Origin of the sequence: Roseomonas sp. BN140053 (assembly GCF_047690175.1) — a bacterium.
Lineage (GTDB): Bacteria > Pseudomonadota > Alphaproteobacteria > Acetobacterales > Acetobacteraceae > Roseomonas.
Map to the genome: position 1 here is coordinate 1 of NZ_JBLLEB010000025.1, position 56,348 is coordinate 56,348.

Consider the following 56,348-nt stretch of genomic DNA (forward strand, 5'->3'; position numbering starts at 1 on the left):
GTCACCGGCAAGCGCGTGACCTTCGCCTTCTTTCCCTGGAACTGGGACCGTGGCGATGGCTGCATCATCCGCCTCGTCGCCATCACCGATCCGGGACAGAACTACCGCATCGAGACGGGGGAGAGCTTCTGATGCTGGTGAAGCGCTTCGCCGAAGCCAAGCCCTACGAGGCCCCCAACCACTTCGACATGAAGGGGCTGCGCCTGCAGGGTTTCGAGCCCGGCGGTCCGGAGAAGTTCTGGACCGGCCTGTCGCATTTCCTGCCCGGCGGCGGCGCCGGCCCGGACAGTTCGCCGCTGGAAAAGGTCTACGTCGTGCTGGCCGGCGAGGTCACGGTGCGCGCGGACGGCGAGGAGGTCGTGCTCAAGCCCTACGATAGCTGCTGCATCGGCGGCAACGTGGTGCGCGAGGTGGTGAACAACAGCAACGTCGTCGCCACCATGCTGGTGGTGATGCCCTATCCGGAGAAGGCGTCGTGAGCGGCGCCGGCGACAGCTGGCTGCGCGACCCGCTCTCGCTGTTCGGCGTGCGCGGCAAGGTGGCGATCGTCACCGGCGCCTCGGGCGCCTTCGGGGCGTTGGCGGCCAAGGTGCTGGCCGGCGCCGGCGCCAGGGTCGTGGCCGCGGCCGGCAGCCAGGGGCCGCTGGACGAGGTGCTGGCCGAATGCCGCGCGCTGGGCGCGGAAGCCGAGGGCGTGAACCGCCGCCCGAGTTCCGAGGCCGAGTGCGACGCCATCGTGCAGGCCGCCGTGGGGCGCTTCGGCCGGGTGGACATCCTGGTGGTAGCCTCGGGCAAGAACGACGTGGCCAAGATCACCGAGATGGCACCCGAGCGCTTCCTGGACGTGATGGACGCCAACGTCACGCAGTCCTGGCTGATGGCGCGCGCCGCCGGCAAGCAGATGCTGCAGCAGGGCGAGGGCGGCAAGGTCGTGCTGATGTCTTCCGCCCGCGGGCTGCTCGGCCATCCCGCCGGCTATTCCGCCTATTGCGCCTCCAAGGCCGCGGTGGACGGCATCACCCGCGCGCTGGGCTGCGAATGGGGCGACACGGGGATCACCGTGAACGCCATTGCGCCCACCGTGTTCCGCTCGCCGCTGACCGCCTGGATGTTCGAGGACACCGAGCGCGCGGTGAACGTGCGAGCCGGCTTCCTGGCGCGCGTGCCCAAGGGACGGCTGGGCGAGCCCGCAGACCTCGCCGGGCCGCTGCTGTTCCTGGCGTCGCGGGCTTCGGATTTCTACACCGGCCACGTGCTCTACGCCGATGGCGGGTACACCGCGGGATGAGCGCCGCGCCGCTTCCCGTCACGGTGATCGGGGCCGGGCTGATGGGCCACGGCCTGGCGCAGGTCTTCGCCGCCGGCGGCCATGCCGTGTCGGTGTACGACCCGGCGCCCAACAGCCTGGCGACGCTGCGCGACCGCATCCGCGGCAACCTGCGCGACCTCGGCGAGGATGAGTCGGCGGCCGAGCGCGTGACGCCGGTGCCGAATCTCGCGGAGGCGGTGCGCGGCGCGGGCTTCGTGGTGGAAGCGGCGCTGGAAGACCTCGCGGTCAAGCAGGAGCTGTTCGCCCGCATCGAGGCGGCCTGCCCGGCGGAGACCATCCTGGCCAGCAACACCTCGGTGATCCCGATCACCCGGATCATGGAGGGGCTGCGCGACCGGTCGCGCGCGCTGGGCACGCACTGGTGGAACCCGCCCTTCCTGGTACCGCTGGTGGAGGTGATCGGCACGGAGTGGACCGCGCCCGCGGTGGTGGAGCAGGTGATCGCGCTGCACCGCGGCCTCGGCAAGGTGCCGGTGCATGTGAAGCGGGACGTGCCGGGATTCGTGGGCAACCGCCTGCAGCACGCGCTGTGGCGCGAGGCCATCGCGCTGGTGGAGGAGGGGATCTGCGACGCCGAGACCGTGGACCTCGTGGTGAAGAACAGCTTTGGCCGCCGCCTGGGCGTGCTGGGGCCGATCGAGAATGCCGACCTGGTCGGCCTCGACCTGACCCTGGCCATCCACCGCACGGTGCTGCCGGCCATCGACAGCCGGCCGGAGCCCTCGCCGTTGCTGGAACAGCTGATCGCAGCGGGCAAGCTCGGCATGAAATCCGGCGAGGGCTTGCGGCGCTGGACGCCGGAGCAGCAGGCGGCGCTGCGCCGCGACATGGTCGAGACGCTGAAGCGGGCGCGCGCGAACGACGCCCGCGGCGACACGGAAACGCAGAAGGACGCGAGCCATGGAGACCGGGAGCCCCGCGCGGAGGGCTGACGCGACGCCTCGCGCACGGGCCGGCACGCGGCTGCATCGGCAGCTCGTCGAATCGCCGGCGCGGGACGGTGGGCGCCGGGCTGGTTCCCCGGGCCGTGGTGGTGCGCGGGGCCGGCCGTGCGCCACAGTAAGCATCCCTCTCATCCGCCCCGCAGGAGCGCCGACATGAGCAAGCCGCCCAGCAAGTCCGCCAACAAGGTCATCATCACCTGCGCGATCACCGGGGGCATCCACACCCCCACCATGTCCGACGCGCTGCCGGTGACGCCCAACGAGATCGCCGAGCAGGCCGTGGCGGCGGCGGAAGCGGGCGCTTCCATCCTGCACCTCCATGCGCGCGACCCCCAGGACGGGCGGCCGACGCCCGACCCCAAGGTGTTCATGGAGTTCCTGCCGCGCATCAAGCAGGCCACGGGGGCGGTGCTGAACATCACCACCGGCGGCGGTCTGAACATGACGGTGGAGGACCGGCTGGCCGCACCGTTGCAGGCGAAGCCCGAGATGTGCTCGCTCAATATGGGCTCCATGAACTTCGGCATCTTCCCGCTGGCCGACCGCTACAAGGAATGGAAGCACGACTGGGAAGAGCCCTACCTGCGCGGCACGGACGACTTCATCTTCCGCAACACCTTCCGCGACATCGCCCGCATCCTGCAACTGCTGGGCAAGGACCACGGCACCCGCTTCGAGCACGAGTGCTACGACGTCGGTCACCTCTACAACCTCGCGCATTTCGTCGATCGCAAGCTGATCGAGCCGCCCTTCTTCGTGCAGACGATCTTTGGGATCCTCGGCGGCATCGGGTCCGACTGGGACAACGTGCTGTTCATGAAGAACACCGCCGACAAGCTGTTCGGCGGCGACTACGTCTGGTCCGTGCTGGCGGCGGGGCGGCAGCAGATGCCGATCTGCACCCAGGCGGCGATGATGGGCGGCAATGTGCGCGTCGGGCTGGAGGACAGCCTGTATATCGGGCGCGGCAAGCTCGCGACCTCCAATGCCGAACAGGTGGCCAAGATCCGCCGTATTCTCGAGGAGCTGGGGCTGGAGGTCGCTACCCCCGCCGAGGCGCGCGAGCGGCTGGCGCTGAAGGGCGCCGACCTTGTCGGCTTCTGAAAACGGCGAGCGCGTCGAGATCCGGGAGCACCGGATCCCGACGCCGGGCAGCAAGCCCTATATCTGCGCCCCCGGCCCGGACGGACGGCTGTGGTTCTGCGAGAGCGGCACCGCCCGCATCGGCTGCCTGGACACGCGCAGCGGCGCATTCGCGGAGTTTGCCCTGCCCACGCCGGACAGCACGCCCATCGGCATCATCGCCGGCGCCGACGGCGCGCTGTGGTTCACGGAGAACACGGCCAACAAGGTCGGCCGCATCACCGTGGATGGGCGGACCACGGAATTCGCGCTGCCCACGCCGGATTCCGGGCCCAACGGCATCGGGCTGGGGCCGGACGGCAATGTCTGGTTCTCGCAGACCGAGGCCGGGCAAGTCGCGCGCATCACCCCCGAGGGCGTGGTGACGGAATTTGCGGCCGGATTCACACCGGGCTGCCGGCCGCTGTCGCCGGTGTCGCGGGATGGGGCGCTGTGGTTCAGCGAGGCGGCGGCGAGCCAGGTGGCGCGCGTGTCGCTCGACGGGGTGGTGGTGGAGTTCCCGATCCCCAGCCCCGACAGCCAGCCGCGCGCCATGGTGGTGCATCCGGATGGCAGCATCTGGTTCGTGGAAACCAGCACCAACGCGCTGGGTCGGATCGATGCCGCGGGCGGGATCACCGAACACCCCGTGCCGACGCCGGACGCATCGCTGCGCGGCGTCACGGTGACGCCCGATGGCGAGCTGTGGTTCACCGAGAACGCGGCCAACCGCATCGGCCGCATGGCGCCGGATGGGCGGATGCTGGGCGAGTATTCCATCCCTACCGCCAACAGCGGCGCGCGCTGCATCGCGGCCATGCCGGACGGAAGGCTGTTCTTCACGCAATACGATGCCGGGCTGATCGGCGAGGTCGTCCGGCATGGGCCGGCAGGGGAGAAGCGGGCATGACGGTCGAAACCATCCGGTATTCCTGCGGCGCGGTGGAAGGCGTGGGCGCGCTGGTGCGTGGCCCGGCGGCCGATGCGCGCAGCCCACTGCTGCTGGTGTCGCCGAACTGGCTGGGCGTCACGGCGGAGGCGATCGAGCGCGCCGGGCGCCTGGCCGGCGAGCACGGCGTGGCCTTCGTGGCCGACATGTACGGTGAAGGCCGCACCGCCGCCGGCCCGCAGGAGGCCATGCCGCTGGCCAGTGCGCTGCGCGCCGATCCGGAGGAGCGCCGCCGCCGCATCGCCGCCGCACACGAAACGCTGATCGCCGAGGCGGCGCGCCGGGGCGTCGGCGACCCCGCACGCTGCGCCGCGGTGGGCTTCTGCTTCGGTGGTGGCAACGTGCTGGAACTGGCGCGCGGCGGTGCTGCGCTGAAAGCCGCGGTGTCCGTGCACGGCGACCTCAAGTCGCCGCTGCCGGCGGTGCCCGGGGCGGTCAAGGCGGCGCTGCTGGTGCTGCACGGGTCGCGCGACCCTGCTGCCCCCAAGGCCGAGCGCGACGCCTTCGAGGCCGAAATGGATGCCGCCGGGGCCAAGTGGCAGATGCTCACCTTCGGCGGCCTCGTGCACTCCTTCTGCGAGGAGGACGCGGCCACGCCGGGCCTCGCGGAATACGACCCGGCCGCGGCGCGGCAAAGCTATCGCCTGATCGGCCAGTTCCTGGAGGATGCCTTCGAAGCACGCCTGTAACCGCCCGGAGGCCGCCCGAAGGCACCGCAGAGTGCCCGGGCTGGCCGCGACAAGGGGCGGGGAAACCGCGGGGGCGCCCGGAAACGCGTGGGAGGAAAAAACGATGAAACGAGTCCTGGGGCGGCTGCTGCCGGCCCTGCTGCTGGCGTGCTACGCCTGGACGGCGCGGGCGCAAACCTACCCGGACCGGCCGATCCGCATCATCGTCCCGATCGCGCCGGGCAGCGTCACCGACATCATCCTGCGCGCGGCGGCGCCGGAACTGTCGCAGCGGCTGGGGCAAACCGTGCTGGTGGAAAACCGCGCCGGTGCCAACGGCATCGTCGGCGCCCAGGCCTGCGCCCATGCCGCGCCGGACGGCTACACGCTCTGCGCCGTCTATCACGCCACCACGTCCTTCAACCCGTTGCAGTTCGACCGGCTGCCCTACAATGCCGACACCGACTTCACGCCGATCACCAGCCTGTTCCTGCTGACGGAGGTGCTGGTGGCCTCGGCGCAAACGCCGGTGCGCTCGGTGGCGGAGCTGCGCGACTACGCGAAGACCCACGTGCTGAACTTCGGCACGCTGGGCGGCGGTTCCCTGCAGGAGCTGCTGGTGCGCTGGCTGAACACGCAATGGGGCAGCAACATCGCCGGCGTGCCGTACCGCGGCGGCGGGCCGATCGCGCTGGCGGTGGCCAGCAACGAGATCCAACTGGGCAACATGGGGCTGGGCAATTTCCTCGGACAGATTTCCGCCGGCACGGTGCGGCCGCTGGCGGTGACCACCACGCGGCGCTCGCCGCTGCTGCCGGAAACCCCGACCTTTGCCGAGGCCGGGCTGGGCGGCTTCCCGTCGCGCGGCTGGTGGGGGCTGGTAGGGCCCGCCGGCCTGTCGCGTGAGGTGGTGGGCAAGCTCAACGCCGCCGTGGTGGCGCTGTTCAGCGAGCCGGCTTTCGTGGGCTTTCTGGAACGCCAGGCGGTGCAGCCGCAGGTCGGCACGCCGGAAGCCTTCGCGGCCTTCATGCGCGAGGACCGGGCCGGGGCGGAGCAGCTGGTGCGGCTGGCCAACCTGCCGCGCGACGAGTACCGACCCGCGCCCTAGGGCGCCGGATCAGCCAGGATCAAGTTGACCGCGATGTGGTGCATTTGTACCGTATCACGGTCCAAGAAGAAGGGTGGCCGCTTCGAGCGGACCACCGGCGCCAGGGCGGGAAAGGAAGCAGTCATGACACTGCTGGGATTGCGACGCGGGGTGCTGGCCGCGTTGGTCGGAGGCGCCGCGGCCTGGGTGTCCGGCGGTCCCACTGCCGCGCAGCAGCCCGCCCCGGCCTGGCCCAACCGGCCTATCCGCGTGATCATCCCGCAGCCTCCGGCCGGTGTCCTGGACCTGCTGGTACGCGCCTTGGCGGAGCCGCTGCGTCAGCAACTGGGCCAGCCCCTGCTGGTGGACAACCGGCCGGGCGGCAACAACGTCGTTGGGCTGGAAGCCTGCTCCCAGGCAGCGCCGGACGGCCACACGCTGTGCGCCGTGTCCTTCGAGGTGATGACGACCTTCGCGCATGTGCAGCCCTCGCTGTTCGCGCGTTACTCCTCCATCGTTCCGGTGACGCAGATCGCGCGCAATGCCGGCGTGGTGCTGGCGCATCCGTCCGTGCCGGTGGGGGACCTGCGCGGCTTCGTACAGTGGGCGCGCAGCCGCCGCGACCTGAATTATTCCTCCTCCGGCGCGGGCTCCACCGGCAATCTGCTGTGGGAATACATCAAGGCGCGCGAGAGCCTGCCGATGGAGCACGTGCCCTATCGCGGCATCATCGAAGCCTTCAACGAGATGGCGGCAGGGCGGGTGCAGGTGTCCTATATCGCGCTCGGTTTCGCGCTGGAGGCCATCGCCACCGGCCGGGTGAAGCCACTGGCGGTGCTGGGCGCCGACCGCTCGCCGCGCCTGCCCGACGTGCCTTCGATGGGCGAGCTGGGCTACGACTTCCCCTTCAGCAGCCCCTGGTGGGGCTTCGCCGCCCCTGCCCGCACGCCCCCCGCCGTGCTGGAAAGCATCGCCACCGCCACCCGCGCCGCCCTGGCCGATCCCGAACTGCGCACCCGCTTCCTGGAACCCCAGGCCTACGAGAGCGTCGGCAGCACCCCTGCCGAGTTCGCCGCCATCGTGGAACGCGAACGCGCCGGCGCCGCCGACCTCGTCCGGGTCGCGGGCGTGACGCCGGAATGACGCGGGGCGAGGCCAGCGTTGCGCCGTGCGGCGGCCCGGGCTGGTGGGGCGGGTTGGCTGCGGTGTTCGGGCCTTGGCCAGGGGCTCTGCCCCTGGATCCTCAGGGCAAAGGCTCCGCCTTTGCCCGAGCCGGGGAGTTGCGGACTCCCCGGACCCCGCGTTTGGCGCTCCGCGAGGAGGGGCTGCGGGATAGGTTTTGCGTGTGGCGCGACAGTGGCCTCGGCCCCTCCTCGCGGAGCGCTCATGAGGTCGAGGAGCCTAAGCTCCTCGCGGGGTGTCCAGAGGGGCGGCGCCCCTCTGGCCCCCGCCGAACATCCCGGCAAACCCATCACCACCCGCCCGAAACCCCGCACGGAACAACGCTGGTAGCACATCGCGTGACCCGGTGCCGCGGCGCATCCTGTTCGACGGAGTTGCCATGCGCACGGAAGTCCTGATCCTCGACCACGAGCCGGAGATCTACGCCGAGGCGCTGGGGCCGCTGTTTCCGGAGGTGACCTTTCACACGGCGACCGAGCCGGAGGCGGCGCTGCCGCTGGGACGAGAGGCCGAGGTTCTGGTGGCGCTGGCGCATGCGGTGTCGGCGGAACAGCTGGCGGCCATGCCGCGGCTGCGCTGGGTGGCGGCGCTGAGCACGGGGGTGGACCATCTCCTCGCGCAGCCAGGGCTGCGGCCGGAGGTGGTGGTGACCAACGGCCGCGGCATCCACGGGCCGCAGATGTCCGAGATGGCCTTCCTGTACATGATCTCGCTGCTGCGGGATTTCCCGGCGATGCTGGCCAACCAGCGGGCGCATCGCTGGCAGCGCTGGCCGCAGCGGCTGCTGCTGAACAAGACCGTGGTGCTGCTGGGCATCGGCGCCATCAGCGAGGAACTGGCGCGGCGCTGCCAGGCTTTCGGGATGCGGGTGCTGGGCGTCAGCGACGCGCGAACGGAAGCGCCGGGCTTCGACGCGGTGCTGCCACGCGCCCGGCTGGAGGAAGCGGCGGCGCAGGCCGACGTGCTGGTGGCGCTGGTGCCGCTGACGGAAAGCACCCGCCACATGGTCAGCCGCGCGGTGATCGCGGCGATGAAGCCGGGCGCCATCCTCCTCAACCTCGCGCGCGGGCCGGTGGTGGACGAGGCGGCGCTGATCGAGGCGTTGCAGGAGGGTCGCCTCGGCGGCGCCGGGCTGGATGTGTTCGAGGTGGAGCCGCTGCCGGATGCCAGCCCGCTCTGGGACATGCCCAATGTCATCGTCACGCCGCGGGTCGGCGGCATGAGCGACGTTTACGCCCACCAGGCGCTGCCGCTGATGGAGGAGAACCTGCGGCTGTTCCTGGCCGGAGATATGGCGCGGCTGCGCAACCTCGTGCAGCGCCAGGGAGAACGGGGATGAGCGGCACGGAACGCATCACCACGCGGGTGTCGGATGCGGAGCTGGAACGGCGCTGGGCCGCCGCGCGGGCGGCCATGGCCGAGCGTGGGCTGGACGCGCTGGTGATGCAGAACACCAACGACTGGCTCGGTGGCCACGTGAAGTGGTTCACCGACATCCCCGCCAACAACGGCTATCCCCGCACGGTGGTGTTCCACGCCGAAGAGCCGATGACGGTGGTGGAGATGGGTGCCTTCGGCGTGCGCCGCGACCTGGAAGGGCGCGACCCCATCCATCGCGGTGTGGGCGAGCACCTGTTCACGCCCTCCTTCTTCTCCATCCCCTACACGCTCAGCTACGACGCGGAACTGGCGCTGGGGGCGCTGCGCGCGCATGGGGCACGGCGCGTCGGGCTGGTGGGCGCCGGCGCCCTGCCGGCTGCCCTGACGGATGCGCTGCGGCGGGAATATCCCGGCGAGGCGCTGGCCGATGCCACGGAGGCCGTGGACCGGATCAAGGCGATCAAGAGCGAGGAGGAGGTGGCGCTGATCCGCCGCACCGCCGCGCTGCAGGACGCGGTGTTCGCCAAGGTGCTGGAAGGCATCCGCCCCGGCATGCGCGACGTAGAGCTGACCGCCCTGGCGCAGCGCGAGGCGCAGGTGCTGGGCAGCGAGCAGGGGATCTTCCTGGGCTCCTCCGCGCCGCTGGGAGTGCGGGCGGGGTTCCAGAGCCGCCACATGCAGGGGCGGACGATCCAGGCCGGCGAGCACTTCTCCCTGCTGATCGAGGTCAACGGCCCCGGCGGCTTCTACACGGAGATCGCGCGCACGGTCGTGCTGGGCCGCGCCTCGGCGGAAGTGCTGGACGGCTTCGCGGCGGTGAAGGCGGCGCAGGACCACACGCTGGGGCTGCTGCGGCCGGGGGTGCCCTGCCGCGACGTGGCCGCGGCGCATGACGCTTACATGCAGGCGCGCGGGCTGCCGCCGGAGATCCGGCTCTACTGCCACGGCCAGGGCTATGACATGGTGGAGCGGCCGCTGATCCGCGCCGACGAGAGCTGGGAGATCGCGGCGGGCATGTGCCTGGCCGTGCACCCCGGCTACGAGACGCCCAGCCTCTTCGCCGTGATCTGCGACAACTACATGATCGGCGCGGACGGCCCCGGCGCGTGCCTGCACGCGACGGAGAAGAAGGTATTCGAGATCTGATGCCGGCAGGCCGGCGTCCCGGTCCCATGAAGGAGGGAAGCCGGGGGGAGGTATCCCCCCGGACCCCCTTCTATTTTCGGGAGTCTTCGGGCGTGCCGGTGTCCGATGGCGCACTGCAAGTTCCCGAAAAAAGGAGGGGGACTGGGGGAGTTCACTCCCCCGGCCTTCTCCACCCCACCCGCACCATCGCTTCGCCGGTGCAGGGGCCAACCGTGACAGGAGGAAGCCGCTGATGCGCAAGATCGCGCTCGAAGAGCATTTCATGACGCCGGGCATGAACGGCTACTGGCTGCCCACGGTGGAGGACCTGCCCCCCGCCCTGTTCGAGGAGGTGCGCGGCCGGCTCTTCGACTTCGGCGAGCGTCGCCTGGCCGCCATGGACGAAGTGGGCATCGAGCGCGCGGTGCTGTCCCTGGCCGGGCCGGGCGTTCAGGTGGAGCCCGACGCCGCGGTGGCGGTACGCGCGGCACGGGAATGCAACGACCAACTGGCGGCGGAGGTGGCGAAGAACCCCGCCCGCTTCTCCGGCTTCGCACATTTGCCCCTGCAGGACGCGCCGGCCGCGGCGGCGGAGCTGGAGCGCTGCGTGACCGAGTTGGGCATGGTGGGGGCGCTGGTGAACGGCCAGACGCTGGGCACCTATCTGGACGACCCGCGCTACGAGGTGTTCTGGGAACGCGCGGCGGCGCTGGGAGCGCCGGTGTATATCCACCCGAACGATCCGCCGGCGCCCTATGGCGGCTGGGCGGATGCCAAGATCCTGTCCCGCGCCGCCTGGGGCTGGACGGTAGAGACCGCCACCCACGCGCTGCGGCTGGTGTTTTCCGGCGTCTTCGACCGCTACCCCGCCGCGCGGGTGGTGCTGGGCCATATGGGTGAGACGCTGCCCTACCTGCTGTGGCGCCTGGACAGCCGCACCAAGCTCTACAAGGCCGAGCGGCCGTTGCAGCACCCGCCGTCGCATTACATCCGGAGCAACATCCTGGTCACGATTTCCGGCCAGTGCGCGGCGGAGCCGCTGCTCTGCGCCCTGGCCTCGCTGGGCGAGGACCGGGTGATGTTCGCCACCGACTACCCCTTCGAATCCGCCGAGGTGCATGGCCGCTTCATGGACGCCGCTCCGGTGAGCGAGGCGGTGCGCGCCCGCATCTGCCACGGCAACGCGGAAGCGCTATTCCGGCTGTAAAACCGCACCGCCGCGTCGGCCGCGTTCCGGCCGGCTCGGGCCGACGCCCAGCCGGCCCGGAGCGGCACCCAGCAGGCACGCTTCCGTGCTGTCCGTCGCGCTTGCCAGGGACGGGCGTTGCTGCTTTGGGATGCCGCAAGGCCGCAGCGCGCCGGCGGCAGGTTTTCCGGCGCAGGAGCGGGAGGAATTTCCATGGCCCTCGATGCGGTGATCCCCGCTTCCGGCAACTGGACCGGGCGGGTGGAGGACGAGGCGCTGCTGCGCGGCCTCGGGCGCTACGGCGACGACGTGAAGCCGGCCGGCGCGGCGGCCGCCTTCTTCGTGCGCTCCCCCTATGCCCATGCCGCGATCCTGTCGGTGGATGCCGAGGCCGCGCGCGCCATGCCCGGCGTGCTGGCGGTGCTGACCGCGGCGGAACTGGCCGCGGCCGGGCTGGGCACGGTCAGCGGCGCCGCCATTCCGCAGCTCAGCCGCGACGGCAAGCCGATCGCCAAGCTGTTCCGCCCCGCCCTGGCCGGCGAGCGGGTGCGCCACCTCGGCGAGCCCGTGGCCCTGGTGGTGGCCGAGACCGTGGCCCAGGCGCAGGACGCGGCCGAGGCCGTGGCGGTGGAATACGACCCGCTGCCCACGGTGACGGAGGCCGAGGCCGCCGTGGCCCCGGATGCGCCGCAGCTCTGGCCGGAAGCGCCCGGCAACGTGGCGCTGGACTGGGTCGGGCCGCCTGACCCGGAAGGCAGGAACATCGCCGCCGTGGATGCCGCCTTTGCCCGGGCTGACAAGGTGGCGCGCATTTCCCTGCCGAACCGGCGGCTGGTGGTGGCCTCGCTGGAGCCGCGCGTCGCCACGGCCAGCTTCGACCCCGCCACGGGGCACTACACGCTTCGCGCGCCCTCGCAGGGAGCCTCGGGGCTGAAGGGCCAGGTGCAGGCCACCATGGGGCTGCAGCCCGACCAGCTGCGGGTGATCAGCGAGGATGTCGGCGGCGCCTTCGGCATGAAGTCCGGCGGCTATCCCGAATACCCCGCCCTGCTGGTGGCGGCGCGGCAGCTGAACCGCCCGGTGCACTGGGTTTCCACCCGTTCCGAGGCCTTCGTCACGGACAACCAGGGCCGTGGCAGCGACTGGTCGGCGGAGCTGGCCATGGACGCCGAAGGCCGCTTCCTGGCGCTGCGGGTGGAGGGGCTGGCCAATCTCGGCGCCTACCTCACGGGCGTCGCCACCTTCGTGCCGACCGGGCTGGTGATGCTGTGCCTGCCCAGCGTCTACGACATCCCGCTGATCGCGCTGAGCGTGCGCTGCGTGATGACCAACACCGTGCCCACCGGGCCCTATCGCGGCGCCGGGCGGCCGGAGATCAACTTCCTGCTGGAGCGGCTGGTGGAGGAAGCGGCCCGCGTCGCCGGGCTGGACAGCGCCGAGCTGCGCCGCCGCAACCTGATCACCCCCGACCAGATGCCCTACAAGACCGCCGTCGGCACCACCTACGACAGCGGCGACTTCCCCCGCATCTTCGAGGCCGCGCTGCGCCACGCCGACCACGCCGGCTTCCCCGCCCGCAAGGCGGAAGCGGCGGCACGCGGCAAGCTGCGCGGCCTGGGCGTCGCCTGCTTCCTGGAAAACAGCAACGTCATGCCGGAAGAGCCGGCCCGCATCACCTTTCCCGGCGACGGTACGGTGCAGGTCAGCGTCAACCCGGTGTCCTCCGGCCAGGGCCACGTCACGGTGTTCGGCGCCCTGGCGGCGGAACGGCTGGGCGTGCCGCGCGAAGCGGTGCGGCTGGTGAGTGGCGACACCGCGCGCGACGTGCCCGGCGCCGGTGCGGTGGCCTCGCGTTCCGCGATGACCACGGGCGGCGCCATCGCCAACACCGCCGACGAGGTGCTGCGCAAGGCCCGCCGCGTGGCCGGCCTGCTGCTGCAGGCCGGCGAGGAGCAGGTGGAATACAGCGACGGCCAGTTCAGCGCCGGCGGTGGCGGCGGGCTGACCCTGCTGGAGGTCGCCGCCCGCGCGGCGGAATTGCAGCGCCAGGGCGTGCTGCCCGAATCCCTGGACACCACGGGCAAGGTCTTCGCCCCCACCGCCTTTCCCAACGGCTGCCACGTGGCCGAGGTGGAGATCGACCCCGACACCGGCGACACCGCCATCACCTCCTATGTCGCGGTGGACGACTGCGGCCGGGTGCTGAACGCTACCATCGTGGAAGGGCAGATCATGGGCGGCGTCGCCCAGGGCATCGGCCAGGCGCTGACGGAGAACACGGTCTACGACGCCGAGAGCGGGCAGCTGCTCTCCGGCTCCTTCATGGACTACGCCCTGCCGCGGGCCGACCTGATCCCCGGCATCAGCAGCCGGCACATCGAGGTGCCCTGCACCACCAACCCGCTGGGCGTGAAGGGCACCGGCGAGGCCGGCACCACGGCCGCCCCGCCCGCCATCATCGGCGCGGTGACGAACGCGCTGCCGCCGGCCGCCGCGGCGCTGGTCACCATGCCCGCCACGCCGCAGAAGATCTGGCAGGCGTTGCAGGACGCGGCCGCGGGTTGACGCGGCGCAGGGGAGGGGAGGGGGCCGCGATGCTCGACATCTACACGCATATCCTGCCGGCGGATTTCGCGCGGGAGCTGGACCGGACCTCGCCCAAGCTGGGCAACATCAGCAAGCGGCTGCGCGGGGTGCAGCCGCTGCACGACATGGAGGCGCGCTTCCGCGCCATGGACGCGGTGTCGGACTACCGGCAGGTGATCTCCCTGCCCAACCCGCCGCTGGAGGAGATCGCCTCCGCCGCGGAGGGACAACTGCTGGCGCGGGTGGCCAACGACGCCATGGCCGAGCTCTGTGCCCGGCACCCCGACCGCTTCCCCGCCTTCGTGGCGGCGGTGTCCATGCTGGACATGGGGGGCGCGGAGCGGGAAGCCGAGCGCGCGATCCGCGAGCTCGGCGCGCGGGGCGTGCAGATCTTCACCAACGTCGCCGGCCAGCCGCTGGACCGGCCGGAATACCGGCCGATCTTCGCGCTCGCCGCGGCGCACGACCTGCCGCTCTGGCTGCATCCCGCCCGCACCGCCGACATGCCGGACTATGCGGCGGAGGCGAAGAGCCGCTACGAGATGTGGTGGTGCTTCGGCTGGCCCTACGAGACCTCGGTCGCCATGTCGCGGCTGGTCTTCTCCGGCGTTTTCGACCGGTATCCCGGGCTGAAGATCGTCACGCACCACTGCGGCGGCATGATCCCCTACTTCGACGGCCGCGTCGGTCCGGGGCTGGAGGTGCTGGGCAGCCGCACCTCGGACGAGGATTATTCCGGCGTGCTGCCGGCCCTGAAGCGCCCGCACATCGAGTATTTCCGCGAGTTCTACGCCGACACCGCCATGTTCGGCAGCAGCACCGGCCTGCACAGCGGCCTGCGCTTCTTCGGCGCACGCAAGCTGGTCTTTTCCACCGACGCGCCGTTGGGCCCGCTGCTGGACACCATCCGCGCCCTGGATGCGCTGGAGCTGAGCGTCGACGAACGCCGCGACGTCATGTCCGGCAACGCCGAACGCCTCCTGCGTCTGCACGAACCCACCGTTCCGCCGGGCTGACCCTCGCCGGGCGGGCGCTGGCTGGTCCGTGGCTGGGGGCTGTTCCGGGATGGGGCGGTTAGTCCTGGGGTGTTCGAGCGTTGGCCAGGGGCTCTGCCCCTGGACCCCGCCGGGGAGTTACGAACTCCCCGGACCCCGCGTTGAGTGCCTCCGGCGGGGACGGGCCGGGACACGTTGTTCAGGTGGACGACGTTAGCCATCCCGCCCCCGCCGGAGGCACTCATGAGGTCGAGGAGCCTAAGCTCCTCGCGGGGGCTCCAAGGGGGCAGAGCCCCCTTGGCCTCGGCCCGAACACCAGAGAGCAACCGCTCCACCGGAACCAGACCCCCAGCCACGCAGCAGCGAGCGCTGCCCGGGTGGTTAAGCGGCGCGGCGGTTGGTGTTGGTGGCGAGGCAGGTTTCCAATTCGGCCACGCTCATGACGTCGCCGAAGGTGCCGTAGAAGGAGATGAGGGAAGCGTTGTGCTCCTCGTCGGACATGGCGGCGTTGCCGTCGGATACCATCACGGTTCGGAAGTTCAGCATCATGGCGTCGCGGGCGGAGGATTCGCAGCACACGTTGGTCACCGTGCCGGTGATCAGCACCGTGTCCCGGCCATCGGCGCGCAGCCGCTCCGGCAGGTCGGAGGAGCCCTGGATAAAGGCGCTGTAGCGGTGCTTGGGCAGGGTGACGTCCTCGGGGCGTACGTCGAGGTCCGGCCACAGGGCGTGGCCTTCCGAGCCCGCGGTCATGGCGCGGCCACGGGCCTCGCGGCGGACGGGGACGGTGAGATCCTCCAGCACCGACCATTCCCGGGCGGAGCGCTCGTTGAAGGTGTTCTGCACCCAGTATACGCCGCCACCCGCGCGGCGCAGCGCCGTGGCGAGGCGGTTGATCGCCGGCACGATCTCCACCGCCGTCGGGCAGCAGGCATGGCCGATATCGGCGCGCATGAAGGCGTTCTGCATGTCGATCACCACCAGCGCCGTGCGCTCGGGGCGGAGGTCGGCGAAGGGGTGGACGCTGCCGCGCAGCCGCACCACGCGCTGGACGACGTGTTCCGGGATCGAGATCGTGTGCATGGCATGAGCCCCCTTGCCGTGTCCGGGGAGCCTGCGCGTGTGGCGGGGCCTGGGGCAACCGGGGCGGCGGCGGGGCCAGAAATTTTTCGCGCCGGGCGGGGCAGGGAGGGCGGGAGAAAGGCTTCGGTGCCGCGGGCGGCGGGGCCGCAGCCGGCACGGCCCGGCGGCGGCCGTCGCGGCGCCGCCCCTCAGCCTTCGCGCGACTGTGCCAGCAGGGCTTCCACGCGGCGTTCCAGCTCCGACACCACCCGCTCCACCTCCGCCATGTCGAGCCCGGCCACCATGCTCTCGTGCCGCGCCACCGCCACGGGGGCGAGCTGGGCCACGAGGCGCAGCCCCTCGGGCGTGAGGGACACGAGGCCGACGCGGCTGTCCGTGGGATGCGGCCGCTTGCGCAGCAGCCCTCGCCCCACCAGCGCGTCCACCGAGCGGCTGACCCAGGCCTTGTCGATGCGCATGCGGCGGCTGAGCTCGCCCACCGGCAGGGCGTCGCTGCCGTCCAGCATCACCAGCACACGCAGCTCCGTGTTGTTGATGCCGAAGCGCGCCTTGTAGACCATGCTGGAGCCGCGGCTGATGGTTTCCGCCAGCTTGATCAGCCGGAAGGTGAGGAGCTCGCTGAGCAAGGGCGCGGCGGTGCCCGGCTGCTCCGTCGCGGGGGCGGTGTCGCGGCGGCGTCGCTGCCGGGGCCCGGGCGATGTGCTGTCCATGGGGTCCTGAGAAACGCTCCCGAGCGCGCGGCCGTGATGCCCGCGCGCGGTGAGCAAGCCACGGCCCGGCGCGCGCTTCAACACGGGGGCGGCGTCGCAGGCCGGTGGAACCGCGACCGGGGGCAGGCGCGGCTGCGGAACGGCGGCCGGGCGCGCCCCGCGCGGGGCTGCCGCGACGCGGGAACAGCGGCGCCTTTCCCGGCGCGATATTGTTGCGTTGACATCCATCTCGCGCCCGCCCTAGCGTCCCGGCCCAAGAAGGTCTCGCAAGGGGGGAAGGGGAATGGCGTCCAGGCGTCCGGCCCGCGAGGACGTGCCCGTTCGCGCGCAGCACCCGCGGGGTGCGGCGTGATCCGCAGCTTCATGTCCACCGGTCTCTACGTCCAGGGGCCTGGCAGCTTCGACCTCCTCGGCGAGAAGGCGGCCGCCCTGGGCCGCCGCGCCGCGATCCTGTGCGACGCCGCCATGCTGGACCGGCTGCAACCGCGCATCGAACGCTCGGCCAGGGCCGGCAGCCTCGCCTTCACCTGCCACCCCGTATCCGGCGAGGTCACGCCGGAAGCCATCAACGCCCTGACCGAGGCCGCCGCACGGGATATGGCGGAGGTGGTGGTCGCGATCGGCGGTGGGCGGGCGATCGACACCGGCAAGGGCGTCGCGCTGCTGCGGGGGGTGCCCTTTGTCAGCGTGCCCACCGTGGCCTCCACCGACGCGCCCGCCTCGCGCGGCATCGCCATCTATGACGCGCAGCACGTGCCGCTGACGGTGGAGCAGCTGCCGCGCAACCCCGACTGCGTGCTGGTGGACACCGCGATCATCGCCGCCGCCCCGCCGCGCTTCCTGCGCGCCGGCATCGGCGACGCGCTGACCAAGCACTACGAGGTCGAGGCCTGCTGGACCGGCCGTGGCCACAACAAGCACGGCACCCGCCCGCTGCGCACCGCCCGGCTGATCGCCCGGGACTGCGACGCGGTGGTGCGCGAGCAGAGTGTGGCGGCGCTGCGGGCCGCTGAAGCCGGTGAGGTGACCGAGGCGCTGGAGGACGTGGTGGAAGCCGTGATCCTGCTGAGCTGCCTGGCCTTCGAGAATGGCGGGCTGTCCGTGGCGCATTCCCTGGCGCGCGGGTTGTCCAGCGCGCGTGGGGCAGGGAACGCCCTGCACGGCGAGCAGGTGGCCTACGCCACGCTGGTGCAGATGCGGGCCGACGAGCGGCCGGACGCGGAACTCGCCGCCCTGCGCGGCTTCCTGCGCGAGGTCGGGCTGCCCTGCTCCCTGGCGGAATTGGGAATGCACGATCCCGGTCCGGCCGACATCGCCGCGCTGGTGGCGAGCTGCCTGGACAGCCCGCACCTGCGCCACCACCCCCGCCGGCTGGACGCGGCCGCGATTGAAGACGCCATTCTCGGGGTGGAAGCCGCCGCGGCCGCCCACCCGGTCGGAGCATCCGCATGACCAGCACCCCCGGCTTCACCTACCGCTTCCGCCCGCCGCACGGTCGCCCGGAGGATCTGGGTGGACGGGCACCGGAATACCGGCGCACGGAGGAGGGTGGCGTCCTCATCGAGCGCGACCTGCCGGTGCAGCTGCGCGACGGCACCACGATCTTCATCGACCTGTTCCGCCCGGCCGACGGCACGCCGGCTGCGCCGCTGATCGCCTGGGGCCCCTACGGCAAGCACGGCCATACGCGCATGGCCGTCAGCTTCCCCAAATCAGGTGTGAAGGAGGAGAGCATGTCCCCCCACACCGTGTTCGAGGCGCCGGACCCGATCTACTGGGTGCCGCGCGGCTACGCGGTGATCAACCCCGATCCCCGCGGCACCTGGTTCTCCGAAGGGCGCGCGACCTATCTGTCGCCCGACGAGGCGCTGGACTTCTACGACCTGATCGAGTGGGCCGGCACGCGCGACTGGAGCAACGGCAAGGTTGGCCTGTCCGGCGTGTCCTACCTGACCTCCTCGCAATGGCACGTCGCGGCGCTGAACCCGCCGCACCTCGCCGCCATCAATCCCTGGGAAGGCTGGAGCGACTTCTACCGCGAGGTGGTACGCCACGGCGGCATCCCCGAGACGCATTTCTGGGGCTACCTGCCGACCCGCTGGGGCCGCTCCACCACGGAGGTGGAGGACCTGCCGCTGGAAACCCGCGAGCGGCCCTTCTTCGACGAATACTGGGCGTCCAAGCGCGCCGAGATGAGCAGGATCACCGTGCCGGCTTTCGTGGTGGCGAGCTGGACCGACCAGGGGCTGCACACGCGCGGCACGCTGGAGGGGTTCAAGCAGATCGCCTCCGCCGAGAAATGGCTGGAGGTGCATGGCCGCAAGAAGTGGGCCTACTACTACGAGCCCGAGAGCATGGTCCGGCAAACGCAGTTCTTCGACCGCTACCTGCACGGCCGGAACAGCGGGCTGGAGAACTGGCCGCGGGTGCGGCTGGAAGCGCGCGAGCGCTTTACCGTCGGCCGCGTGCGCGAGGCAGCCAAATGGCCGGTGCCGGGCACGCAGTACGTGCCGCTCTTCCTCGATACCGAGAGCGGCAGGCTGGAGCGGGAACCCGTCCCGCGCGAAGGATCGCTGCGCTACGATCCGCTGGGCGAGGACGGCCCGGGGTCGCGCGCCGTGTTCACCCACCGCTTCGAGGAAGCTGTCGACCTGATCGGCCACATGAAGCTGCGGCTCTGGGTTTCCGCCGAGGGCGCCGACGACATGGACCTCTTCGTCGCCGTGCAGAAGCTGGACGCGGCGGGCGAGGTGGTGCCCTTCGCCTTCTACGGCCAGTTCGAGGACGGGCCGGTGGCGCTGGGTTGGCTGCGCGTGTCGCATCGCGAGCTGGACGAAGCGCGCTCCACCCCCTTTCAGCCGGTGCTGCTGCACCAGCGGGAGATCAAGCTGGCACCGGGCGAGGTGGTCCCCGTGGACATCGAGATCTGGCCCTCGGGCACGCATTTCGAGGCCGGGACTTCGCTGCGGCTGGTGGTGCAGGGCCGCGACGTCACCCGCTACCCGCTGCCCAACGTGCAGCCGCTGCACGAGAGCACGGTGAACGCCGGCACCCACGTGCTGCACGCCGGCGGCGCGCACGACTCCCATCTGCTGATCCCCGTGCTGCCCGCGCAGCCCGGCCCCGCCCGGGAGTGGACGCCGTGAGCGACGCCGCCGGGAGCCTGTTCGACGTGTCCGGCCGCGTCACCCTGGTCACCGGCGCGGCCAGCGGCATCGGCCTCGCCATGGCCGAGGTGATGGCGACCGGCGGGGCGACGGTGGTGATGGCCGACATCGACGCGGCCGGGCTGGAGCGCGAAGCGCAGCGGCTGCGCGCGGCCGGCGGGCGCGTGCAGGCGCGGGTGCTGGACATCGCCCGCGGTCCCGATGTGCACGCCGCCGTGGAGGCGATCGTGGCGGAGCACGGGCGGCTGGACGTGGCCTTCGCCAATGCCGGCGTCAGCGCCGGGCCCAGCTTCGCCCAACCGGAAGGCCGGCTGGACGCCGTGTCGCCCGAACACTGGGCGCGGATGCTGGAGATCAACCTGACCGGCGCCTTCGAAACGCTGCGCGCCGCGGCGAAGCCGATGCGGCAGCAGCGCGACGGCCGCATCGTCGTCACCGCCTCAATCTCCGGCATGAAGGCCTCGCCGGTGTCCGGCTACGCCTACGTCGCGGCCAAGGCGGCGCTGATCAACCTGGTGCGGCAGGCGGCGGCCGAGCTGGGACCGGACGGGGTGCTGGTGAACGCCATCGCGCCGGGCTTCATCGTCACCAACCTCGCCAGTGGGCGGCTGCGCAACGACCCCGCCGCGGCGGCGGCGCTGGCCGAGAGCGTGCCGTTGCGCCGCGTCGGGACGCCGGGGGAGCTGAAGGGGCTGGCGCTGTTCCTGGCCTCGCCCGCATCCTCCTACGTCACCGGCGCGATCATCCCGGTCGACGGCGGCGTGACCGCGACGTGACGGGCCGCGTTGACAGGCGGGAAGCGCCCGTGGTGACCATGCCCGCAAGGCGGAACAGCCGGGGAGGAGCGCAGATGGCATGGCCGCATCCGTGCGCGACGCGCGGCTCCGCATCGGGCGCCCGCCCGTGGGCGCAGGGTGTGCGCCCGAAGGCATGGGGGCCATGCCCGAGGGCATGGGAGCCGTGCCCGAGGGCGTGGGAGCCACGCCCGTGCTGACGCAGCAGCTGATCAACGGCGTGGTGCTGGGCAGCATGTATGCCCTGATCGCGCAGGGCTACACGCTGGTCTTCGGCGTGCTGGACAAGTTGAACTTCAGCCACGGCGAGATCTTCATGCTGGGCGGCTTCCTGTGCCTGGCCGCCCTGGCGCTGGGCGCACCGCTGGTGGTGGCGGTGCTGCTGGCCATCCTGGTCTCGGGCCTGCTGGGGCTGCTGGTGGAGTTCGTGGGCTTCCGCAAGTTCCGCTCGCGTGACGCCCACGTCACGGCGGCGCTGTCCTCCTTCGCCATCGGGCTGATCATGATCGACCTGTCCCAGAAGATCTGGGGCACGGAGCCGCGGGCGCTGGACCTGCCGGCCGGGTTGCAAGCGGCCACGATCCGCATCCTCGGCACCGACGTGGTGCTGCTGCGGCTGGGGGTGCTGGCCGTGGCGCTGCTGCTGATGCTGGTGCTGCACCTCGTGGTGACGCGCTCCCGCCTGGGGCGGCAGATCCGGGCGGTGGCGGAATCCGCCGACAAGGCGGCGCTGTTCGGCATCGACGTGACGCGGGTCAACCAGAAGGTGTTCTTTATCGCCTCCGCCATGGCCGGGCTGGCCGGGGCGGCGATGGCGCTGCGCACCGGCTACGCCAGCACCGATGTCGGCTTCACCTTCGGGCTCAAGGCGCTGGCCATCATGGCGATCGGCGGCATGGGCGACCTGCGCGGTGCCCTGATCGGCGGGCTGCTGGTGGGGGTGGTGGAGGCGGTGGCCTTCAACTTCGGGCTCGGGCAGCTGGCCGACCTGCTGGTGTGGCTGTTCATGATCGCCGTGCTGCTGTGGCGCCCCTCGGGCCTGTTCGGCTCCTCCCTGTCGCGCGAGACCCGGGCATGATCGAGGACTACGTCGTCCTGGCCGGCCTCAACGTCGTGCTGGCCTGGAGCGTCTACATCATCCTGATGTCGGGCAGCCTGAGCTTCGCCAACGGCGCTTTCATGGCCATGGGCGCCTATGCGTCGAGCGTGCTGACGGTGAATTTCGGCGTGCCGCTGCTGGCCGCCGCCGCGGTGGCCGGACTGGGCACGGCGATGTTCGGGGCGCTGGTGGGCTTTCCCGCGCTGCGCACGCGCGGCATCTACCTGATCCTGCTGACCACGGGGCTCGCCATCTCCGTGCAGTCGGCGGTGCAGTCCATGCCCTATCTCGGCGGCATCCAGGGCTTCGGCGGCATGGTCGGCACCACGCCCTGGCACGTGGTGGTGCTGGTGGCCGTGGTGGGCGCAGGGCTGTGGCTGCTGTCACGCTCGCCGGCGCAGCGGGTGCTGGACGCGGTGCGGGAGGACGAGATCGTGGCCGGCGCCCTCGGCATTCGCGTGGTCTACGTCAAGCTGCTCTGCTTCGGCACGGGGGCGGGGATCGCGGCCGTGGCCGGGGCCTTCTACGCCCACTACATCATCTTCATCTCGCCCGAGCAGTTCTCCATCGTCGCCTCCGTCTACATCGTGCTCTACGCCGTGCTGGGCGGCACCAACAACATGTGGGGCCCGGCGCTGGGCGCGGTGATCATGACCCTGCTGCCCGAGCTGGTGCGCGGCCTGCAGAGCTGGCGCCCGACGGCCTTCGGGCTGGTGATCCTCCTCCTGCTGCTGGTGCGCCCGGACGGTCTGCTGGCCTTTCGCAGCCTCACCGCGCGCCGGCGCGATGCCGCCGCGGCCCGGCCGGACACCGCCGCCGCCGTGCGGCCGGAGCGCGGGGCGCCGTGAGCGCCGCGGAGGCCGTGCTGCAAGGCACTGGGGAACCCGTGCTGTCGGTGCAGCGGCTGGTGAAGCGCTTCGGCGGGCTGACGGCGGTGAACGAGCTGTCGCTGGAGGTCGGGCACGGCGAGATCCTCGGGCTGGTCGGGCCCAACGGCGCCGGGAAATCCGTGCTGATCAACCTCGTCGCCGGCATCTACCCGCCGAGTTCCGGCACGATCCGCCTGGGCGGGCGCGACATTTCCCGCGCGCCCTCCTATGCCCGCGCCCGGCTGGGGATCGGCCGCACCTACCAGAACATCCGCCTGCTGCGCCGCATGACCGTGCTGGAGAACGTGCTGGTGGCGGCGCCCGAACACGCGCTGCACCCGCTGCGGGCGGCGTTCGCGCGGCCGGGGCGTTCCGACATCGCCGGCGCCCTGGCGCTGCTGGACCAGGTGCACCTGGCGGAAAAGGCCGACCACCTGTCGGGCTCCCTGGCCTACGGCGAGGCGCGCCGGCTGGAGATCGTGCGCGCCCTGATGGGGCGGCCGAGCCTGCTGCTGCTGGACGAGCCGGCGGCCGGCATGAACGAGGAGGAAACCGCCGAGCTGGCCCGCACCGTCCGCTTCTGCCGCAGCCGCGTCGACGCGGTGGTGATCGTGGAGCACGACATGGCCTTCATGCAGGACCTGTCCGACCGCATGGTGGTGATGGATGCCGGCAGCAATATCGCCGAAGGCCTGCCGCGCGCGGTGCTGGCCGACCGCCGGGTGATCGAGGCCTATCTGGGCGTGGAGGAGGAGGGCGATGACTGACGCCGCGGCTCCCGCCCTGGCCGTGGAGGACCTCCACGTTTCCTACGGCCCGATCAAGGCGCTGAAGGGCTGCTCGCTGCGGGTGATGCCGGGCGAGGCGGTGGCCGTGGTGGGCGCCAACGGCGCCGGCAAGACCACGCTGCTGCGCGCCATCTGCAACATGCTGCCCAGCCAGGGCACGGTGCGGCTGGACGGCGAGCCGGTACGCAAGCTGCCCACCCACGCGCTGGTCCGCCGCGGCGTGCTGCACCTGCCCGAAACCCGCGGCGTGCTGGCCGGGCAGACGGTGCTGGAGAACCTGCGCCTCGGCCACGACATGCAGCCGGCGGCGACGCGGCCCGAACGCTCCTTCGAAGCCGCGGTGGAGGAGGTGTTCCGCATCTTCCCCCGCCTGGGCGAGCGGCGGCACCAGAAGGCCGGCAGCATGTCGGGCGGCGAGCAGCAGATGCTGGCCCTGTCGCGCGCGGTGGTGACGCCGCCGCGGCTGCTGCTGATCGACGAGCCGTCGCTGGGCCTATCGCCGCTGATGGTGCGGGAAGCCTACCGCGTGCTGCGCGGCTTCCGCGACCGCGGCATGTCCATCCTGCTGGTGGAGCAGAACGTGCGCGCCGCGCTGCGCTTCGCCCATCGCGGCTACGTCCTGCGCCAGGGCAGCATCGTGCGCGAGGGCGAGGCGGCGGCGCTGGGCGCGGATGCGGAACTGTTCAGCCAGTATCTCGGCGTGGCCTGAAACAAACGGAGGAAACGGTGGAACTCACGCGGCGCAACCTGACCAAGGCCGGGCTGCTGCTCGGCATTCTGCCGGCGGCGACGCGGGCCCTGGCGGCGGACAAGCCGCCGATCAAGATCGGCGCCAACATGCCGCTCTCGGGCTTCCAGCGCCCCAACGGCGAGATGTACCGCGCCGCGGTGGAGATGGCGATCGAGGAGGTCAACGCCGCCGGCGGGGTGAACGGCAGTCCGATCCAGCTGATCATCGACGACGACCAGGGCCTGGCCAACGAGACGGTGCTGCTGTTCCGCCGCCACGTGGCCGACGGCATCGCCGCCCATCTCGGCCCGATCTCCGGCACCACCTTCGAGAGCGTGGCGCCGCTGGCCAACGCCATGCGCGTGCCCACCATCAACTTCACCGCGCTGAAGCCGGGGATCGCCCGCAAGCCCTACGCGCTGAAGCTGCACCCGTCCGACGACGTGATGATCCCCGAAGGGGTGACGGAGTTCCTGGCGAAGTTCCCCAACCTGCGCAACGTGGTGATCACCGGCGACGCGCGCGAGGCCTCGGGCGCCGCGGGCATGACGGAATTCGCCAAGGTGGCGCGGGCGAAGAACCTCACCGTCGCCGACACCGTGTCCTTCGACACCCGCACCACCGACTATTCCCCGGTAGCGATCAAGATCAAGGGCGCCTCGCCGGACGCGGTCTTCGTCAGCTCCTTCGGGCCCAACAGCCTGGCGCTGCTGAAGGAGCTGGACGTGCAGGGGCTGCGGGTGCCGGTGCTGGTGAACGCGCTGATCTGGGCGGCGAACTTCGTGCAGACCGTCACCGCCGGCGCCGACCGGGTCTACACCATCGGCTTCAACACCAACGACCCCGCCCCCGGCGTGGCCGGGCACGACGACTTCACCCGCCGCTACATCGAGCGGGCGGAGCGCACCACCAGCCTGCCCAAGCCGATCAACGTGTCCAACGCCACCATGGGCTACGACACCATCATGCTGCTGGCCGGCATCATGAAGGAGAAGGGGCTGGACGGCACCACCGCCGTTCCGCAGATGCGGCAGGCCATCACCGACGGGCTGGCGGCGGTGAAGACCTGGAGCGGCCTGAACAGCATCACCATGCAGGACAACGGCGACGGCTACATCAAGTCGCGGCTGCTGGAAGTGGACGTGGCCAACAAGCTTTGGCGCTACAGCAGCGCCCCGCGCTGAGCGGGCGCCGCTCGGCGGGGCCGCGCCGGATGGCCCGGAAGCGGCGGCGGCGGTGGCCGCCGGCGCGTCCGGGCCGTGGGGATCAGCGGCCGGCGCGGGCGCGGGCGATCAGCCGGTCGTAGGTGGCGCAGGTTTCCTCGGAAGTGGGCTGCAGCATGGCGGTCTGCATCTCCGTCGCGATGGTCTGCGTCAGCGCGGCGTTGCGGCTCATCAGCGGGCCGAGCAGGTTGGTCAGGTCGGTCATCTTGGCTTCCGCCTGGGCATCCGTGCAGGCCGCCATGGCGGGTGCCGCGAGCGCCAGTCCCGCGGCCAGGGTCAGGGCGGCGAGCAGCTTGGGCGAGGTCATGGGGCGGGTTCCGGAAGCCTGGGGTGCAGCGGGGCCGAGGGCGCGCGACGCGGCGCGGGCGCGACCCGGGAACGCCAGGATGCGGCCGGAAGCGATGCGGTTCGGTTAATGCCCGGCGGCCTCGCGCGCCGCTGCCCCGCGGCGGCGGCCCGCCGGTGCCGGGCCGCCCGTCAGGGCATGTCCACGAAGATCCGGCCCTCGCTGCTGCCCACCGGCACGGTGGTCGCGGCGGGGCGTTCGGCCGGGTCGGGCGTCACGCCGGCGGGGTAGGCGCGGGCGCGCAGCCGTTCCGGCTCGGCGCGGGACAGGCCGGTGCGGATGTCGAACTCCCAGCCGTGCCAGGGGCAGCGCAGGATCTCGCCGGGCCGGGAATAGCGGATCTGGCCGGGGGCGGCGGGGTCGGCCTCCACCAGCCCCACGGCGGTGCCGTGGCACAGCGCGCCGCCCTGGTGCGGGCAGCGGTTCAGCAGGCCGAAGAGCTCGCCGCCGAGGTTGAACAGCACGACCTGCTTGCCGCCGGCCTCAACCAGCAGGCGCCCGCCCGGCGGCAGGGCCGAGGCGGGGGCGACGAGGTGGCGCGGCATCACCCCACCCCGTAGAGCGCCCGGGCGTTGTCCAGGAACAGCCCGCGCCGCGCCGCATCCTCCAGCCGTACCGGCAGGCTCCATTCCGGGTCGTCGAAGTCCCAGTGCGGGTAGTCGGTGGCGAAGAGCAGGCGGTCGGCGCCGATCCAGCCGATCACGTCGCCGAGGTGCCGGCGCTTTTCCGGCTCCTCCATCGGCTGCGTGGTCATCCAGACGTGGTCGCGGATATAGGCGGAGGGCGCGCGGGTCAGGTGCGGGGTTTCCTCGCGCAGCCGCGCCCAGTGCTTGTCCAGCCGCCAGGCCAGCGAGGGCAGCCAGGCGAAGCCCGCCTCGATCAGCACCATGCGCAGCCGGGGGAAGCGTTCGAACACGCCCTCGATCACCATGCTGGTCAGCAGCGCCTGGCAGCACTGCGCGTGGCCGACCATCTCCTCGATGTAGAAGGAGGGCCAGCCGCCCCCCGTGACGGGATAACCGCCGTAGCCGAAGGCGTGCACGCCCACGGGCAACCCGGCTTCCTGCGCCGCGGCATAGATCGGCCAGTAGCGCCGCTGGCCCAGCGGCTCGGCGGTGCGGCTGAGCAGCAGCACCTGCACGAAGTCCGGGTGCCCGGCCCAGTGCGCGATCTCGGCCGCCGCGGCGGCGGCGTCCTCGTAGGGCACCACCACGGAAGCCTTCAGGCGGCTGTCCTTGGAGGTCCATTCTGCCACCTGCCACTCGTTCAGCGCGCGGGCCATGGCGGCGCTGAAGTCCAGGTTCTGCGCAGCGCCCGCGGCGGGGGCGATCACGTTCAGCACGCCCAGCGCGACGTTGTTGGGGTCCAGGTGCTGCGCCTGCATGAAAGCGAGGTCGCTGCCCGGCCGTCCGCCCGGCGGCCAGGCGTCGCGTCGTGCCGCGTCCGGCTGGCCCTTCGGGTAGGCCGGGCCGGATTGGTAGCCGTGCCGCGGCAGCAGGCCGAAGCTGTCCATGTGCCGCCGCCAGCGCTCGGACAGGTACGGCATGATGTCGCGCGCATTGGCCAGGCAGGGGTGGATGTCGCAGTCGGCGATGGCGGGCTTGCTGTGGCCGGCCGGGGCCGCCACGGGGTTCCGGAGTTCGACGGTCATGCCACGCTCTCCTGCAATCGGGGATAGGTCGCGCGGGGATTGTCCAGGGCGATCCGCCGCGCCAGCGCTTCCGGCAGCGCGGCGGGGATCGCCGCGTCGCCGTCGAACTGCCAGTGCGGATAATCCGTGGAGAACAGCAGCAGCTCCTCCGAGCCCATGTGCTCGATCACCCGCAGCAGGTCCCCGGCCTCCGGCGGCGCGTCCACCGGCTGCAGGGTGAAGCGCACCTGGTCGCGGATGATCTCCGGCGGCGGCCGGTCCACCCAGGGGATCTCCAGCCGCAAGCCGCGCCAGTACTTGTGCAACCGCCAGAGATAGGCGGGCAGCCAGGTGAAGCCGCTCTCGATCATCACCACGCGCAAGCCGGGGAAACGGCCGAAGACGCCCTCGCAGACCAGCGAGGTCAGCTGCGTCTGCATGCCCTGCGCCTGCCCGACGTAGTCCTCCGTGTAGTAGGAGGGCCAGCCGACGGGGGTGACGGGATGGCGGTAGGAGGAGCCGGCATGGATGCCCACGGGCAGCCCGTGCTTCTCGGCGGCGGCATAGATCGGCCAGTGCTGCCGCTTGCCCAGCGGCGCCTCGCCCAGCGCCGGCAGCAGCACCTGCACGAAGCGGCGGTCGGCGGCGCAGCGCTCGATCTCCGCTGCCGCCAGTTCCGCGTTCTGCACGGGCACCACGACCGAGGCGCGCAGCCGCGGGTCGCGGTCCAGCCATTCGCGCGCCATCCAGTCGTTCACCGCGCGGGCGAAGGCGGCGGCCATGTCCTCGCTGAACAGCACGGAAACGCCGTAGAGCGGGTTGCAGATGGCGAGGCTGCTGCCGAAGCCGTCCAGCGCCTCGCGCCGGACGCGCTCGAACTCGGCGCCGGGCTTGCCGCTCTCCGGCCGCCAGTCCGGCCGCGCGGCCAGCGGGCTGCGCAGCGGGTAGGAGATGGTGTCCAGCTCGTGCACGCCGCGCTCGGCCACCATGTCGCGCCAGTGCGGGTCGAGATAGGGCAGCAGCGCCCTGAGCCCGGGCACCGCCGGGTGGATGTCGCAGTCGATGGCGCCGGCGGGAATCACGCCGCCCCCGGTTCCAGCAGCAGCGCGACCGCCGCGGTCCAGGAGAAGGTGGCGCCGCCGATGCCCTGGCCGGTTCGCGGGTCGAAATACTCGCTGAAGCCCCCCGCCGCGATCAGCGCCCGCGTGTCGGCCGCCACCGCCTCGGCCAGCGCCACCTCGCCGCAGCGGCGCAGCCCTTCGGCGATCATCCAGTTCACCACCGCCCAGACCGGGCCGCGCCAGTAGCGCAGCGGCTCGAACAGCGGGTGGCCGGGATCGGTGGAAGGGACGCGGAAGCGCGCCGCCTCGGCCCAGCGGCGCAGCGTGTCCGCCAGCGCCGCGGCGTGCCCGGCCTGCCCGGCGAACAATGGCAGGAAGCCGGCGGAGGTGCGCACGGGAATGGCCTCGCCGGAAACGAGGTCGCGCGACAGGTAGTGCCCCCGCGCCGCATCCCACAGCTTCTCCAGCGCCGGCGCGGCGCGGTCGATGCGCGCCGCGATCTCGGCGGCCTCGGCCGGGCTGCCGAAGCGATCCGCCAGCGCCAGCAGGTCCTGTTCCGCCCGCAGCAGGATGGCGTTGGTGCCGACATCCGCCACCCGGAAGGGCGAGGCCGCCAGCATCCGCGCCGGGTCCCAGCCGGCGTCGCGGAACACCTCCACCAGGTGGATGAAGCGCTGGTAGTCGATCGCCCGCGGCCGGAAGGCGGGATCGACGTGCGAGGTGTCGCGGCGGCGGATTTCCGTGCGCGTGTCCGTGGGCACGCGGTCCAGCGCGGCGTCCCAGGCCGGGCTGTTGTCCATGCCGGTTTCCCAGGGGTGCAGCGTGGCCACCAGCCCGGTGCCGCCGGGGTCGCGCGCCGCGGCCCACCAGCGATGGCTGTCGCGCAGCCTGGGATACACCGCGGCCATACGGGCTTCCCCCTCCGGGCCGGGCGAGGCGGCCAGCACGCGGCGCGCGGCGGTGGCCAGCACCGGCGGCTGGGTGATGCCGGAGGTCGGCGGCTCGCGCCGGATGCCCCAAACCTCCGGGCCGGGGAAATAGGTGTCGGCGGGGGCGTGGAACACGATCTGCGGCACCAGCCCGTCTTCCCACTGGCCGCGCAGCAGCCACTCGATCTCCGACCAGGCGCGGCCGGGGTCGAAAGTGGCGAAGCCCATGGCGACGAAGGCGGAATCCCAGTTCCACTGGAACGGGTAGAGCCGGTCGGTCGGCACGGAATAGCCGCCGCGGTCGTTGTCACGCAGCACCTGCCGCGCCGCCTCGATGCCGCTCATCGCGAAGCCTCCAGGGCGCGGCCGCTCTCCGCGTCCATCCAGTTCAGCCGTCCGGGATGCGGCCGCAGGTGCAGCACGCGGCCGGGCGCGAAACCCTCGCCCACGCCCTCGGCCTCGTAGGGCACCACCGCGCGCATCGGCTGGTTCGCGGCGCTGCCGGTCAGCAGCACGTGCGAGCCCAGCGGCTCGGCCACGCGCAGAGTGAAGGCGAAGCCCTCGCCGGGCGGCGCCGGGGACAGGTCCTCGGCGCGCAGGCCCAGCAGCACCTCCGCCGCGGTGCCGGGCGGGCAGGGCAGGGAAAGGTCGCCCAGCGCCGCCGCGCCGTTTCGCACGGGCAGGCGGAGGAAGTTCATCGGCGGGCTGCCCACGAAGGCGCCGACGAAGCGCGAGCCCGGGCGGTGGTAGATCTCGGCCGGGCTGCCGATCTGCTCGATGCGCCCGGCCTGCATCACCGCGATGCGGTCGGCCAGGCCCATCGCCTCGGTCTGGTCGTGGGTGACGTAGATCGTGGTGGTGCCGGCCTCGGCCAGGACGGCCTTCAGCTCGGCGCGCATTTCCAGCCGCAGCAGGGCGTCGAGGTTGCTCAGCGGCTCGTCCATCAGCAGCACCTCCGGCTCCACTGCCAGGGCGCGCGCCACCGCCACCCGCTGCCGCTGCCCGCCCGAGAGCTGCGCGGGATAGCGCCCGAGATAGGGCTCGATGTGCAGCAGCGCCGCGGCGCGCTCCACTTGCCGCTGCACACGGTCTTTCGGCGCCTTGCCCATGCGCAGGCCGAAGGCGACGTTCTCGAACACCGTCAGGTGGGGGAACACGGCGTAGTTCTGGAATACCATGGCCAGGCCGCGGCGGCGCGGCGGCAGGTCGGTCACGTCGCGCTCGCCGATCCGCACCCGGCCGGCGGTCTGGGTTTCCAGCCCGGCGATGATGCGCAGCAGCGTGGTCTTGCCGCAGCCGGATGGGCCGAGCAGCGCCAGGAACTCGCCGTCGCGCACGAGCAGCTCCACCGCCTGCAGCGCCTGCACCGCGCCGAAGCTCTTGCGGATCCCGTCGATGCCGATCGTCGCCATGCGCGCCCTAGCGGTTGCCGATGCCCCACATCGCGAAAAGGCGACGGCGGACCAGGAAGATGAACAGGATGGACGGGACGATCAGGATCAGCCCGCCCGCGAATTGCAGGTGCAGCGGCGATTCTGACAGCACCGACAGCAGGTAGGCGGTCAGCGTGCGGTGCCGCACCGTCAGCACGGAAGCGGCGAAGACCTCGTTCCAGCTCAGCACGAAGGCGAAGATGGAGGCCGCGGCGATGCCCGGCAGGGCCAGCGGCAGCACCACCTTCACGAAGCCGGTGAAGCGCGAGCAGCCGAAGACCCAGGCGGCCTCCTCCAGCTCCGCCGGGATGCCCTGGAACAGGCTGGCGCAGACCAGCGTGGCGAAGGGCGTGGCCAGCACCGCGTGCAGCAGCGCCACGCCGAAGGGCGTGTCGTAGACGCCCAGGCGGATGAAGCCCACGGTCAGCGGCAGGGCCAGGATGGCCACGGGAAAGGCGCGGGTCATCAGGATCAGCACGCGATAGGCGCCGGCGCCGCGGAAGCGGAACCGCGCCAGGGCGTAGCCCGCGGGCACGCCCAGAAGCAGGGCGATGGCCATGCACAGGAAGGCCGCCTGCACGCTGACCCAGGTGGCGGCCCAGACGCCGTCGATGGCGAGGAAGCCGCGCAGCGTGTCCAGCGAGAAGTCGCCGGCGGACAGCGATTTCGGCCAGCGCGTCACGAAATCTCGCCCACCCAGCGCGCCCAGCGCCAGCAGGGCGATGGGGATCAGCGTCCAGGCGCACAGGGCCGTGACGCCGCCCAGCAGCAGGAAGCGGCGCAGCGGGTGCGCGGCGGTCACGAGCGCTGCCCCGCCGGCGTGCGGAAGCCCACCAGGAACACCACCGTAGCGGCCAGGGAGATCAGCATCACCAGCACGGCACAGGCGGCGGCCACGCCGTAATCCTGGCTGCCGTATTGCCAATTGAAGGCCTCGCTTACCAGCACGGGGAAGTTCCGCCCCCCCAGGGCCAGGGCCATGGCGAACATCTCGAAGGCCAGCACGGTGCGCAGGATCAGCGCCGTCTGGATGGAGGGGCGCAGCAGCGGCAGCGTCACCTTGCGGAAGCGCTGCCAGGGCGAGGCGCCGAAAACCTCCGCCGCCTCCTCGTACTCCTTGGGCAGCAGCTGCACCCCGGCCAGCAGGATCACGAAAACGATGGCCGTGGCGCGCCACAGCTCCGCCACCACGATGGCGGCCAGCAGGGTCCAGGGCGTCTCGTAGGTCAGCCAGCTCTGCGGCCCGTCCGTGAGGCCCAGGCGGAACAGCGCCGTGTTGACCCAGCCCAGGTCGGTCAGCAGCGCCAGCCAGACCAGCCCGGCCGCGAGGTCGGAGATGCCCAGCGGGATCGACCAGACCCAGAGGATCAGGTCCCGCCCGCGCTCGACCTGGCGCAGCAGCACCGTCATCGCCAGCGCGAGCGCCAGCTGCAGCGGCACGGCCAGCAGCACCACGGAGAAAGTGTTGCCGACCGCCTCGCCGAAGTTGATGTCGTCCATCATGCGGTGGACGTTGTTCAGCGACCAGCCGCCGCCCGCCTGGAAGGCCAGCACCGCCGTTTGGAACAGCGGCACCAGGAAGAGCGCGCCCAGGAACAGCACGGAGGGCGCGATCAGCAGGTAGGGCAGCAGGGCCGGTCGCTGGGAGCGCACCCTCAGCCGACCTGGCAGGCGCCGCTCGAGGCCGGGTCGGGCTGCCAGCAGGGGGCGTTGGTTTCCGTCATGATGCGGCGCAGCGCCTCGGCCTGGCGGTCGAGGGCGGCGCGCGGCCGCTCGCCGCGCAGCACCACGCGCTGAAAGGTGTCGGTGAAGACCTTGTCGAACTCGCCGCCGCGCTGGTCGAGGCCGACCGGCAACAGGCTGACCAGCGCGTCCGGCGCCGCGCTCATCTTCGCGATGGCGTCCGCCGCGAGCCGCAGCCCGGGTTCCAGGTCGGTCGGCAGATCCGTCTGCACCACGGGGAAGAAGGCGGTGGCGCGCAGGGTGCGGATCTGCACCTCCGGCCGCGTCAGGTACTCGATCAGCCTGGCCGCCCCGGCCGCGTCGGGCGCACCCTGCGGGATGGAGAGGCCGGCCACGACCGGCATGAAGCCGCGGCCCTTGGGCCCGGCGGGGGCCGGGAAGGCCACGAACTCGTCCGGCTTGGCGTTCAGCGCGTCGATCACCCGCGCGACATGGTCGAAGGCGATCCAGACCTCGCCGGTCAGCAGCGGTTCCTGCATGAAGCCGTAGTTCGTGGAATTGGGGTGCACCGCCTTCCACAGCTCGCGGAACTGCGTCCACATCGCTTCCGCCGCCTCGGAGCGGAAGGTGGTCACCACGCCGCCGGTGAAGGAGGGGTAGAGGTAGCCCTCGAAGAAGCGCGGCATCAGCCCGGTGGGGCCGGCGGGGAAGCCCAGGCGGCGCTGGCCGGTGCGGGCCTGGATGGTGGCGGCCCATTGCCCGAGCTGCTCGTAGCTCAGCGCGTTGATGTCGGCACCGGCGGGCAGGAAGGGCAGGGCCTGCTTGTGCGCCACCATCAGATAGGTGGCCTGCATCCAGGGGATGTAGCGCTGCTGCGCGCCGCCGAGCTTGCCGGATTCCAGCATCGCCGCGTTGAAGCTGCGGTTGGGCAGGGCGGCCAGCACATCGTCGAGCGGCGCCAGCGCGTTGGAAGATTGCAGCGGCAGGATCTCGCCGTGCAACCCGCCGATCAGGCTGGTGCTGCGGCCGCCCGCCTGTTGTTCCGCGCGCACGCGCACGCCCAGCTGCGGCGGCTGTTCGGTGACGAAGTTCACCGGCGCCCCGAAGCCGGACAGGATCTGCTGCCGCATGCGCTGCGCGGATTCGATCGGCCGCAGCTGCGTGGACAGGAACACCAGCTCCTGCGCCTGGGCCCGCGCGCGGGTGCCCGGCAGGGCGGCGGCGAGCAGGGCGCCCAGGCCCAGCGTGCCGGCGGCGCGGCGCGAAAGGGGGGCTGCTTCAGCGGTGTCGGTCATGGGTCACGGATCCTCCCTGTTGATGCGTCCGGGTAGCTTCGGCCGGGCACGGCGCGGCGGGCGCGACGCCCCTTCCGGGGGTGCCGGCCCGTCGGAGGACCGCGCCACCAGCTGCGCGGCCACGACCTCCGCCATGCCCTCCGGCGAGGCGCCGCGCAGCAGGGCCAGCAGCATCGCCACCATGCGCTCGGCCGTCTGGTCCACCATCGGCTCGAAGCTGGTCAGCGGCGGGTCAGTGAAGGTGCCGACGGACAGGTTGTCGTAGCCGATCACCGACACGTCCCGCCCGGCGCGCAGCCCCGCGGCGGCCACGGCGTGCAGCGCACCCACGGCGAGCCGGTCGGTGGCGCAGAGCACGGCGCTGGGTGCCCGCGGCTCGCGCAGCATCGCCGCCATCAGCCGGAAGCCGTTCTCCTCCGTGGCCTCCGCCTCGGCGCGCGGGCCGGGGGGCAGGCCGGCCTCGGCCAGCGCGGCGCGCCAGCCGCTCTCGCGGTGATGGGCGAAGCTGAAGGCGGAAGGCGCGTTGATCAGCCCGATGCGGCGGTGGCCCAGGCCGAGCAGGCGCCCGACGGCCTGGCGAAAGGCGGCGGCGCCGTCCACGTCCACCTGGGCGTGCGGCCGCGCTTCCTCCGTGCGGCCATGCACCACGAAGGGCACGCCGCGGTCGAGCAGCAGGCCCACGCGCGGGTCCTGCCGCCGGGTGCGGGCCAGCAGGAAACCGTCGACGCGGCGGTTCTCGGCCAGCTGGCGGTACAGGGCCAGTTCCTCCGCCCCCGGCCGCGCCGCGCCCACCAGCATGTCCAGCCCGGCAGCGGCCAGGCGCGGGCCGAGCGCGCCCAGCAGGCGCAGGAAGAAGGCGTCCTCCAGCTGGCCGGGGCCGGTGGGCAGGATCACGCCGATCGCGTCGCTGACGCCGGCGCGCAGCCGCCGGGCGGAAGCGTTGGCGCGGTAGCCGATGCGCTCGGCCTCCGCCTGCACGCGCCGCCGCGTGGCCTCGGCCACGTCGTCATGGCCGCCCAGGGCGCGCGACACGGTGGTCACGGACAGGCCCAGGGCTGCGGCGATGCGGGTGAGCGACATAGTGCGGCGGCGTTTCCTGCGCGCGCATGGTTCATCCGAAACGTTTCGGGCGTCAAGCCGCGTGGGCCGGAGTGATGGGCACGGGGCGGCCGGGGCCTGTCCCGCTGCGGCCGGGCGCACCGGGCGCGAAGCCGGACGTGATCCGGAGCCGCCGGCACAGCAGGCGGGGAAAGATCCGTGGCAATAACGGCGTGATCGGCGTCGCGGCGCGTGTGGCGTTCATCGCCCGTTAGTGGTTGGTCGGCGAGAAAAAGCGGCCGGCAAAGGCCGGCATCCATCCCCCCGGATCAACGGCCCCAAGAGGTGTGCCATGCCGACCTCCCCCCACGCCCCTTCCTCCGTCCGCACCACCCCCACCGTGCTGACCGCGGCGCTGCTCAGCGGCGGTCAGGGCGAAACGCTGGACCTGCGCACGGCCGATGGCGCGCTGCTGCGCCTGCCCCTGAGCCCCGACGCGCTGGCAGAGATCGCAGCCCTGGCCACCGCCGCCCTGCGCGACCGGCCGCACTGAGGCGACCGGCGGCCACCCTTGCTGGTTCCGGGCTGCGATCCGGTGCAGTGGGTGTTCCTGGGTGAACTGGCCTTGGCCAGGGGCGCTGCCCCTGGACCCCAGGGCAAAGGCGGAGCCTCTGCCCGAGCCGGGGAGTTACGAACTCCCCGGTGTCTCGCGTTGAGTGCCTCCGGCGGGGGCGGGGTGGCTGACGTTGGTCATCACGGACAGCGTTGTCCGGCCCGCCCCCGCCGGAGGCACTCATGAGGCACGAGGAGCCCCGGGCTCCTCGCGGGGTGTCCAGAGGAGCAGAGCCCCTCCGGCCCAAATCCACGGCGGAGAACAACCAGCCCCACCGGAACCGGGGTCCGTGACGCCCTCAGGGGTGCAGCACCGACCGGATGGCGAAGCCCACGGCGCCCAGGGCGGCGACGCTGCCGGCCCAGATCAACAGCAGCCAGCCCAGCCGGCGCAGCAGCCCGGGTGGCCGCGCCGGTTCAGTGGTAGCCGGCATCGGCCCGGACCTTGCCACGGAACAGCCAGTACACGTAGGCGGTGTAGCCCAGGATGATCGGCAGCAGCACGGCGGTGCCTGCCAGCAGGAAAAGCTGCGTGGAAGGCGGCGCGGCCGCGTCCCAGATCGAGATGGAGGGCGGCACGATCCAGGGCCACATACTGACCCCCAGCCCGGCATAGGACACCAGGAACAGCCCCAGCACCAGCACGAAGGGTTTGGCATCGGCCCAGAGACCGTGCTGGTCCGCCCGTTCCAGCGCCCGGAAGAAGCCCCAGGCCAGCACCAGCACCAGGATCGGCACGGGGGCGGCAAAGAGCATGTTGGGGAAGCTCAGCCAGCGCTCGCGGAAGGCGGGCTGCAGGAAGGGCATGCACAGGGACACGGCCAGGATGAACAGCAGCAACGCGATGCCCATGCTGCGCGCCTGGCTGCGCGCGCGGTCGTGCAGCGGCCCTTCGGTCTTCCACACCAGCCAGCAGGCGCCCAGCACGCCGTAGCCGGTCACCAGCGCCAGGCCGGTCAGCACGGAGAAGGGCGTGAGCCAGTCCCACCAGCCACCGGCATAGGCGCGGTCGCGCACCTCGATGCCCTGCACGAAGGCGCCCAGCGCGATGCCCTGGGTGAAGGCCGCGACGTAGGAGCCCCAGGAAAAGGCGCGGTCCCACCAGAGCTGCTGCACTTCGTTGGCGGCGCGGAAGCGCATCTCGAAGCTCACGCCGCGGAACACCAGCGCCAGCAGCATCAGCAGCAGGGGCATGTAGAGGGCCGGCAGGATGGTGGCGTAGGCCAGGGGAAACACCGGGAACAGCCCGACGCCTCCCAGCACCAGCCAGGTCTCGTTGCCGTCCCAGACGGGGGCCACGGAGTTCACCGCGACGTCGCGGTCCTCCTTGTGCGGCAGCACCGGGAACAGGATGCCGATGCCGAGGTCGAAGCCGTCCAGGCAGACGTAGATGAACACCGCCGTGGCAATCAGCACGGCCCAGATAAAGGCGAGCGTGTTGGCGTCGAGCATGGCGCTGGTCACTCCGCCGGCTGGGCTTGCGGCCGGGGGTCGGGCCCGGTCTGGGTGGAGGGGGCCGGCGTGGTGCCGGCGGTGCGGATCGGCTTGTTCTGCGGCGGGCCGGATTCTTGCGGCTGTGGGGTCTGTGAGAACAGGCGGAACAGGAACCAGATGCCCGCCCCGAACACCACGAAGTAGACCACCGCGAAGGCCGCCAGGGAGGCCGCCACCGCTGGGGCGGCGATCGGCGACATGCTGTCGGCGGTGCGCACCAGACCGTAGACGGTGAAGGGCTGGCGCCCGGCCTCCGTCACGATCCAGCCGGCGGTCACCGCGATCAAGCCGGCCGGTCCCATCGCCACCGCGCCGCGCAGCAGCCAGGGCGTGGTGTAGAGCCGGCCGCGCACACGTTGCAGCAGGCTCAGCGCCCCCAGCCCGATCATCAGCATTCCCAATCCCACCATGACGCGGAAGGCAAAGAACACCAGCGGGATGTTGGTGGGCCAGTGGTCGCGCGGCAGGTCCTTCAGCCCCCGCACCTCGCCGTTCCAGCTATGGGTCAGGTAGAGGCTGGCGAGGTTGGGGATCTCCACTGCCAGCCGCGTGCGCTCCTCCTCGGCCGAGGGGATGCCGAACAGCACGGTGGGGGTGCCGCGCTGGGTCTCGAAATGCCCCTCCATCGCCGCCACCTTGGCCGGCTGGTGCTCATAGGTGTTGCCGCCGTGCAGGTCGCCCAGCACCAGCTGCAGCGGCGCCACCACGGTCAGCATCCACATCGCCATGGAGAACATCACCCGCGCCCGGTCATTGGCCATGCGCAGCGGGCCATTGGCGTCGCGCACGGTTGCCGAGCGGCGCTCACGCAGCACGTGGAAGGCGCCCACCGCGCCCACGATCAGCGCGGTGGTGAGGTAGGCGCCGGTGACGGTGTGCATGTAGCGGAACGGGAAGGAGGGATTGAAGATCACCTCCCACCAGTTCTCCACCACGAAGCGGCCCTCGGGGGTGATGGCGTGGCCGCGCGGGGTTTGCATCCAGGAATTGGCCGACAGGATCCAGAAGGTGGAGATCAGCGTTCCCGTGGCCACCAGGCAGGTGGCCAGGAAATGCAGCCCCTTGCCCACCCGCCCCATGCCGAACAGCATCACGCCCAGGAAGCCGGCTTCCAGGAAGAAGGCGGTCAGCACCTCGTAGCCCAGCAGCGGGCCGATCACCGCGCCGACCTTGTCGGAGAACACCGCCCAGTTGGTGCCGAACTGGTAGGACATCACGATGCCTGACACGACGCCCATGGCGAAGGCGATGGCGAAGATCTTCAGCCAGTAGCGGAACACGTCCAGGTAGACGGGTTTGCCCGTCCACAGCCACAGCCCTTCCAGCACCGCCAGGTAGGAGGCGAGGCCGATGGTGAAGGCGGGAAACAGGAAGTGCCAGACCACCACGAAGGCGAACTGGAAGCGCGCGAGGTCCAGCGCGCTGGGCAGGAGGGCGTCAAGCATGGGCGGCGTTCCCGTGGGATCGGTCGAACCGCGGCCCGGGCGGGCGCGGCGTGAGGGGGCAGCGAAGTGCCGGGCGGGCGCGGGGCAAGGGGTGCCGTGGGCTGTGCAACGCGGGGTCCAGGCGGGCGGCGGGCAGCAGATGCGACCGGGTCGCGGGCGCAGGGCACCCTGGGCGGGACACCGGGCGCGGGCGGGCGCGCGATGCGGGGCGTGGTGGCGTCATCGCCCGCTGGCCGGGGCAGGGGAGCCGCGGCGGCCGCGGCCGATGGCGACCACCTTGTCCTTGACCTCCAGCAGCCGGGTGACGCGCGCGCCCAGCGCCAGCAGGGCGGCCAGGCGCTCGGTTTCCAGGCGGCGGACATCCTCGTACCAGGTGGTCAGCTGCTCGATCAGGCCGTGCATCTCGGCCATCCGGGCCTGCGCGTGGCGCTCGGCCTCGCTGGCGGGCTGCTGCATCAGCAACTCCCGCAGCACGGACAGGGTGGGGTCCACCTCACGTTTCTTCCGCTCCTCCGCCAGCGTGCGCAGGATCTGCCACACGTCGTCGGGGGTGGTGAAGAAATCCCGCCGGTCGCCGGGGATGTGCTTCAGCAGCACGAGGTTCCAGGCCTGTAGCTCGCGCAGCCCCATGGACACGTTGGAGCGTGACACGCCCAGCGCTTCCACGATGCCGTCGGCCGAAAGGGGTTCGGGCGAGACGTACAGCAGGGCGTAGATCTGCCCCACCGTGCGGTTGATGCCCCAGCGGCTGCCCATCTCGCCGAAGTGGAGCACGAAGGACTGGACCAGAGGCGGGAGGTTCACGGGATCGGCCTACTGTAATTTCAGAAATTACTGAAAATACGATAGGCGCCGGTGGTTGCCCTGGCAAGCTGTTTCGTGCCGCCTACGCAGCATCCCGTCTGCCTTACGGTCGCCTGGGCCATGGCCCAGCACCCGCGGCGCGGTCGGAGGCGCGTCGGCCTGGGGTGCTCCATGGCGGCAAGGGCAACGGTCTTGCACCGGAGATGGAACGGTGGCGAGAGATATCGCCCATAGGACAGCGCCAGCTGCCAAGCCTGTGCCACGGCGCTGGGAGTAGCCTGCCACCGGATGGCGTCACCGCGGCTGATGGGACTGGAAGCGCTGGCGATGACCCAGGCGTTGCGCGAGGGCTGCGTGCTGGCGCTGTCGGTGCATGCCTCCCTGGTGGTGCCGGCCTCCGCGCCGGAGAGGGCGGCTACGGCGATCAGGGCCGGCTACGTCACGCCTTGCGGCGTATGCCCCAATGTGAAGGCGGAGCGGCAGGCGCAGAAGGCGCCCTCAGTCCAGGTGCAGCCCGATCGCGACCTCGCCTTGGACCCGGTCTGAGCGACGCCCTGCCCAGTGATCATGGAGGGAACCCGTCTTCTCCCTCCCCGCTGTCACATTGAGCCGCCGGCCAACTCTATTCGGCTTTGATGTTCTTCTCGCGCACGATGCGGGTCCAGGACGCGATCTCCGCATCGACGGAGTGCCGGAAATCATCCGGGGTACTGCTGGCAGGGGTTCCCCCGCTCTCCTCGATGCGGCGGCGCAGATCAGGATCGCCCAGCGCGGCCGCGATCGTGGTCTGCATGGAAGCCACGATGTCGGGCGGCGTACCCTGCGGCGCCATCATCCCGAACCAGTTCGTGCTGGTGAAATCGATGCCCTGTTCCCGCGCGCTCGGCACGTCGGCGGCGGCGGGAACGCGCGGGCCTTGGGTCGCCACGGCGATGGCCCGCAGCGTGCCGCTGCGCATCTGGCCGAGAATGGTGGGGATCGCGGCGATGACGAGGTGGATCTGGCCGGCCATGAGGTCCGTCGCGGCCTGCGCCAGTCCACGATAGGACACGTGGTTCAGGCGAATGCCGGCCACGTCCTGTAGCAGCTCGGCCTGCAGGTGCGGTATCGCGCCCACGCCGTTGGAGCCGTAGAAGAGCTGCCCGGGCCGGTCCTTCGCGTAAGCGACGAACTCCCTCAGGTCACGCACCGGGAGCGATGGGTTCACCATCAGGATCGGTGCGTATTCCGCCAGCATCGTCACTGGCGCCAGTTCCGCACGGGGATCGAAGCCCAGGTCGCGGCCCAGTGCCACGGCGAGGGGCAGCGAGTTGTCGCACATGGTCACGGTGGTGCCGTCCGGGACCGCCCGGGCACCGGCCTGCCAGCCCACCGCTTGGCCGCCCCCGGTGCGGTTCTCCACCGCGAAGCTCTGCCCGGTCATCTCCTGCAAGCGGGCGCCGACGCTACGAGCCAGGAAATCGGATGTTCCGCCGGCCGCGAGGGGCACGATCACGCGTACCGGCCGGTTCGACGGCCAAGTGACGTGCCCGGCCGGCTGCCGCCCCTGAGACGCAGCCCGGTTCGCGAGGAAGGGTAGTGCGAGCGTACCAGTCAGGGCGGCGCGTCGGCTCAGCGAGACTCGCCCCGGAAGCTCGCGTGGAAGCTGCGGCCCCGCTGTGGATACCGCTCGTCCCTCTCCTGCCAGCTCCTGCGACATGATTCTCCCCTCCCCTGATGTCGTTCTTGAAGTTCTGTCTACCGCACCATTACCTCCGGGTTCCGGCAGATGAGTGGCGCTTCGCCACGTAGGATGCGGACCGCATTCTCCAGGAGTGCCGGACGGAAGGACTCCGCGGACTCCCGCGTGTGGCCGATCAGGTGCGGTGTGAGAATGACATTGTCCAGGGCGCGCAGCGGGCTGTCTGCCGGTGGCGGCTCTACCTCGAAGCTATCGAGAGCCGCGCCGGCGATCCGGCGTTCGCGCAACACCTGAACCAGGGCCGCCTCTTCAATCGCCTCCCCCCGTGCGGTGTTCACGAGCACGGCCGAGGGTTTCATGAGGCCGAGCCTCGCCCCGTTCAGCAATCCCCGGCTGGCGGGATTGATGCTCACCAGCACGACCACGACATCACTGCGCCGCAGGAGGTCCTCAAGGCTTGTGAAGCTTACCCCTTCGGACACGCTGCCGGGCTCCCTGCTGGGCGAGTGGGCGAGCAGTTCCACGTCAAAGGCCGTGAGCCGGGCGGCAACTGCGCGGGCGATCCGCCCATACCCGATGAGTCCGACCGTCTTGCCGGCGAGCTGGCGGCCAAGAAGTGGCTGCGGGCGCGGCAGACGGTCGCGCAGTACACGGGTCACCCCTGCCAGATCGTAGAGCAGCGCCAGGATGAGCAGGATGGTCGCTTCGGCCATCCCGGTCCAGTTCTCCTCCGTCGCCCCGTGGCCGACAGGCAGGCCGAGCTCGGTCGCAGCCGTCAGGTCGAGAGATTCAACGCCGATGGTGGGAAAGCAGATGCCCTTCAGCCGGGGAGCCGCGAGGAGGGTTTCGCGCGTGCAGAGGTGGCGGATCGTCGGAACGATCAGGTCGGAGCGCGCCAGCTGCTGCCCGATCCACGCAGGATCCAGCAGAAGCTTCTCGCCGGGCGGGGCGGCCGGAACCCGGAATATCTCGACACCACGCGCTTCCAGCGTCGTGGCGAGTTCGTCCAGCAGATCGGCATGGGTGGTGTCCCGGCAGATGAGCGCCGCGGTGCCGGCCAGCAGAAGGTCCGCGCCCATCGCCTAAGCCGCCTCGGTGCGTGGGGCGGCTATCTGCTGGGAACCGGTGGCACCTCGGGAGACGCCACGAAGGATGTCGACGATGGCAAGCGCGTCGTCGGGGGCATGGTCAGCGCGCCAGGCGACATGGCCGTCCGGGCGCACGAGCACCAGCGCTCTCTCGTAGAGGGCGGCGATCCCCGCGTCACGGATCTCGACCAGTTGCAACGGCAGCCCGCGTCCGGCTGCGGCCCGGAGCAAGGGTTCGGGGTCGGCCTCCTCGGCGAAGCGGAGCAGCACGAAGCCGCGCCCGAAGAGGTCCAGGGTGGAGCGGCCATCCGCCAGCCAGGCATGCGGAGCCCGGTGGCCGGGTCGGGATGTCGGGACGTACGCGATGCGCGTATCGGGCGGCGCCGGCGTGCCGTCCGGGACGCAGATGGGGGAGTCCTCGTACCGGTAACCCAGAACGACGCCGATGTTCTCCCACTCCGTGCGGGTCGCCTCCAGCATGTGCTGGCCGACACGCTCCCGTACGGCCTCGCCTTCCGACCCCTGGTCCAGGATGCGCTCGCAGTCGACGGCCGAGCGCAGTGCGAAATAGTTCTCGGTTGAGGCATTGGCGTTACGCCAGGCCACAGGCCGGCGCTCGGCCGCATAGCTGTCGAGCAGGTCGGGCCCCGCCCAGCCCCGCAGCACGGCTTCCAGCTTCCAGCTCAGGTCAACGGCGTCCCCCAGCCCGGTGTTGAAGCCGAAGCCGCCCGTGGGTGACATGGTGTGGGCGGAGTCGCCGGCCAGGAAGACCCGTCCCTGGCGGTAGCGTTGCGCGACGAGGCGGCTGCGCCGCCAGAGCTGAACGTCGATGATCTGGAACGCGATGCTGTCGTCGCCCATGCAGCGGCGCACCCAGGCGGCAGCGTCGAACTGCTCGAGGTCGACCCGATCCCGCGAGCCGAGGATGGTCAAGCGCCACAAGTCATCGCCGTTCACGGTGGTGAGGTTGCCCCAGGTGCCCTCCGGGCCAACGAAGATGAAGCGCTCCCCCTGCCCTTTGCCAGCCCGCGCGACCAGGCCCGGGCATCGCAGGAACACGGCGACGGAGTAGTCCAGCGCCGGGTCACCCTCCATCTCGATCCCCAATTGCCGCCGGATCGGGCTGCCGGCGCCGTCGCAGGCGATCATATACTGGGCGGTGACCTCGAGCGTTTCGCCGCTCGCATGGTCCCGTGCTCGCGCGACCACGGCCTCGGGCCCCTGCTCGAAGGACAGCATCTCGCAGCATTGTCGGAAGTCAGCGGTGCCGGCTTCCCGCACGGCAGCTGCCAGGATCGGGTCGAAGAAGAGCTGCGGCGACCGGTGCTTCTTCTCCGGTGTTTGCGGCGGTGTGGCTTCGTCGCGAATGCCAGGGTAGGGGATCGTGGCGAGGAGCGGACCTGTCATCGAAGTGCAGAACATCATGCTCAACGCGTAATCCGTCGGGAAAGCGCTGTTGCGGATGCGCTCCGCGATGCCTAGCCGACGACAGATCTCCATGGTGCGATAGGTCAGGGCGGCCGTTTTGGGGTGGTGGATGGTTCCGTCCGTACGCTCCAGCAGCGTGCAGGGGATCTGACGCCAGGATAGTTCGAGCGCCATGCACAGCCCGACCGGGCCGCCGCCGATGATGAGGACAGGGGTTTCGAGGGTGTGCATGTCAGGTCAGTCCTGAAGTTCGATCCGTGCTGCCCTGGCGACGACAGTCCATTTGCGCACTTCCTCGCCGATGAAGGCGCTGAACTCGGTCGAGGAGAGCGGTGCCACATCGGCCCCGACTCCGACGAAGACCTGTCGGATAGCAGGGTCGTGTAGCAGTAAGAGGCTCGCCTCCATCAGCTTGCTCCTGATGGGCTCCGGTAGGCCAGCCGGGCCGAGAAGGCCGAACCAGCTCTCCACCGCGATGTCGGCCATGCCGAGTTCGGCCGTCGTCGGAACATCCGGAGTGAGGGGATGCCGGCTGCGTCCAGTCTGCGCCAGCATGCGGACTTGGCCGCCCTGGGCATTGCTCGTCATCAGTTGCGGACTACCCGCGAAGAGTTGGAGTTGGCCGCCGAGGAGATCGGCAACGGCAGGTCCGCCACCGCGGTAGGGAACATGGGTCATCCGCACGCCGGTGCGGCTGCACAGCAGTTCGACGGCGAGTTGCGAGATGCTTCCGACGCCGGGACTGCCGAACTTGATCGCGTCAGGGCTGGAGCGGGCATAGCTGACCAGTTCCCCGAGGCTGTGCACGGGGACCTGGGCATTGACGCAGAACACGAATGGCGACGTGGCTGCCAGGGCGATGGGGGAGAAGTCGCGCACGGGGTCGTAAGGCATGTCGCGCTTCAGGGCAGGCAGGATGGCGAGGCCGTCCGCCGGACCGATGAGGAGGGTGTAGCCGTCGGGCGCGGCACGTGCGGCTGCGACACACCCAACCAATGAGCCGCCACCGGCCCGGTTCTCGACCACGAAGGGTTGCCCCACCCGTTCCGATAGCGCTTGGCAGAGCGTTCTGCCTATCAGGTCCGTCCCTCCGCCAGGAGCAAAGGGCACGATGACCCGGACTGCTCGGGCCGGGTAAGCCTGCGCGAAGGCCGGTAGTGGCAGCAGGGCGGCGAGCCCTGTCTGAACCGCGCCTCTCCGGGTGAGTGCCATGTTTCCCCCATTCCTCCGCTCCTCAGCCACTGGCGGGAGCAGTTCTCTTGAGGCGCAAGTTATTGACCGAAATAGATAAGTCCAATAGCAATTTTGTCACGTTCCCATAAACGGTAGCTTATGGATTCCAAGCGAATGGCGCATCTCGCTGGTGCTCAGCGGCATTTTCCTCAGCTCACGCTGCAGAAGCTCGAGGTGTTCTGCCGAGTGGTCGAACTCGGGAGTGTGACCAGGGCAGCTGAGGAGATGGGTGTTGCCCAGCCCGCTGTGACTGCGCACCTGCGCGACTTGGAGGAGAAGCTCGGCGTTCAGATCGTGCAGCGTGTTGGCCGGCATCTGGTCCTGACTGAGGCAGGGAGCCGCTTTCACCGCTGGTCAAGCGAGATCCTCACGCGCACTCTCGAAATGTCTCGCGAGCTCAGCAGCCTAAATGACGGTGCAGCCGGCGAGGCGGTGATCGCCGCTTCCATGACGGTCGGCACCTATGCGCTCACAGAGATCCTCGTCGAGTACCAGCGCGAGCACCCGAACACCTGTGTTAGCACCCTGATCGCAAACACGAGACTTGCCACCGAGGCGGCCCGCACTGGGGAATGCGACTTCGCCGTGCTGCTCCTGGACACCAGACAGGACCTGAAAGGCCTGGAGCTGGAGCCGCTATGGGAGGAGCAGCTCGTCCTGGTGGCTACAGGTAGCGATAACCGTATCGGAGTGGATGCTACAGCCTCGGATCTGTCGCGGCTGCCTTTCGTGACCACGCCGCGGGTGCTGGTACGGCGAAACCTGGAGGACCAGGCGCTTTATGCCCGCGGCATCGTGAACCGTCGGGTCGTGCTCGAACTCGGTCATCCCGAAGCAATCAAGCGCGCGGTACTGGCGGGAGCGGGTGTGGCCTTCGTTGAGGAAACAGCGGTTCGCGAGGAGGTGGGCCGCGGCGAGCTCCGGATACTGCGCACGCCGGGATTCGAACTGCGGATGCCGCTCGTTCTCGCCCATCGGCGGGGGAAGGTCATGACCGAGATGCAACTCGGCTTGATGATGTTCATCAAGCGTTGGCGTCGTCCGCCTCCTCAGCAGCCTTGATCGAATAGCTCCGTCAGGATGGGTGCGGCACCCCATCAGCGGATTGCTGTCGTCGCGCTTGAGGCCGCCCGTCTTGGGATCGGTCTCCAGCAGCCGGTGGATGGTGCGGTCCCCCAGCCCCGTGCCGTCCGACAGGCGCTTGGCGGCTCGCCCGGTGGGCGCACCCAGCGCCACCTCGACCCCCTTGGCGCGCAGCACCTGCAGCACCGAGTTGACCAGGGTGGTCTTGCCCACCCTCGGCCCGCCGGTGATCACCAGCACCTTGCTGCCCAGGGTGACCGAAGTCGCGCCATGAGGCTGGCTGCCGGGTAAACAGAATCTCCGCTCGGGGATCGATTGTTCCTCGGAGCGTGGGTGAGAAGGGGCACGGGTGAGCGATGCGCCCGAGGAGGACGCCTATGCTGAGGTGGATCATGGCCTCGGAAACGTTGAGGCGAGGCTCGTAGTCGCGCCTGCGGCGGCACCCTTATGGTCTGGCTGTCTGGCACGCCTGCGGTCGGACATGCTGCCCGTCCGACCTGCGCCCGATGCTCCTTTCTCCACCTCCGGCCCATCTGGGCAGGAACCCGCCCGACGCCGCCTCGACCAGATCATTCCGGAACAGGTTTTAAGCAGCAGCCCCCGCTTCATTAGCAGAATATTAAGTTCCTTTCCGCACTCTGATCGCTTTCAGGAGCGACAGGTGACGCTGGTATCCGGCCCGAATGGTTATGCCTCCATCAATGGCTGGACCATGCTGACAAACGCGTGGAATTCAGGCGATCTGGTCTTCGGCGAGGACTACAGGCTCAGTGGCAGCTTCGACGGAACCAGTCTCGCGAATTCCGCACATTTCGAATGGAGCTTTCCCGAAAACGCAAAGCCTTGGCCCGTGGTTCGGGCCTATCCAGACATTGGATTCGGTGCTTCGCCTTGGGGGCGGGGAGAGTCGGATCCCTCGCACGTGTTCCCAATCCAGGTGCGCGACCTGAAAACAATGACGATGGACTACAGTGTCCAGTATGGCGGGGATGTCGGAGGCTATAATGTCGCCTACGACATATGGTTCACCACCAAGCCGAACGGTGGTGTGCCGGATATCAAGAATGAGCTGATGATCTGGCTTCACAAGGGCGATCTTACCGCCTTCGGGCAGCATATCGGCGATTACGCGGCTCAGAATTTTTCCGGAGCCATCTACAACAACGGAAGCTACACGGCCATCGTTCCGGACACCGATTTCACGGAGGGTGTCCTGGATCTCAGCGGCATCATCCGCAAGCTGCAGGAATTGCACATCATATCTGACGACGAATACCTGACGTCCGTCCAGTTGGGGGCGGAAGTGGTCGAAGGTGCTGGCTCGCTGAGCATCAGGAGAATGAGTCTGGGCATCGTTGACCAGAGGGCAGACGGGCTCGTGGCGACGAGAGTGACAGGCGCAGGATCGGCCGAGGCGGGGAGCCTGTCGTATACGATCGGCGTCGTTCCCCTGTTGGACAGCTCTGGCGCTTCCATAGGTTTCCGGGATACCTCGATCACGGAATCCGGCGATGTGGCGGTTCACTGGTATGACGGTTCGTCGAACTTTGTCGGAATGGATGACCTGAGCATCGGTCTGGACGGAAAGGTATTCGTCAGACACTTTGACGGTTCCCGGATATTCTCGGGCGCGGCGATCATCGAGGAGAACGACGATGCTTCCCTCGTGGTGAGGGAGTTCGACGCGAAGTCGAATTTCCTGGCCACGAAAACCATCGAAGGTGATGGCGCGCGGGGTATTGCCCTCGAGGAAATCGTCGACTCACAGCTGCATTTCCCGGACTCTCAGGATGTCGTCCCCCCTCCCGTGGGTGTTATCGGGATCGGCGACATGGAGGTGCAAGCCCTTGCCCGGCGCGACAGTTCCTTTCAGATCCAACTGGATGGCACGGTGGTTCTGACCCATGGCTCCGAGAGCGCCTTGCTCAACGGTGGCGAAACACTGGTCTTCGCCGACGGGCGAATGGTGTTCGACGCTGCCGACCCGGCGGCGCAGGTGGTGCGGCTGTACAACGCTGCCCTGGCGCGCGGCCCGGAACAGGCGGGCCTGAACTACTACATAGATGCCCTGCAGCACGGCCGCCCGCTGGCGGAGATCGCCGCCGGCTTCAATGGCAGCCCCGAGTTCCAGGCCCGCTACGGCAGCAACCTGTCGCTCGACGCCTATCTCGGCCAACTCTACCAGAACGTCCTCGGCCGCGGGGCCAGCGAGGCCGAACTGCAATACTACCGGGACCGCGCTGCGGCCGGCGACAGCCGCGAGACGTTGTTGGTCGCCTTCTCGGAAAGCGAGGAGAATCAAGCACGCACGGCCGAGCTGGTGAAAGCCGGTATTTGGGACGTGTCAGAAACCGCTGCCCAGGTGGCCCGCCTTTACGACACCATGTTCGGCCGTCTACCCGACCTGGCCGGGCTGCGCTTCTACAAGGACCAGCTCGACGCCGGCACGGCGACCCTCCAGGGCGTCGTGCAGAGCTTCACCGGCAGCCCGGAATTCCAGGCCCTCTACGGCACCAACCCAGGCAGCACCGAGTTCGTGCAGCTGCTTTACCGCAACGCCCTGGACCGCAGCGCCAGCCCGGACGAGATCAGCCACTACGTCCCCAAGCTCGCCGGCGACGCGCTGAGCCGGGCCGACGCGGTGATCGGTTTCTCCGAGAGCCCGGAGCACCAGGCGCTCACGGCACCCGACATCATCAGCGAGAGCCATTTCGGCATCGCCTTCGTATAGTCTCGAGACTCTCCCGGCAGCGGGACCGATCTCGTGCGCGGTTGAACGAACAGGCGCTGCTCCGCGTTCATGCGGGGTCGAAGGGCAGCCGATGTCGCGGCCAGCATCATGGGTGACGTCGGGAATTTGGCCGACTCGCCCCGCAGCGGACGCTTAGGCGGCATGATCCTGACTAGTCCTCGCGGCGCGCTTCGAGTGGAAGCGCGGAGCTTGTCTGAGCAGGTCCAGAGGTATGACGAGGTCGTGGGCTAGGTCGCGCACCGGGCGCGGGATGCCGCCGCTTCACCGCGGGCGATGAGGGCGACGGGCCCCATCCCGAGCCGGCCGCCTCCGTTCCCGGCCGGCTGGAGGAGGCGATGACGGCTCTGGAAAGGCGGATGCGCGGGGAGACCCTGGCCGAGACCGGTGGCAACCAGCCGGAGTCGGCATGATGCCTGGGCATCTCACGGCTGGAGGTCCAGCAGGCGTCAGCTACTGCCCGGGCCCGCAGCGATGTTGTAGAGCCACGGATTGGACAGCAGCATGCCCCTGGCCGTTTCGCCGGCGTATTTTTCGCTGCCTTCTGCCAGGGCGAGGTTGATCTTCACGCCGAAGCCGGTCGTGGCCGTGTCCGTCGTGAACTTGAAGCCGCAGCGCAGCTTGCCGCCCCCGAGCACCGCGATGAAAGGCACGCAGTTGGACCAGGCGCCATTGGCGATGGAGAAGCCGATGGTGCCAGCATCGAGGTTGAACCATGCCGTTGCCTGGCTGCCGAAGCTGCTGTCGTAGATCGAGAGGTGCAGCCAGCTGCGGCCCAGGCTCGCCACCGCCTCGACCCAGGCGTTGAAAGTCTTGACCCCCGCCGCACGCGTGATGCCGCCACGGTACAGGTTGTGCTGGGCGTCGGCCGTCGTTTCCAGGACCGTGGTCGCGTTGGGGGCGGTCAGGGCTTCTTTGGTCCAGCTGGCATCGGCGAAGGACTGCTGGGTAATAAGGTTCGCCTGGGCAGGAGTGCCGGTGATGACCTTGATGTTGAACTTCTTCTGCTGCGTGCGGCCGAGCGTGTCCGTGGTCTTCAGGGTAAGATCGTGATTGTCCTTGGTGGTAGCGGGCACCACCTGCGACAGTACGAGGTTGCTCCCCGACACGGCAAACATTGCGTCCGGGTCGGCCACCTCCGTCACTACGTTGCCGCCGCTGAGGCCGGTGTTCTCGGTGGTGATGGCCGCGACCACGCCGCCGACCGCGAGATTGTCGAGGTAGGAGGTGGCGGACAGGCGCAGCCCCTTCGGGCCGGGCTTCTGGTAGACCCGCACGGACTTGATCAGCAGGTCCATGATGTCGGGCGTCGTGCCGTCGGGGCGAGGCACCCAGCCTTGGAGGTTGGAGCCTACTTGCATACTCAGCAGCATGTAGTGCAGGGCATCGACCTCGGGAAACTCGGCCGCGTCCCGGGAGGACACCAGCATGTCGTCTAGGTAGAACTTCACCGCGCTGTCGCTGAAGTCCACGGCGAACTTGTGGAAGCCCTGCGTCAGGTCCGCGCCGGCGTTCACCGGAACAGGGTGCTGCGCGCGGGCGTTCGGGTTGCCGGTATGGAAATTGGCCTGATAGGAGGTGACAGGCTGCACGCCGCCGACATGCTCCATCAGGTCGAGTTCGGGCGGGTGCCTGTCGTTCGTGGGAAAAGTCCAGATTGCCGGCCAGGAGCCCTTACCGCTGGTGTACCGGGCAACCACCTCGATATAGGCGTGGCGGGTGGCGAAGCGGTACTTCGTGTTCAGGACGCCGGATACGTAGGCGTAAGGCTGGCCGGTGATGGGATCGTTCGGGATCTCATCCGCCCGGAAGCCGAGCATGGCGGTACGCTGGGCGCGGATGCGCAGGTTGCCGTCCACGATGGCGAAGGGGCTGTGGCCGTTGCTCCAGGGATATTCTGGATCGGCCAGCCAGCAGGCCATCCCGGACCCGGACATGTCCGTGCCCTTGGCCAGGTTCGGCGTACCGTCCGTGGTGTCCATGCGGGGCTGCCAGATGCGCGACGGGTTTGCGGCCGCGTCGGCCGCGTAACCGGCGGCGGCAGGCCCACCGGTCAGCAGGGCGAGGCCGTCGCGGGAAGGGACGTAGTCGAAGGCGAGTGTCACGCCGGGGGTGCTCGCGAGAGCGAGGGGCATGTTCAGCGCCGTGGCCGCCGCGTCGCGCGCGGCCTGGTCGGTGCCGTTCGCAAGGAGCACGGCCGGAAAGCGCTTGGTGACGCCGCCCTGTATCCCCGCAAACTCTGCGCCCGCCAGCGTGGTCGCGGCAGGAAGTTCGCTAATCCTTACATCGGGCATGCAGGTCTCCGAGGCATGGGAATGGCGTCGACGTCCTGTCGACAAGGCAGTCGCGGTGCGGGCGGCAGGGATGGGACGCGGGCGCGCGACGGCGCTGGCCGCGGAAGGTCCGGGCAGACGGCGCAGCTATCCCGGTTTCCACCTCTTTTTAGGAAACAAATCCTTGAATGTCAAGCTCGCGATCGCGGGCGTCGAGAAGCTGCGCCGGCATCGTCCGGGCGCGGAGGGGAACTGCTGTCCGCGATGGTGGATGCTTCCCAAGGCCGGGGCCATGCGGCGGCTCGCCACACGGAGCCTCAGACGGTCAGGGCCGAGGGGGCAGGCGCACGGCATGATCCGAGACCCAGCCATCCCCACCATGTCGAGACCCCGTCGGGCTCGGTTCTGCCAATCCCAACGACGGGGCAGCACGTCGTCGGTGGCTGCAGCCGGAAAAGCAAGGGGTCGAGCACCACGGCAGCGAAGCCGGCCGTGCGGAGGACGTGGGTCTCCCGACCCCTGGGCGTTATTGGACGACATCCTGAATGGGGCAAGGCCGCAGTCGGAGGCCGTGGAACCCTGGCGCCGCGATCGGTCCATCCCGGGGCGACAGGTTTGCCGCCTCGGCCTGGGGAGAACCAGGGCTCTGGGTCACGGCAGCGGAGGTCAGGTCGGGAACATGGGTCGAATGTTCTCGGGGATTGGCTTGCTCCGGTGCTCGACGGTCGAGGCCGAAGTACTATGTGACAGTTGACCGGCAAGAGAAGTCAGCAACCGCCCCCATCGTCGCCCACAACTCGACATCGCGCCCGACCGGGTCGCGCGCGATGTGCCATGGGAAGCAGCGAGAGGCGCGATGCCAGACGCATCGAACCAATCTCGGATCGGGCAGAGCGATGTGTCGCAGGACGCTTGCCGGAAGTGCGTGTTTCTGCGGACGCATATTCTAGCAGAAGTAGAAAAGAGGCAATCACCCGAGGGCAACCTGAGCGTCCCGGATCAGGCTGGTTGCCTTCTGGCCTCGCCCTCGGCGGCATGCGTGAACAACTGCGAAGGACGCGGAGGAGCCGGGTGACCTGTGTCTCGGGTTGCACCGCGAAGCTTGAACACGTTCAGCGAACTAGGCCGCCAGGCGAGCGCAGGGATCAACATCCGCAACACGCGCCGCAGGCCGTCGCTCGTGCCCCATGCGTGAGCGAAAAGACTGATCTGCAAATCTCCCCTCCCGCGATGTATCCAACCGGAAACCATCCGACAATAGTTTAAAACCAATTTCATTGCAACTTGAGGTAGATATTTCGAGTGAGTTTCTTGTCTTATTTTTGGTTTTTCAACCGAGATTCCTGTGGATTTCTTGGGTGCAACGCAATACACGTGGCCACATTGAGGGCCGCCGGGCCCCTGTGAACCAGAATTAAACTGGAAAGGCCGAGCAATGCATTCTCCGCGGAATGCGTTTCTTCCGTACTCGCGTCAGGTACAGACGAACGGCGAAGTGTATTTCTCGGAGAGTGAGCGCGCGGGGCGGGCCATTCGGTCAGGCCATTTCCCCGCCAAGCGAGTTTTTGATTTCGTCATCGCCCTCTGCGCGCTGGCACTTTTGGCACCTCTGATGGTGCTGGTCATGACCGCCATATTCATTGATTCACCTGGGTCGATCTTTTTTTCCCAACTTCGGTTCGGCCAGAACGGGCGTCTTTTCCGGATCTGGAAATTCCGTACGATGCACGTTGCCGTTTCGGACGCGAGCGGGGGGCAGCGCACGCTGGCGTGGGACCCTCGCGTGACTAGGATCGGGCGCTTCCTGCGGCGCACGAGCATCGACGAACTTCCCCAACTGCTCAATGTGCTGCTCGGACACATGTCCCTCGTGGGGCCGCGCCCGCACACGCCGCACATGCGGGTGGAGGGAGTCCATTACCACGAGGCCGTGCCGAATTATCACCTGCGGCATCTGGTCAGGCCGGGCCTCACCGGGTGGGCCCAGGTGAATGGGTCGAGGGGCGAGGTCGATACCATGGCGAAGGCCCATCGCCGCGTTGACCTCGATCTCTGGTACGTCGAGAACCGTTCGGCTTATCTGGATCTGAGGATCGTCCTGCGCACCGCTGTTGGCGGCTTTCTCTCGCTGCGAGCAGACTAAAGTTGCCGTGTTCGTGGCCTGGAGCCGGGCGCGTTCTGCGGGGCGCCATGGAAAAAACAGGGTCCGGGACATGAATCAGGCCGAGATCCAGGCTCCTGAAACCGCTGAACGCGCGCGAGCGGAGAGTTGCGATGCCGACCGGATGGTGGAGTGCGGAAGCATCTTCTCCATTTCTGACCGGCGCATCGTCAACGGTGTTTCCGTGGAGGTGACCAGCCGGCAAGCCGCAGTGGCCCATATCTTGTCGGCGATGCGAGCGCGCTCCTGTGAAGTGTTTGCGTTCTGTAACATGCACGGTTGCAATCTCGCGCGGCGTTCTCCCGCCTTCGCTTCGGCGCTCGGCAGGGCCACGGTATTCAATGACGGCATCGGCATGGATATCGCGAGCCGAATCTTGTTCGGTCGCCCCTTTCCCGAGAATATCAATGGTACGGATCTGACGCCCGAGTTGTTGGCCGGCCTCGAAAGGCCGACCGCCGTATTCCTGCTCGGCAGCCCTCCCGGTGTGGCGGAACGGGCAGCGCGCGCCCTGGAAAGCCGCTTCCCGCAGGTCCGGGTCGTGGGTTGCCAGCACGGTTTCTTCCCGCCCTCCGAGGATGGGGAAATGGCCGATCGGGTGCGCAGGACAGGGGCGGAACTGGTGTTAGCCGGCATGGGCAACCCGCGGCAGGAGTTGTGGGCGGTGGAGATGGCGCCGCGCACCGGCGCGGTGGTGCTCTGCATCGGGGCTTTCCTGGATTTCGCGTCCGGGCGGGTGTCCCGTGCACCGCGCCTGGTACGCGCGCTACGCAGCGAATGGCTGTACCGCCTGGCGCTGGAGCCGCGACGGCTGGCCAGTCGCTATTTCGGCGGGGTAGGGCCCTTCCTGTGGGCGGTGCTGCGGGAAAGGCTGCGTCGTCCGGCACTGCCCGGAACCTCGCGATGAGCCAGTGCGGACGCCTTACGGACCCGCTAACCTTTCCGCCATACAACGCCGGTACCAGGACATGATTCCCGTGCAGGAAGATCCACGCCACCGCAACGAGCGCTGCGACACGGCCTCGGTCGGAGCCTACCTGTTCGACTACGCGGATCGGCTGCGTGCCGCCCTGTTGACGGTGGACCCTGCTTTCCTGGAGAGAGCACGCGTCCTGGTGGAGGAGGCAGCTTCCACGGGCAGGCGCATCTACTCCGTGGGAAACGGCGGCTCCGCGGCCATCGCGGATCACCTGTGCTGTGATTTCACCAAGGGCACGCACGCGCCGGGGCACCCGGTGGTGGACTCCATGTCCCTGGTGTCCAACGTCGCGCTCTACTCGGCCATCGCCAATGATTTCGGGTTCGAGAAGGTCTTCTCCACCCAGGTCGGCCTCCTCGGCCGCCCCGGTGACGTGCTGGTGGCTATCTCCTCCTCCGGCAACAGCCCCAACATCCTGGCTGCCGTGGACGCCGCGCACGCGGCCGGCATGGCGACGATCGGGATGTCCGGCTTCCGGGGCGGCGCGTTGCGGGACAGGGCGCAGGTACCGCTCTACGTGGACGCCAACAACTACGGCGTGGTGGAGGATGCGCACCAGGCGCTCATGCATGTGCTGGCGCAGTTCATCGCCGCCCGCCGGGATGGCTGACCGCATGGCCGGCTTTCCCACGAACTGCGGAAGCGGCGCGCCATGAAGATCCTCGTGACCGGCGGTGCCGGCTTCATCGCCAGCCATCTCTGCGACCGGCTGGTGGCGCGCGGGCATGGCGTGGTGGCCGTGGACAACCTGTCCCTGGGCCGTCGCGCCCATCTGGCCCAGCTGGACGGCCTGCCCGGCTTCCGCTTCGCGGAGATGGACGTCGCCGATGCCCCGCAGCTGCGCGCGCTGTTCGAGGCCGAAAGCTTCGACGCCGTGTTCCATATGGCGGCCAATTCCGACATCGCCCGCAGCCACGCCGACCCCGAGACCGACTTCGGCAACACCTTGCGCACCACCTACTCGGTGCTCGAAGCGATGCGGCGCAACGGCGTGGGACAGCTCGTCTTCGCCTCGACCTCGGCGATCTACGGCGAGGTCCAGGGGCGGGTGCGGGAGGACCACGGACCCTTGCTGCCGATCTCGCATTACGGCGCTGCCAAGCTGGCCTCGGAAGCCTTCATCTCCTCCTACGGGGAGAATTACGGCATCCGCTCCTGGATGGCGCGCTTCCCCAACGTGGTGGGCGAGCGGTCGACCCACGGCGCGGTGTACGACTTCGTGCGCAAGCTGCGCCGCACGCCAGGCCGGCTGGAGGTGCTGGGCGACGGCACCCAGGTGAAGCCCTACCTGCACGTGGCCGACCTGCTGGACGGCATCCTGCTGGCCTGGGGCCGGATGAGCGACCGGACCAACGTCTTCAACCTGGGCGGCACGACGCGCTGCACGGTGCGCCGCATGGCCGAGATCGTGGTCGAGGAGTCCGGCTCGGACGCGGTGATCGACTTCACCGGCGGGGATCGTGGCTGGATCGGCGACGTGCCCAGCGTGGACTACGACACTGGTAGGATCCGCGCCCTGGGTTGGGAGCCCAGGCTGGACTCCGAGGCTGCGGTGCGACGGGCGGCGCGCTGGATGCTGGACCACACCCCGTGAAGGTGGTCATCCTCAACGGCGGCAAGGGCACCCGCCTGGGTCTGAGCGACCGGCCCAAGCCGATGGTGCCGGTGGCCGGCCGTCCCCTGCTGGAACGGCTGCTGGATGTCGGCAAGGCGTCGGGCTTCGAGGACTACGTGTTCCTGAACGGCCACCTCGCCGAGGTCATCGAGGCGCATTTCGGCGACGGCGCGGGCTACGGCGTGCGCATCCGGCACGTCCGCGAGGCCGCGCCGCTCGGCACGGCCGGCGCGATCCGGGAAGCCCGCGCCCTGCTGACCGAGCCTTTCCTGGTGATCTACGGCGACATCCTGATCGACGTGGACTTGGCGCATTTCGCGGCGTTCCACCGCGCCCGGGGCGGCATCGGGACGCTGTTCGTGCATCCCAACGACCACCCCCAGGACAGCGACCTGGTGGAGGCCGACGAGACGGGGCGCATCCGCCGCTTCCTGTCCAAGCCGCACGCCGCCGGCGCGGTGTTACCGAACCTGGTGAGCGCCGCGCTCTACGTGCTGGATCCGGCCGCGATCGGCCACGTGCCGCCGCAGGGAGCCTCCGACTGGGGGCACGATGTTTTCCCGGCCATCGTCGCGGCGGGCGGCGTGCTGCACGCCTATCGCAGCCTCGAATACGCCAAGGACATCGGCACGCCCGACCGCCTGGCCCGGGGGGAGGCCGACCTCGCCTCCGGCCGGGTGGAGCGGCTCAGCCGCCGCCAGCCCAAGCCGGCGGTGTTCCTGGACCGCGACGGCGTGCTCAACGCCGAGATCAACGGCGTTCACCGGCCGGACGACCTGGTGCTGCTGGACGGTGCCGGCGCGGCGTTGCGCCGGATCAACCGTTCGGGCATCCCGGCCATCTGCGTCACCAACCAGCCCGACGTCGCCAAGGGGCTGGTGTCGCCCGAGGCGCTGCGGCAGGTTTTCGCGGCGCTGGATACCGCCCTGGCCCGGGACGGCGCCTATCTGGACGACCTTTACCACTGCCCCCACCACCCCGAACGCGGCTGGCCGGGCGAGGTCGCCGCGCTCAAGGTCGACTGCGAGTGCCGCAAGCCGAAGCCCGGGATGCTGCTGGCCGCGGCGCGCGATCACAACCTGGACCTGGCCCGTTCCTGGATGATCGGGGACCGCTACGCCGATGTCGTGGCGGCGCAGGCCGCCGGGGCGCGCGCCGTGCTGGTCAGGACCGGGCATGGCGGTTCCGACCGCGACCGGCACGACAGCACACCTGACCACGTCGCCGACAACCTCGCTGAAGCCGTGGACTACGTCCTGAGGACGCTCGCA

The 56,348-nt window shown here is 70.1% G+C and carries 52 protein-coding genes and 1 pseudogene (2 of these 53 only partly in view); 31 read left to right on the forward strand and 22 right to left on the reverse strand.

From position 1 onward, the window contains the following. Positions 1-131: 131 nt before the first annotated feature. The 13 genes from ACLIBK_RS18500 (at position 132) to ACLIBK_RS18560 (ending at position 14,575) form a co-directional block, all read left to right on the forward strand. Positions 132-479, forward strand: coding sequence for a cupin domain-containing protein (locus tag ACLIBK_RS18500; protein ID WP_415388771.1), 348 nt, complete (start codon positions 132-134; stop codon positions 477-479). After that, positions 476-1,288: an SDR family NAD(P)-dependent oxidoreductase gene (locus ACLIBK_RS18505; RefSeq protein ID WP_415388772.1), complete on the forward strand. Its 813-nt coding sequence runs from the start codon at positions 476-478 to the stop codon at positions 1,286-1,288. The genes ACLIBK_RS18500 and ACLIBK_RS18505 overlap by 4 nt, the downstream gene beginning before the upstream one ends. Further along, entirely contained in the window at positions 1,285-2,262 is a 978-nt protein-coding gene (locus ACLIBK_RS18510) for a 3-hydroxyacyl-CoA dehydrogenase family protein (protein ID WP_415388773.1), read from the forward strand. The genes ACLIBK_RS18505 and ACLIBK_RS18510 overlap by 4 nt, the downstream gene beginning before the upstream one ends. Before the next feature lie 165 nt (positions 2,263-2,427). Then, entirely contained in the window at positions 2,428-3,378 is a 951-nt protein-coding gene (locus tag ACLIBK_RS18515) for a 3-keto-5-aminohexanoate cleavage protein (protein ID WP_415388774.1), read from the forward strand. Beyond that, positions 3,365-4,306 carry a hypothetical protein gene (locus ACLIBK_RS18520; RefSeq protein WP_415388775.1) on the forward strand — a complete coding sequence of 314 codons (942 nt, stop codon included), beginning with the start codon at positions 3,365-3,367 and terminating at the stop codon, positions 4,304-4,306. Before ACLIBK_RS18515 ends, ACLIBK_RS18520 begins: the two co-directional genes overlap by 14 nt. After that, a complete protein-coding gene (locus tag ACLIBK_RS18525) occupies positions 4,303-5,034 on the forward strand; it encodes a dienelactone hydrolase family protein (protein WP_415388776.1) in 732 nt (243 codons plus the stop codon). The genes ACLIBK_RS18520 and ACLIBK_RS18525 overlap by 4 nt, the downstream gene beginning before the upstream one ends. A 103-nt stretch (positions 5,035-5,137) precedes the next feature. Further along, a complete protein-coding gene (locus ACLIBK_RS18530; protein WP_415388777.1) occupies positions 5,138-6,121 on the forward strand; it encodes a Bug family tripartite tricarboxylate transporter substrate binding protein in 984 nt (327 codons plus the stop codon). A 123-nt stretch (positions 6,122-6,244) separates the two neighbouring features. Continuing rightward, a complete protein-coding gene (locus ACLIBK_RS18535) occupies positions 6,245-7,243 on the forward strand; it encodes a Bug family tripartite tricarboxylate transporter substrate binding protein (RefSeq protein ID WP_415388778.1) in 999 nt (332 codons plus the stop codon). A 418-nt stretch (positions 7,244-7,661) separates the two neighbouring features. Beyond that, the gene (locus ACLIBK_RS18540) at positions 7,662-8,621 is read left to right on the forward strand and encodes a D-2-hydroxyacid dehydrogenase (RefSeq protein ID WP_415388779.1); all 960 of its coding nucleotides are present in this window, start codon (positions 7,662-7,664) and stop codon (positions 8,619-8,621) included. Then, on the forward strand, positions 8,618-9,808 hold the full coding sequence (locus ACLIBK_RS18545) for a M24 family metallopeptidase (RefSeq protein WP_415388780.1): 1,191 nt from the start codon (positions 8,618-8,620) through the stop codon (positions 9,806-9,808). The genes ACLIBK_RS18540 and ACLIBK_RS18545 overlap by 4 nt, the downstream gene beginning before the upstream one ends. A 232-nt stretch (positions 9,809-10,040) precedes the next feature. Continuing rightward, on the forward strand, positions 10,041-10,994 hold the full coding sequence (locus tag ACLIBK_RS18550; RefSeq protein ID WP_415388781.1) for an amidohydrolase family protein: 954 nt from the start codon (positions 10,041-10,043) through the stop codon (positions 10,992-10,994). Positions 10,995-11,186: 192 nt separating this feature from the next. Continuing rightward, a complete protein-coding gene (locus tag ACLIBK_RS18555; RefSeq protein ID WP_415388782.1) occupies positions 11,187-13,538 on the forward strand; it encodes a xanthine dehydrogenase family protein molybdopterin-binding subunit in 2,352 nt (783 codons plus the stop codon). Positions 13,539-13,567: 29 nt separating this feature from the next. Beyond that, entirely contained in the window at positions 13,568-14,575 is a 1,008-nt protein-coding gene (locus tag ACLIBK_RS18560; protein WP_415388783.1) for an amidohydrolase family protein, read from the forward strand. A 360-nt stretch (positions 14,576-14,935) separates the two neighbouring features. Here the strand turns inward: ACLIBK_RS18560 and ACLIBK_RS18565 are convergent, their stop codons facing one another. Beyond that, positions 14,936-15,637 carry an isochorismatase family protein gene (locus ACLIBK_RS18565; RefSeq protein WP_415388784.1) on the reverse strand — a complete coding sequence of 234 codons (702 nt, stop codon included), beginning with the start codon at positions 15,635-15,637 and terminating at the stop codon, positions 14,936-14,938. A 188-nt stretch (positions 15,638-15,825) separates the two neighbouring features. Further along, the gene (locus ACLIBK_RS18570) at positions 15,826-16,347 is read right to left on the reverse strand and encodes a MarR family winged helix-turn-helix transcriptional regulator (protein ID WP_415388785.1); all 522 of its coding nucleotides are present in this window, start codon (positions 16,345-16,347) and stop codon (positions 15,826-15,828) included. Positions 16,348-16,695: 348 nt separating this feature from the next. On the opposite strand from ACLIBK_RS18570, the gene ACLIBK_RS18575 reads away from it, so the two are divergent. The 8 genes from ACLIBK_RS18575 (at position 16,696) to ACLIBK_RS18610 (ending at position 24,978) form a co-directional block, all read left to right on the forward strand. After that, positions 16,696-17,799 carry a glycerol dehydrogenase gene (locus ACLIBK_RS18575; protein WP_415388786.1) on the forward strand — a complete coding sequence of 368 codons (1,104 nt, stop codon included), beginning with the start codon at positions 16,696-16,698 and terminating at the stop codon, positions 17,797-17,799. Next, complete coding sequence (locus ACLIBK_RS18580; RefSeq protein WP_415388787.1) at positions 17,796-19,493, forward strand: CocE/NonD family hydrolase; 1,698 nt, start codon at positions 17,796-17,798, stop codon at positions 19,491-19,493. Before ACLIBK_RS18575 ends, ACLIBK_RS18580 begins: the two co-directional genes overlap by 4 nt. Continuing rightward, positions 19,490-20,290 (forward strand): SDR family NAD(P)-dependent oxidoreductase, encoded by an 801-nt coding sequence (locus ACLIBK_RS18585; RefSeq protein WP_415388788.1) that lies wholly within the window; start codon positions 19,490-19,492, stop codon positions 20,288-20,290. The genes ACLIBK_RS18580 and ACLIBK_RS18585 overlap by 4 nt, the downstream gene beginning before the upstream one ends. Positions 20,291-20,369: 79 nt before the next feature. Then, a complete protein-coding gene (locus ACLIBK_RS18590; RefSeq protein WP_415388789.1) occupies positions 20,370-21,386 on the forward strand; it encodes a branched-chain amino acid ABC transporter permease in 1,017 nt (338 codons plus the stop codon). After that, positions 21,383-22,255, forward strand: a complete 873-nt coding sequence (locus ACLIBK_RS18595) for a branched-chain amino acid ABC transporter permease (protein ID WP_415388790.1) — start codon at positions 21,383-21,385, stop codon at positions 22,253-22,255. Before ACLIBK_RS18590 ends, ACLIBK_RS18595 begins: the two co-directional genes overlap by 4 nt. Then, entirely contained in the window at positions 22,252-23,043 is a 792-nt protein-coding gene (locus tag ACLIBK_RS18600) for an ABC transporter ATP-binding protein (protein ID WP_415388791.1), read from the forward strand. Before ACLIBK_RS18595 ends, ACLIBK_RS18600 begins: the two co-directional genes overlap by 4 nt. Then, positions 23,036-23,773: an ABC transporter ATP-binding protein gene (locus ACLIBK_RS18605; RefSeq protein WP_415388792.1), complete on the forward strand. Its 738-nt coding sequence runs from the start codon at positions 23,036-23,038 to the stop codon at positions 23,771-23,773. Before ACLIBK_RS18600 ends, ACLIBK_RS18605 begins: the two co-directional genes overlap by 8 nt. Positions 23,774-23,790: 17 nt before the next feature. Beyond that, positions 23,791-24,978, forward strand: a complete 1,188-nt coding sequence (locus tag ACLIBK_RS18610; RefSeq protein WP_415388793.1) for an ABC transporter substrate-binding protein — start codon at positions 23,791-23,793, stop codon at positions 24,976-24,978. An 82-nt stretch (positions 24,979-25,060) separates the two neighbouring features. Here ACLIBK_RS18610 and ACLIBK_RS18615 read toward each other — a convergent pair whose 3' ends face one another. From ACLIBK_RS18615 to ACLIBK_RS18660, 10 genes are all read right to left on the reverse strand, one after another. Beyond that, the gene (locus ACLIBK_RS18615) at positions 25,061-25,324 is read right to left on the reverse strand and encodes a hypothetical protein (protein WP_415388794.1); all 264 of its coding nucleotides are present in this window, start codon (positions 25,322-25,324) and stop codon (positions 25,061-25,063) included. Between the two features lie 170 nt (positions 25,325-25,494). Further along, a complete protein-coding gene (locus ACLIBK_RS18620; protein WP_415388795.1) occupies positions 25,495-25,908 on the reverse strand; it encodes a Rieske (2Fe-2S) protein in 414 nt (137 codons plus the stop codon). Next, complete coding sequence (locus ACLIBK_RS18625; RefSeq protein ID WP_415388796.1) at positions 25,908-27,014, reverse strand: amidohydrolase family protein; 1,107 nt, start codon at positions 27,012-27,014, stop codon at positions 25,908-25,910. The genes ACLIBK_RS18620 and ACLIBK_RS18625 overlap by 1 nt, the downstream gene beginning before the upstream one ends. After that, on the reverse strand, positions 27,011-28,075 hold the full coding sequence (locus ACLIBK_RS18630) for an amidohydrolase family protein (RefSeq protein ID WP_415388797.1): 1,065 nt from the start codon (positions 28,073-28,075) through the stop codon (positions 27,011-27,013). The genes ACLIBK_RS18625 and ACLIBK_RS18630 overlap by 4 nt, the downstream gene beginning before the upstream one ends. Then, positions 28,072-29,328, reverse strand: coding sequence for an MGH1-like glycoside hydrolase domain-containing protein (locus tag ACLIBK_RS18635; protein ID WP_415388798.1), 1,257 nt, complete (start codon positions 29,326-29,328; stop codon positions 28,072-28,074). The genes ACLIBK_RS18630 and ACLIBK_RS18635 overlap by 4 nt, the downstream gene beginning before the upstream one ends. Continuing rightward, positions 29,325-30,395: an ABC transporter ATP-binding protein gene (locus tag ACLIBK_RS18640; protein ID WP_415388799.1), complete on the reverse strand. Its 1,071-nt coding sequence runs from the start codon at positions 30,393-30,395 to the stop codon at positions 29,325-29,327. Before ACLIBK_RS18640 ends, ACLIBK_RS18635 begins: the two co-directional genes overlap by 4 nt. A 7-nt stretch (positions 30,396-30,402) precedes the next feature. After that, complete coding sequence (locus tag ACLIBK_RS18645; protein ID WP_415388800.1) at positions 30,403-31,218, reverse strand: carbohydrate ABC transporter permease; 816 nt, start codon at positions 31,216-31,218, stop codon at positions 30,403-30,405. Then, a complete protein-coding gene (locus tag ACLIBK_RS18650; protein WP_415388801.1) occupies positions 31,215-32,069 on the reverse strand; it encodes a carbohydrate ABC transporter permease in 855 nt (284 codons plus the stop codon). The genes ACLIBK_RS18645 and ACLIBK_RS18650 overlap by 4 nt, the downstream gene beginning before the upstream one ends. 2 nt (positions 32,070-32,071) lie before the next feature. Further along, complete coding sequence (locus ACLIBK_RS18655; RefSeq protein ID WP_415388802.1) at positions 32,072-33,394, reverse strand: ABC transporter substrate-binding protein; 1,323 nt, start codon at positions 33,392-33,394, stop codon at positions 32,072-32,074. A 3-nt stretch (positions 33,395-33,397) separates the two neighbouring features. Beyond that, positions 33,398-34,474, reverse strand: coding sequence for a substrate-binding domain-containing protein (locus ACLIBK_RS18660; RefSeq protein ID WP_415388803.1), 1,077 nt, complete (start codon positions 34,472-34,474; stop codon positions 33,398-33,400). Between the two features lie 310 nt (positions 34,475-34,784). Here ACLIBK_RS18660 and ACLIBK_RS18665 point away from each other — a divergent pair, with 310 nt between their 5' ends. Continuing rightward, complete coding sequence (locus ACLIBK_RS18665; protein ID WP_415388804.1) at positions 34,785-34,985, forward strand: hypothetical protein; 201 nt, start codon at positions 34,785-34,787, stop codon at positions 34,983-34,985. Positions 34,986-35,343: 358 nt separating this feature from the next. Here the strand turns inward: ACLIBK_RS18665 and ACLIBK_RS18670 are convergent, their stop codons facing one another. The 4 genes from ACLIBK_RS18670 to ACLIBK_RS18685 all read right to left on the reverse strand — a co-directional run bounded on the left by ACLIBK_RS18670 (position 35,344) and on the right by ACLIBK_RS18685 (position 38,787). Then, positions 35,344-35,478 carry a DUF2474 family protein gene (locus ACLIBK_RS18670; protein ID WP_415388805.1) on the reverse strand — a complete coding sequence of 45 codons (135 nt, stop codon included), beginning with the start codon at positions 35,476-35,478 and terminating at the stop codon, positions 35,344-35,346. Beyond that, positions 35,462-36,496, reverse strand: coding sequence for a cytochrome d ubiquinol oxidase subunit II (gene cydB, locus ACLIBK_RS18675; protein WP_415388806.1), 1,035 nt, complete (start codon positions 36,494-36,496; stop codon positions 35,462-35,464). Before cydB ends, ACLIBK_RS18670 begins: the two co-directional genes overlap by 17 nt. Before the next feature lie 8 nt (positions 36,497-36,504). Further along, a complete protein-coding gene (locus ACLIBK_RS18680) occupies positions 36,505-37,983 on the reverse strand; it encodes a cytochrome ubiquinol oxidase subunit I (protein WP_415388807.1) in 1,479 nt (492 codons plus the stop codon). A 219-nt stretch (positions 37,984-38,202) separates the two neighbouring features. Beyond that, positions 38,203-38,787 carry a GbsR/MarR family transcriptional regulator gene (locus tag ACLIBK_RS18685; protein ID WP_415388808.1) on the reverse strand — a complete coding sequence of 195 codons (585 nt, stop codon included), beginning with the start codon at positions 38,785-38,787 and terminating at the stop codon, positions 38,203-38,205. A 288-nt stretch (positions 38,788-39,075) separates the two neighbouring features. Here ACLIBK_RS18685 and ACLIBK_RS18690 point away from each other — a divergent pair, with 288 nt between their 5' ends. Continuing rightward, complete coding sequence (locus tag ACLIBK_RS18690; protein WP_415388809.1) at positions 39,076-39,333, forward strand: hypothetical protein; 258 nt, start codon at positions 39,076-39,078, stop codon at positions 39,331-39,333. A gap of 76 nt (positions 39,334-39,409) precedes the next feature. Here ACLIBK_RS18690 and ACLIBK_RS18695 read toward each other — a convergent pair whose 3' ends face one another. The 4 genes from ACLIBK_RS18695 to ACLIBK_RS18710 are packed head-to-tail and all read right to left on the reverse strand — an operon-like array spanning position 39,410 to position 44,196. Further along, a complete protein-coding gene (locus tag ACLIBK_RS18695) occupies positions 39,410-40,486 on the reverse strand; it encodes a Bug family tripartite tricarboxylate transporter substrate binding protein (protein ID WP_415388810.1) in 1,077 nt (358 codons plus the stop codon). A gap of 38 nt (positions 40,487-40,524) precedes the next feature. Then, positions 40,525-41,547 carry an NAD(P)-dependent oxidoreductase gene (locus tag ACLIBK_RS18700; protein WP_415388811.1) on the reverse strand — a complete coding sequence of 341 codons (1,023 nt, stop codon included), beginning with the start codon at positions 41,545-41,547 and terminating at the stop codon, positions 40,525-40,527. A gap of 3 nt (positions 41,548-41,550) precedes the next feature. Continuing rightward, positions 41,551-43,215 (reverse strand): FAD-dependent oxidoreductase, encoded by a 1,665-nt coding sequence (locus ACLIBK_RS18705; RefSeq protein WP_415388812.1) that lies wholly within the window; start codon positions 43,213-43,215, stop codon positions 41,551-41,553. Positions 43,216-43,221: 6 nt separating this feature from the next. Then, positions 43,222-44,196: a Bug family tripartite tricarboxylate transporter substrate binding protein gene (locus ACLIBK_RS18710; protein ID WP_415388813.1), complete on the reverse strand. Its 975-nt coding sequence runs from the start codon at positions 44,194-44,196 to the stop codon at positions 43,222-43,224. Positions 44,197-44,316: 120 nt separating this feature from the next. On the opposite strand from ACLIBK_RS18710, the gene ACLIBK_RS18715 reads away from it, so the two are divergent. Next, positions 44,317-45,279 carry a LysR family transcriptional regulator gene (locus ACLIBK_RS18715; protein ID WP_415388814.1) on the forward strand — a complete coding sequence of 321 codons (963 nt, stop codon included), beginning with the start codon at positions 44,317-44,319 and terminating at the stop codon, positions 45,277-45,279. Positions 45,280-45,315: 36 nt separating this feature from the next. On the opposite strand, the pseudogene ACLIBK_RS18720 reads toward ACLIBK_RS18715, so the two are convergent. Next, positions 45,316-45,552 (reverse strand): annotated as a pseudogene (locus tag ACLIBK_RS18720) (AAA family ATPase); the annotation flags it as partial. Between the two features lie 97 nt (positions 45,553-45,649). On the opposite strand from ACLIBK_RS18720, the gene ACLIBK_RS18725 reads away from it, so the two are divergent. After that, positions 45,650-48,031: a DUF4214 domain-containing protein gene (locus tag ACLIBK_RS18725; protein WP_415388815.1), complete on the forward strand. Its 2,382-nt coding sequence runs from the start codon at positions 45,650-45,652 to the stop codon at positions 48,029-48,031. A 467-nt stretch (positions 48,032-48,498) separates the two neighbouring features. Here the strand turns inward: ACLIBK_RS18725 and ACLIBK_RS18730 are convergent, their stop codons facing one another. Further along, positions 48,499-50,343, reverse strand: coding sequence for a family 16 glycosylhydrolase (locus tag ACLIBK_RS18730; protein WP_415388816.1), 1,845 nt, complete (start codon positions 50,341-50,343; stop codon positions 48,499-48,501). A gap of 1,474 nt (positions 50,344-51,817) precedes the next feature. On the opposite strand from ACLIBK_RS18730, the gene ACLIBK_RS18735 reads away from it, so the two are divergent. Next, positions 51,818-52,465, forward strand: a complete 648-nt coding sequence (locus tag ACLIBK_RS18735) for a sugar transferase (RefSeq protein ID WP_415388817.1) — start codon at positions 51,818-51,820, stop codon at positions 52,463-52,465. A 70-nt stretch (positions 52,466-52,535) separates the two neighbouring features. Next, positions 52,536-53,390 carry a WecB/TagA/CpsF family glycosyltransferase gene (locus ACLIBK_RS18740; protein WP_415388818.1) on the forward strand — a complete coding sequence of 285 codons (855 nt, stop codon included), beginning with the start codon at positions 52,536-52,538 and terminating at the stop codon, positions 53,388-53,390. Positions 53,391-53,460: 70 nt separating this feature from the next. Beyond that, positions 53,461-54,072 (forward strand): SIS domain-containing protein, encoded by a 612-nt coding sequence (locus ACLIBK_RS18745; protein WP_415388819.1) that lies wholly within the window; start codon positions 53,461-53,463, stop codon positions 54,070-54,072. Between the two features lie 42 nt (positions 54,073-54,114). Continuing rightward, positions 54,115-55,056, forward strand: coding sequence for an SDR family NAD(P)-dependent oxidoreductase (locus ACLIBK_RS18750; RefSeq protein ID WP_415388820.1), 942 nt, complete (start codon positions 54,115-54,117; stop codon positions 55,054-55,056). Then, on the forward strand, positions 55,053-56,348 hold the 5' portion of the coding sequence (locus ACLIBK_RS18755; protein WP_415388821.1) for an HAD-IIIA family hydrolase. It continues 3 nt past the right edge of the window; only the first 1,296 of its 1,299 coding nucleotides appear in the window; the start codon lies at positions 55,053-55,055; its stop codon lies off the right edge, out of view. Before ACLIBK_RS18750 ends, ACLIBK_RS18755 begins: the two co-directional genes overlap by 4 nt. Next, on the forward strand, position 56,348 holds a 1-nt sliver of the coding sequence (locus ACLIBK_RS18760; protein ID WP_415388822.1) for a hypothetical protein. The gene runs 974 nt beyond the window's last position; just 1 of its 975 coding nucleotides falls inside the window; its start codon straddles the right edge of the window (only 1 of its three bases is visible, at position 56,348); its stop codon lies off the right edge, out of view. Before ACLIBK_RS18755 ends, ACLIBK_RS18760 begins: the two co-directional genes overlap by 4 nt.

Coding starts and splice junctions, on each gene's coding strand:
- ACLIBK_RS18500 (WP_415388771.1), top strand. CDS start 132: ATGCTGGTGAAGCGCTTCGCCGAAGCCAAGCCCTACGAGGCCCCCAAC.
- ACLIBK_RS18510 (WP_415388773.1), top strand. CDS start 1,285: ATGAGCGCCGCGCCGCTTCCCGTCACGGTGATCGGGGCCGGGCTGATG.
- ACLIBK_RS18515 (WP_415388774.1), top strand. CDS start 2,428: ATGAGCAAGCCGCCCAGCAAGTCCGCCAACAAGGTCATCATCACCTGC.
- ACLIBK_RS18525 (WP_415388776.1), top strand. CDS start 4,303: ATGACGGTCGAAACCATCCGGTATTCCTGCGGCGCGGTGGAAGGCGTG.
- ACLIBK_RS18530 (WP_415388777.1), top strand. CDS start 5,138: ATGAAACGAGTCCTGGGGCGGCTGCTGCCGGCCCTGCTGCTGGCGTGC.
- ACLIBK_RS18535 (WP_415388778.1), top strand. CDS start 6,245: ATGACACTGCTGGGATTGCGACGCGGGGTGCTGGCCGCGTTGGTCGGA.
- ACLIBK_RS18540 (WP_415388779.1), top strand. CDS start 7,662: ATGCGCACGGAAGTCCTGATCCTCGACCACGAGCCGGAGATCTACGCC.
- ACLIBK_RS18545 (WP_415388780.1), top strand. CDS start 8,618: ATGAGCGGCACGGAACGCATCACCACGCGGGTGTCGGATGCGGAGCTG.
- ACLIBK_RS18550 (WP_415388781.1), top strand. CDS start 10,041: ATGCGCAAGATCGCGCTCGAAGAGCATTTCATGACGCCGGGCATGAAC.
- ACLIBK_RS18555 (WP_415388782.1), top strand. CDS start 11,187: ATGGCCCTCGATGCGGTGATCCCCGCTTCCGGCAACTGGACCGGGCGG.
- ACLIBK_RS18560 (WP_415388783.1), top strand. CDS start 13,568: ATGCTCGACATCTACACGCATATCCTGCCGGCGGATTTCGCGCGGGAG.
- ACLIBK_RS18565 (WP_415388784.1), bottom strand. CDS start 15,637: ATGCACACGATCTCGATCCCGGAACACGTCGTCCAGCGCGTGGTGCGG.
- ACLIBK_RS18570 (WP_415388785.1), bottom strand. CDS start 16,347: ATGGACAGCACATCGCCCGGGCCCCGGCAGCGACGCCGCCGCGACACC.
- ACLIBK_RS18580 (WP_415388787.1), top strand. CDS start 17,796: ATGACCAGCACCCCCGGCTTCACCTACCGCTTCCGCCCGCCGCACGGT.
- ACLIBK_RS18590 (WP_415388789.1), top strand. CDS start 20,370: ATGGCCGCATCCGTGCGCGACGCGCGGCTCCGCATCGGGCGCCCGCCC.
- ACLIBK_RS18595 (WP_415388790.1), top strand. CDS start 21,383: ATGATCGAGGACTACGTCGTCCTGGCCGGCCTCAACGTCGTGCTGGCC.
- ACLIBK_RS18605 (WP_415388792.1), top strand. CDS start 23,036: ATGACTGACGCCGCGGCTCCCGCCCTGGCCGTGGAGGACCTCCACGTT.
- ACLIBK_RS18615 (WP_415388794.1), bottom strand. CDS start 25,324: ATGACCTCGCCCAAGCTGCTCGCCGCCCTGACCCTGGCCGCGGGACTG.
- ACLIBK_RS18620 (WP_415388795.1), bottom strand. CDS start 25,908: ATGCCGCGCCACCTCGTCGCCCCCGCCTCGGCCCTGCCGCCGGGCGGG.
- ACLIBK_RS18625 (WP_415388796.1), bottom strand. CDS start 27,014: ATGACCGTCGAACTCCGGAACCCCGTGGCGGCCCCGGCCGGCCACAGC.
- ACLIBK_RS18635 (WP_415388798.1), bottom strand. CDS start 29,328: ATGAGCGGCATCGAGGCGGCGCGGCAGGTGCTGCGTGACAACGACCGC.
- ACLIBK_RS18640 (WP_415388799.1), bottom strand. CDS start 30,395: ATGGCGACGATCGGCATCGACGGGATCCGCAAGAGCTTCGGCGCGGTG.
- ACLIBK_RS18655 (WP_415388802.1), bottom strand. CDS start 33,394: ATGACCGACACCGCTGAAGCAGCCCCCCTTTCGCGCCGCGCCGCCGGC.
- ACLIBK_RS18660 (WP_415388803.1), bottom strand. CDS start 34,474: ATGTCGCTCACCCGCATCGCCGCAGCCCTGGGCCTGTCCGTGACCACC.
- ACLIBK_RS18665 (WP_415388804.1), top strand. CDS start 34,785: ATGCCGACCTCCCCCCACGCCCCTTCCTCCGTCCGCACCACCCCCACC.
- ACLIBK_RS18670 (WP_415388805.1), bottom strand. CDS start 35,478: ATGCCGGCTACCACTGAACCGGCGCGGCCACCCGGGCTGCTGCGCCGG.
- cydB (WP_415388806.1), bottom strand. CDS start 36,496: ATGCTCGACGCCAACACGCTCGCCTTTATCTGGGCCGTGCTGATTGCC.
- ACLIBK_RS18680 (WP_415388807.1), bottom strand. CDS start 37,983: ATGCTTGACGCCCTCCTGCCCAGCGCGCTGGACCTCGCGCGCTTCCAG.
- ACLIBK_RS18690 (WP_415388809.1), top strand. CDS start 39,076: ATGGCGTCACCGCGGCTGATGGGACTGGAAGCGCTGGCGATGACCCAG.
- ACLIBK_RS18695 (WP_415388810.1), bottom strand. CDS start 40,486: ATGTCGCAGGAGCTGGCAGGAGAGGGACGAGCGGTATCCACAGCGGGG.
- ACLIBK_RS18700 (WP_415388811.1), bottom strand. CDS start 41,547: ATGGGCGCGGACCTTCTGCTGGCCGGCACCGCGGCGCTCATCTGCCGG.
- ACLIBK_RS18705 (WP_415388812.1), bottom strand. CDS start 43,215: ATGCACACCCTCGAAACCCCTGTCCTCATCATCGGCGGCGGCCCGGTC.
- ACLIBK_RS18710 (WP_415388813.1), bottom strand. CDS start 44,196: ATGGCACTCACCCGGAGAGGCGCGGTTCAGACAGGGCTCGCCGCCCTG.
- ACLIBK_RS18715 (WP_415388814.1), top strand. CDS start 44,317: ATGGATTCCAAGCGAATGGCGCATCTCGCTGGTGCTCAGCGGCATTTT.
- ACLIBK_RS18730 (WP_415388816.1), bottom strand. CDS start 50,343: ATGCCCGATGTAAGGATTAGCGAACTTCCTGCCGCGACCACGCTGGCG.
- ACLIBK_RS18740 (WP_415388818.1), top strand. CDS start 52,536: ATGAATCAGGCCGAGATCCAGGCTCCTGAAACCGCTGAACGCGCGCGA.
- ACLIBK_RS18750 (WP_415388820.1), top strand. CDS start 54,115: ATGAAGATCCTCGTGACCGGCGGTGCCGGCTTCATCGCCAGCCATCTC.